The 57,671-nt window shown below is 33.7% G+C and carries 44 protein-coding genes, 2 tRNA genes and 1 pseudogene (2 of these 47 running past the window's edge); 26 read left to right on the top strand and 21 right to left on the bottom strand.

Annotation, left to right across the window (positions count from 1 at the left end):
- The 3 genes from ACKI42_RS13070 to ACKI42_RS13060 all read left to right on the top strand — a co-directional run.
- Nucleotides 1-1,344, top strand: the 3' portion of a protein-coding gene (locus tag ACKI42_RS13070) for a lysophospholipid acyltransferase family protein (protein ID WP_407406020.1). The gene continues 498 nt to the left of window position 1, outside the view; 1,344 of the gene's 1,842 nt are visible here — the last part of the coding sequence; its start codon lies beyond the left edge, outside the window; its stop codon occupies nucleotides 1,342-1,344.
- 105 nt (nucleotides 1,345-1,449) lie between these two features.
- Nucleotides 1,450-1,522 (top strand) — tRNA-Phe (locus ACKI42_RS13065).
- A gap of 84 nt (nucleotides 1,523-1,606) precedes the next feature.
- Nucleotides 1,607-1,679: transfer RNA gene (locus ACKI42_RS13060), tRNA-Phe, on the top strand.
- Between the two features lie 214 nt (nucleotides 1,680-1,893).
- Here the strand turns inward: ACKI42_RS13060 and ACKI42_RS13055 are convergent.
- Nucleotides 1,894-2,211, bottom strand: a complete 318-nt coding sequence (locus ACKI42_RS13055) for a transposase (RefSeq protein ID WP_407406019.1) — start codon at nucleotides 2,209-2,211, stop codon at nucleotides 1,894-1,896.
- 590 nt (nucleotides 2,212-2,801) lie between these two features.
- On the opposite strand from ACKI42_RS13055, the gene ACKI42_RS13050 reads away from it, so the two are divergent.
- The 3 genes and pseudogenes from ACKI42_RS13050 (at nucleotide 2,802) to ACKI42_RS13040 (ending at nucleotide 5,308) form a co-directional block, all read left to right on the top strand.
- On the top strand, nucleotides 2,802-3,128 hold the full coding sequence (locus tag ACKI42_RS13050) for a nucleotide pyrophosphohydrolase (protein ID WP_407406018.1): 327 nt from the start codon (nucleotides 2,802-2,804) through the stop codon (nucleotides 3,126-3,128).
- A pseudogene (locus ACKI42_RS13045) lies at nucleotides 3,128-4,765 on the top strand (DNA/RNA helicase domain-containing protein); the annotation flags it as partial. The gene ACKI42_RS13050 and the pseudogene ACKI42_RS13045, both read left to right, overlap by 1 nt.
- 60 nt (nucleotides 4,766-4,825) lie before the next feature.
- Nucleotides 4,826-5,308, top strand: coding sequence for a helix-turn-helix transcriptional regulator (locus ACKI42_RS13040; protein ID WP_407406030.1), 483 nt, complete (start codon nucleotides 4,826-4,828; stop codon nucleotides 5,306-5,308).
- Between the two features lie 90 nt (nucleotides 5,309-5,398).
- Here ACKI42_RS13040 and ACKI42_RS13035 read toward each other — a convergent pair whose 3' ends face one another.
- The 12 genes from ACKI42_RS13035 to ACKI42_RS12980 all read right to left on the bottom strand — a co-directional run bounded on the left by ACKI42_RS13035 (nucleotide 5,399) and on the right by ACKI42_RS12980 (nucleotide 22,994).
- On the bottom strand, nucleotides 5,399-5,884 hold the full coding sequence (locus tag ACKI42_RS13035) for a hypothetical protein (RefSeq protein ID WP_407406017.1): 486 nt from the start codon (nucleotides 5,882-5,884) through the stop codon (nucleotides 5,399-5,401).
- A 259-nt stretch (nucleotides 5,885-6,143) separates the two neighbouring features.
- Nucleotides 6,144-9,335, bottom strand: a complete 3,192-nt coding sequence (locus ACKI42_RS13030) for a DEAD/DEAH box helicase family protein (protein WP_407406016.1) — start codon at nucleotides 9,333-9,335, stop codon at nucleotides 6,144-6,146.
- 5 nt (nucleotides 9,336-9,340) lie between these two features.
- Nucleotides 9,341-9,775: a hypothetical protein gene (locus ACKI42_RS13025; RefSeq protein WP_407406015.1), complete on the bottom strand. Its 435-nt coding sequence runs from the start codon at nucleotides 9,773-9,775 to the stop codon at nucleotides 9,341-9,343.
- A gap of 4 nt (nucleotides 9,776-9,779) precedes the next feature.
- Nucleotides 9,780-10,220, bottom strand: a complete 441-nt coding sequence (locus tag ACKI42_RS13020; RefSeq protein ID WP_407406014.1) for a helix-turn-helix transcriptional regulator — start codon at nucleotides 10,218-10,220, stop codon at nucleotides 9,780-9,782.
- A 1-nt stretch (nucleotide 10,221) separates the two neighbouring features.
- Nucleotides 10,222-10,749: a hypothetical protein gene (locus ACKI42_RS13015; protein WP_407406013.1), complete on the bottom strand. Its 528-nt coding sequence runs from the start codon at nucleotides 10,747-10,749 to the stop codon at nucleotides 10,222-10,224.
- Between the two features lie 36 nt (nucleotides 10,750-10,785).
- Nucleotides 10,786-13,797, bottom strand: a complete 3,012-nt coding sequence (locus ACKI42_RS13010) for a DNA methyltransferase (RefSeq protein WP_407406012.1) — start codon at nucleotides 13,795-13,797, stop codon at nucleotides 10,786-10,788.
- A gap of 5 nt (nucleotides 13,798-13,802) precedes the next feature.
- Nucleotides 13,803-16,643 (bottom strand): SNF2-related protein, encoded by a 2,841-nt coding sequence (locus tag ACKI42_RS13005; RefSeq protein ID WP_407406011.1) that lies wholly within the window; start codon nucleotides 16,641-16,643, stop codon nucleotides 13,803-13,805.
- Nucleotides 16,644-16,978: 335 nt separating this feature from the next.
- Nucleotides 16,979-17,293, bottom strand: a complete 315-nt coding sequence (locus tag ACKI42_RS13000) for a phage integrase SAM-like domain-containing protein (protein WP_407406029.1) — start codon at nucleotides 17,291-17,293, stop codon at nucleotides 16,979-16,981.
- Between the two features lie 314 nt (nucleotides 17,294-17,607).
- The gene (locus ACKI42_RS12995; RefSeq protein ID WP_407406010.1) at nucleotides 17,608-17,964 is read right to left on the bottom strand and encodes a helix-turn-helix domain-containing protein; all 357 of its coding nucleotides are present in this window, start codon (nucleotides 17,962-17,964) and stop codon (nucleotides 17,608-17,610) included.
- Nucleotides 17,965-18,200: 236 nt separating this feature from the next.
- On the bottom strand, nucleotides 18,201-19,586 hold the full coding sequence (gene mnmE, locus ACKI42_RS12990; RefSeq protein WP_407406009.1) for a tRNA uridine-5-carboxymethylaminomethyl(34) synthesis GTPase MnmE: 1,386 nt from the start codon (nucleotides 19,584-19,586) through the stop codon (nucleotides 18,201-18,203).
- Nucleotides 19,587-19,742: 156 nt separating this feature from the next.
- Nucleotides 19,743-20,405 (bottom strand): MgtC/SapB family protein, encoded by a 663-nt coding sequence (locus ACKI42_RS12985; protein WP_407406008.1) that lies wholly within the window; start codon nucleotides 20,403-20,405, stop codon nucleotides 19,743-19,745.
- An 819-nt stretch (nucleotides 20,406-21,224) separates the two neighbouring features.
- On the bottom strand, nucleotides 21,225-22,994 hold the full coding sequence (locus tag ACKI42_RS12980) for an aminopeptidase P family protein (RefSeq protein WP_407406007.1): 1,770 nt from the start codon (nucleotides 22,992-22,994) through the stop codon (nucleotides 21,225-21,227).
- A 148-nt stretch (nucleotides 22,995-23,142) separates the two neighbouring features.
- Here ACKI42_RS12980 and ACKI42_RS12975 point away from each other — a divergent pair, with 148 nt between their 5' ends.
- The 4 genes from ACKI42_RS12975 to ACKI42_RS12960 all read left to right on the top strand — a co-directional run bounded on the left by ACKI42_RS12975 (nucleotide 23,143) and on the right by ACKI42_RS12960 (nucleotide 26,955).
- Nucleotides 23,143-23,580: a DUF6526 family protein gene (locus ACKI42_RS12975; RefSeq protein ID WP_407406006.1), complete on the top strand. Its 438-nt coding sequence runs from the start codon at nucleotides 23,143-23,145 to the stop codon at nucleotides 23,578-23,580.
- A 135-nt stretch (nucleotides 23,581-23,715) separates the two neighbouring features.
- Entirely contained in the window at nucleotides 23,716-25,341 is a 1,626-nt protein-coding gene (gene pruA / locus ACKI42_RS12970; RefSeq protein WP_407406005.1) for an L-glutamate gamma-semialdehyde dehydrogenase, read from the top strand.
- 164 nt (nucleotides 25,342-25,505) lie between these two features.
- Entirely contained in the window at nucleotides 25,506-26,666 is a 1,161-nt protein-coding gene (locus tag ACKI42_RS12965; RefSeq protein WP_407406004.1) for a thioredoxin fold domain-containing protein, read from the top strand.
- A gap of 25 nt (nucleotides 26,667-26,691) precedes the next feature.
- A complete protein-coding gene (locus ACKI42_RS12960; protein ID WP_407406003.1) occupies nucleotides 26,692-26,955 on the top strand; it encodes a hypothetical protein in 264 nt (87 codons plus the stop codon).
- A 67-nt stretch (nucleotides 26,956-27,022) separates the two neighbouring features.
- Here ACKI42_RS12960 and ACKI42_RS12955 read toward each other — a convergent pair whose 3' ends face one another.
- Nucleotides 27,023-28,045 carry a 3-oxoacyl-ACP synthase III family protein gene (locus tag ACKI42_RS12955; RefSeq protein ID WP_407406002.1) on the bottom strand — a complete coding sequence of 341 codons (1,023 nt, stop codon included), beginning with the start codon at nucleotides 28,043-28,045 and terminating at the stop codon, nucleotides 27,023-27,025.
- Nucleotides 28,046-28,115: 70 nt separating this feature from the next.
- Between ACKI42_RS12955 and ACKI42_RS12950 the strand changes: the two genes are divergently transcribed.
- Complete coding sequence (locus ACKI42_RS12950) at nucleotides 28,116-29,015, top strand: CorA family divalent cation transporter (RefSeq protein WP_407406001.1); 900 nt, start codon at nucleotides 28,116-28,118, stop codon at nucleotides 29,013-29,015.
- Between the two features lie 626 nt (nucleotides 29,016-29,641).
- On the opposite strand, the gene ACKI42_RS12945 is transcribed toward ACKI42_RS12950, so the two are convergent.
- Entirely contained in the window at nucleotides 29,642-30,757 is a 1,116-nt protein-coding gene (locus ACKI42_RS12945; RefSeq protein WP_407406000.1) for an ATP-binding protein, read from the bottom strand.
- A 212-nt stretch (nucleotides 30,758-30,969) separates the two neighbouring features.
- On the opposite strand from ACKI42_RS12945, the gene ACKI42_RS12940 reads away from it, so the two are divergent.
- From ACKI42_RS12940 to ACKI42_RS12930, 3 genes are read left to right on the top strand one after another with little or no spacing between them, the layout of a single operon-like run.
- Entirely contained in the window at nucleotides 30,970-32,253 is a 1,284-nt protein-coding gene (locus ACKI42_RS12940; protein WP_407405999.1) for a hypothetical protein, read from the top strand.
- Between the two features lies 1 nt (nucleotide 32,254).
- Nucleotides 32,255-32,851 carry an LPS export ABC transporter periplasmic protein LptC gene (lptC, locus tag ACKI42_RS12935; RefSeq protein WP_407405998.1) on the top strand — a complete coding sequence of 199 codons (597 nt, stop codon included), beginning with the start codon at nucleotides 32,255-32,257 and terminating at the stop codon, nucleotides 32,849-32,851.
- A 12-nt stretch (nucleotides 32,852-32,863) separates the two neighbouring features.
- Nucleotides 32,864-33,910 carry an anhydro-N-acetylmuramic acid kinase gene (locus tag ACKI42_RS12930; protein WP_407405997.1) on the top strand — a complete coding sequence of 349 codons (1,047 nt, stop codon included), beginning with the start codon at nucleotides 32,864-32,866 and terminating at the stop codon, nucleotides 33,908-33,910.
- Between the two features lie 29 nt (nucleotides 33,911-33,939).
- On the opposite strand, the gene ACKI42_RS12925 is transcribed toward ACKI42_RS12930, so the two are convergent.
- Nucleotides 33,940-34,329 carry an SRPBCC family protein gene (locus ACKI42_RS12925; protein ID WP_407405996.1) on the bottom strand — a complete coding sequence of 130 codons (390 nt, stop codon included), beginning with the start codon at nucleotides 34,327-34,329 and terminating at the stop codon, nucleotides 33,940-33,942.
- Nucleotides 34,330-34,359: 30 nt separating this feature from the next.
- On the opposite strand from ACKI42_RS12925, the gene ACKI42_RS12920 reads away from it, so the two are divergent.
- The gene (locus tag ACKI42_RS12920) at nucleotides 34,360-34,971 is read left to right on the top strand and encodes an NUDIX hydrolase (RefSeq protein ID WP_407405995.1); all 612 of its coding nucleotides are present in this window, start codon (nucleotides 34,360-34,362) and stop codon (nucleotides 34,969-34,971) included.
- Here ACKI42_RS12920 and murF read toward each other — a convergent pair.
- The gene (murF, locus tag ACKI42_RS12915) at nucleotides 34,964-36,235 is read right to left on the bottom strand and encodes a UDP-N-acetylmuramoyl-tripeptide--D-alanyl-D-alanine ligase (protein ID WP_407405994.1); all 1,272 of its coding nucleotides are present in this window, start codon (nucleotides 36,233-36,235) and stop codon (nucleotides 34,964-34,966) included. The two genes, ACKI42_RS12920 and murF, sit on opposite strands and share 8 nt — an antisense overlap.
- 63 nt (nucleotides 36,236-36,298) lie before the next feature.
- On the bottom strand, nucleotides 36,299-37,900 hold the full coding sequence (gldJ, locus tag ACKI42_RS12910; protein ID WP_407405993.1) for a gliding motility lipoprotein GldJ: 1,602 nt from the start codon (nucleotides 37,898-37,900) through the stop codon (nucleotides 36,299-36,301).
- 164 nt (nucleotides 37,901-38,064) lie between these two features.
- Here gldJ and porU point away from each other — a divergent pair, with 164 nt between their 5' ends.
- The 3 genes from porU to ACKI42_RS12895 all read left to right on the top strand — a co-directional run bounded on the left by porU (nucleotide 38,065) and on the right by ACKI42_RS12895 (nucleotide 45,514).
- Nucleotides 38,065-41,958: a type IX secretion system sortase PorU gene (gene porU, locus ACKI42_RS12905; protein WP_407405992.1), complete on the top strand. Its 3,894-nt coding sequence runs from the start codon at nucleotides 38,065-38,067 to the stop codon at nucleotides 41,956-41,958.
- A gap of 56 nt (nucleotides 41,959-42,014) precedes the next feature.
- Nucleotides 42,015-43,178, top strand: a complete 1,164-nt coding sequence (gene porV, locus ACKI42_RS12900) for a type IX secretion system outer membrane channel protein PorV (RefSeq protein WP_407405991.1) — start codon at nucleotides 42,015-42,017, stop codon at nucleotides 43,176-43,178.
- A gap of 77 nt (nucleotides 43,179-43,255) precedes the next feature.
- Nucleotides 43,256-45,514 carry an FUSC family membrane protein gene (locus ACKI42_RS12895; protein ID WP_407405990.1) on the top strand — a complete coding sequence of 753 codons (2,259 nt, stop codon included), beginning with the start codon at nucleotides 43,256-43,258 and terminating at the stop codon, nucleotides 45,512-45,514.
- Here the strand turns inward: ACKI42_RS12895 and ACKI42_RS12890 are convergent.
- The gene (locus ACKI42_RS12890) at nucleotides 45,495-46,109 is read right to left on the bottom strand and encodes a 4'-phosphopantetheinyl transferase superfamily protein (protein WP_407405989.1); all 615 of its coding nucleotides are present in this window, start codon (nucleotides 46,107-46,109) and stop codon (nucleotides 45,495-45,497) included. The two genes, ACKI42_RS12895 and ACKI42_RS12890, sit on opposite strands and share 20 nt — an antisense overlap.
- 52 nt (nucleotides 46,110-46,161) lie before the next feature.
- Here ACKI42_RS12890 and ahcY point away from each other — a divergent pair, with 52 nt between their 5' ends.
- The 7 genes from ahcY (at nucleotide 46,162) to ACKI42_RS12855 (ending at nucleotide 51,499) form a co-directional block, all read left to right on the top strand.
- Nucleotides 46,162-47,475, top strand: coding sequence for an adenosylhomocysteinase (gene ahcY, locus ACKI42_RS12885; protein WP_407405988.1), 1,314 nt, complete (start codon nucleotides 46,162-46,164; stop codon nucleotides 47,473-47,475).
- A 383-nt stretch (nucleotides 47,476-47,858) separates the two neighbouring features.
- Nucleotides 47,859-48,209 (top strand): inner membrane protein YiaA, encoded by a 351-nt coding sequence (gene yiaA, locus ACKI42_RS12880; protein ID WP_407405987.1) that lies wholly within the window; start codon nucleotides 47,859-47,861, stop codon nucleotides 48,207-48,209.
- Nucleotides 48,210-48,374: 165 nt separating this feature from the next.
- Nucleotides 48,375-48,665 carry a hypothetical protein gene (locus ACKI42_RS12875; protein WP_407405986.1) on the top strand — a complete coding sequence of 97 codons (291 nt, stop codon included), beginning with the start codon at nucleotides 48,375-48,377 and terminating at the stop codon, nucleotides 48,663-48,665.
- Nucleotides 48,666-48,692: 27 nt separating this feature from the next.
- Complete coding sequence (locus ACKI42_RS12870) at nucleotides 48,693-49,364, top strand: BspA family leucine-rich repeat surface protein (protein WP_407405985.1); 672 nt, start codon at nucleotides 48,693-48,695, stop codon at nucleotides 49,362-49,364.
- Nucleotides 49,365-49,370: 6 nt separating this feature from the next.
- Entirely contained in the window at nucleotides 49,371-49,622 is a 252-nt protein-coding gene (locus ACKI42_RS12865) for a T9SS type A sorting domain-containing protein (RefSeq protein ID WP_407406028.1), read from the top strand.
- Between the two features lie 449 nt (nucleotides 49,623-50,071).
- Complete coding sequence (locus ACKI42_RS12860) at nucleotides 50,072-50,440, top strand: hypothetical protein (RefSeq protein ID WP_407405984.1); 369 nt, start codon at nucleotides 50,072-50,074, stop codon at nucleotides 50,438-50,440.
- Nucleotides 50,441-50,491: 51 nt separating this feature from the next.
- Nucleotides 50,492-51,499, top strand: a complete 1,008-nt coding sequence (locus ACKI42_RS12855; RefSeq protein ID WP_407405983.1) for a TQO small subunit DoxD — start codon at nucleotides 50,492-50,494, stop codon at nucleotides 51,497-51,499.
- 166 nt (nucleotides 51,500-51,665) lie between these two features.
- On the opposite strand, the gene purE is transcribed toward ACKI42_RS12855, so the two are convergent.
- A complete protein-coding gene (purE, locus tag ACKI42_RS12850) occupies nucleotides 51,666-52,169 on the bottom strand; it encodes a 5-(carboxyamino)imidazole ribonucleotide mutase (protein WP_407405982.1) in 504 nt (167 codons plus the stop codon).
- Nucleotides 52,170-52,290: 121 nt separating this feature from the next.
- Nucleotides 52,291-53,820 carry an aldehyde dehydrogenase family protein gene (locus ACKI42_RS12845; protein ID WP_407405981.1) on the bottom strand — a complete coding sequence of 510 codons (1,530 nt, stop codon included), beginning with the start codon at nucleotides 53,818-53,820 and terminating at the stop codon, nucleotides 52,291-52,293.
- A gap of 421 nt (nucleotides 53,821-54,241) precedes the next feature.
- On the opposite strand from ACKI42_RS12845, the gene ACKI42_RS12840 reads away from it, so the two are divergent.
- Nucleotides 54,242-57,671: the 5' portion of a fibronectin type III domain-containing protein gene (locus tag ACKI42_RS12840; RefSeq protein ID WP_407405980.1), read on the top strand. The gene runs 1,202 nt beyond the window's last position; the window shows 3,430 of its 4,632 coding nt (coding positions 1-3,430); its start codon is at nucleotides 54,242-54,244; its stop codon lies beyond the right edge, outside the window.

Genomic DNA, 57,671 nt, shown 5'->3' with positions numbered 1-57,671 from the left:
TCTAATAAAAATAATGAGTACAATGAAATCTTAGATAGAGATTGGGAAAAGCCAGCTTTGAAGCTCATCAAGGCAGCCAAAGTACCAGTTGTTCCCATGTATTTTCATGCTAAAAATAGTTCGATATTTTATCAGATTTCAAAATTGCATCCCAATTTGCAAACATTAATGCTTCCAGCTGAGATGATGAATGATAGAGAAAAACCCATCCGTTTAAGAATTGGTAAACCTATTACCGTAAAAACAATGGATGAGATGGAAACCATCGAAGAATTGGGTGAGTTTTTGAAGCGTAAGGTTTATATGATGAAATCTTACTATGACAAAAGAAAATCTTTATCTCAGGTTTTCAACTTGCAAAACTTATCGGTAAAATTCCCTTTATTAAGAGAAGAAAATATAGTACAAAACATAATAGACGAGACTCCAACTGAAGATATCGCGAGTGATATTGATAAATTGAGAGGCACCGAGAAAATGCTTTTCACCAACGGAAATTATGAAATTTATTTCGCAACCTACGAGCAAATTCCTTCTGTGATGAGGGAGATCGGTCGCCAAAGAGAACTTACCTTTCGTGCCGTTGGTGAGGGTAGCAATCTACCTTTTGACTTAGATGAATATGATAAACATTATCATCACCTTTTTCTATGGGACAACGCTGCAAAAAAGTTAGCTGGCGCATATAGGATGGCTTTGGGTAAAGATGTAATGAAAAAATATGGTATCAAGGGGTTTTATACAAGTTCTTTATTTGAATTTGAACAAGATATCCATCCTTTCTTCAAAAAAGTAATAGAGATGGGAAGAGCTTATATTTGTGAAGAATATCAGCAAAAACCCTTGCCTCTTTTCTTATTGTGGAGAGGTATTGTGCATGTTTGCCTGAGAAATCCAGATCATAAATTCTTGATGGGTGGTGTAAGTATTTCCAATAAATTCTCAGAATTTTCCAAATCTTTGATGATAGAATTCATGAGATCAAACTATTACGACTCTGCAGTTGCGCAATATATTACGCCAAAAAACGAGTATAAAGTAAGGCTAAGAGATCGAGATAAAAATCTATTTTTTGATGAAATGGAGTCTGATCTTAATAAATTGGACAAAATAATAGATGATCTAGAGCCAGAATTGCGACTTCCTGTATTGATAAAGAAATATATAAAGCAAAATGCGAGAGTAATTGCATTCAACGTTGATCCCAATTTCAACGATGCAATAGATGGATTAATGTATATCCGAATAAGTGATATCCCAGAAAGCACAATAAAACCTGTATTGGAAGAGATGAGCGAACATATAAGAAACGAACAAGAAAATAATAAGTCTGAGAATCAGTAAGTTTTTGATATTTCAAAAAAAAAACCAAATAATACTTGCTTCGTATACCAAAACATAGTACTTTTGCATCACTTTAAAACAACAAAGTAACTCAAACAAAAATTTGGTTTCTTAGCTCAGTTGGTAGAGCAATGGATTGAAAATCCATGTGTCCCTGGTTCGATTCCTGGAGAAACCACTATTTTTTTTACCTAGTTTACTAGAAGTAATAAAGTAAATTATTTGATTTATTTAGATTAAATAATTTCTAAAACTTTTTAATGGTTTCTTAGCTCAGTTGGTAGAGCAATGGATTGAAAATCCATGTGTCCCTGGTTCGATTCCTGGAGAAACCACAAAACCACCTTTTTTAAGGTGGTTTTATTATGCCTAATTATCAACAGGATAATCTTAATCTTGCTAAACTTCCCACTATTTATATTGATATCCTATCTTATAATAATGGCTATTTCCACTACCATCAATAGTATTTAGCACTCTTCCTTGCCCGTCCATAGAGATTTTTATGCCATTTTCTTTCAGATAATTGATATACTCAAAACAGGTAAATTAAGAGCCTTGATCCGAATTCATAATCGCTGGTTTTCCATGAATTTTTACTGCTTGTTGTATCACTTTCAAAGATTCTGAAGCATCCAAACTATTACTCAAACCCCATCCCACAATGTATCTGCTGTAAACATCAATAATTGCAGTCATGTACATAAATCCATTTTTCATCGGGATATAGGTGATATCGATTTGCCAAACATGATTTGGATGAGTGATTTTTAAATCTCTTAATAAATAAGGTTGAGTATATTTATTTTCTCCTCTTTGAGTAAGGGTTCTACTTGGGTAAATGGGCAGAACATCTGCCTTACGCATTAATCTACGTACTCTTTCTTAACTCATTTTCAAACCTTCCTCCTCCAGCATACTCTGCATTGTCAAAACTCCTGCAGTGGGCTCTCCAAGTATATGTTCGTCCATCAATTTTTTTCAACTAATAATCGCATATCCATCAAATCCCGAAGCGTTTCAAGTTTTTTTTTTTTGAAATTACTCATTACTTTATATTTGTTTAATGGTATTCGTGATGTGCTTCGCAGTTCTTTCTCCATTTCTAGCTCACCAATCTTCTGATAAAGCTCAGAAACACTTTCATCATTACTTTCTTTAAGGGGTTTAGTTTCAAAAGCCTGTGTAGATTTTTCTATAAACTCTTGCTTCCATTGAGAGATTTAGTTCGGATGCAACTCATATTTTAGAGCTAATTATTGCAGAGTTTCACGTACTTTTAGTACTTCAAGAGCTACTTTAGCCTTAAAGCCCGAATCGAATTTACCTCTTCCTGTTTTCATAATTTTGGACTTGTTTAAAGTTAATATTTTTCAACTTAAATAGTGATCAAGTATTTTAAGGGTATTATAGAAATAACTATTACAAATACTTACATTTGGCTAAAACTAAGTTGCATGATTACAGAAAAAACCATACAAAGAATAATAAAATTTAGAGATGATAGAGATTGGGAACAATTTCATAATTCCAAGGATATTGCCATTGCTATTTCTTTAGAGGCATCAGAATTACTAGAAAACTTTTTGTGGAAAACAGATGATAAGGTAGACATAACGAAAATAAAAGAGGAATTAGCAGATGTTCTTATGTACAGTCTTCTTCTAGCAAGGAAACATAATTTGGATATCGATCAAATCATCAATAATAAAATAGACCAAAATGCATTAAAATATCCCATAGAAAAGGCTAAAGGCAAAGCGGATAAGTATAATAAATTATAATGATGACGAAGAAAATATATTCGGTAAAGTCATTTAATTTTGATACCACCACAGAACTGTCAATTCGCAATAATTATAAGGATTATCTCAATTGGCCAATGGTGTATTTATTGGATAACAAAACTACAAAAGAAGCCTATATAGGAGAAACTACAGATGTATTGACTCGTCTAAAAACTCATTCTAAATCTGAGAAAAAACGGAGTCTATCCAATGTGAGCATAGTATTGAGTGAAAAATTCAATAAAAGCGCAACATTGGATATAGAATCTCAACTAATCCGTTATATGGCTGCAGATGGACAGTACTCTTTGTTAAATGGTAATTTAGGTATAAGTAACCATAAATATTATAATCAGAAAGAAGTATATCAAGACTTATTTACTGATATATGGGATGACCTAAGAAGTATGGGTATTTGTAGACATTCTCTTGAATACATTGACAATTCAGATTTATTTAAATATTCTCCCTATAAATCACTATTAAAGGAACAAGTTTCTAGTCTAAAATTGATTTTAGAATGTTTATTGGATGGAAATTCAAAAACATCGCTTATCCAAGGAGGTGCTGGTACCGGTAAATCTATTTTGGCCATATTTCTTTTTAAACTTTTGAAGACTGATATCCAAGATTTCAATTTTGCAGATTTCGACGAGCAAGATTTAGAATTATATAATCTAGTCGCAGAGATAAAAGAAAAATATGGAGAACTAAAGATGGCGTTGGTTATTCCAATGTCTTCATTTAGAAAGACTATTTCAAATGTTTTTAAAAACATAAAAGGTTTGTCTCATAAAATGGTTGTTGGGCCTTCAGAAATTGTCAAAGAAAAATACGATTTATTGATAGTGGATGAGGCACATCGTTTGCGTCGTAGGGTAAATCTTGGATCTTACTACAAAACATTTGATGACAATTGTATTAAACTTGGTTTAAATAAAGAGACAGCATCTGAAGTAGATTGGATAGAACTACAATCAGCTAAAAGCATTTTATTTTATGACTTTAATCAATCTATTAAGCCTTCGGATGCTACAATAGAAACATTCAATAGATTGGGTCAGAAGTCTTCTACTCGTAAAGAATTTTTACAAACACAATTTAGAGTTAAAGGTGGAAATGATTATGTAAACTTAGTACATCTACTTTTTGATCCATCTATATCTACACCATCTTCAAAACTTGCAATTAGTGATTATGAAGTATTTATTTTTGATGATTTGCAACTTATGCTGGATCGAATTCAAACTAAAGAACAGTTGGATGGATTATCAAGGCTAGTTGCAGGGTATGCTTGAGAATGGGCTTCAAAAAATAATCCAAATGCTTTCGACATTGAAATAAATGATGTAAAACTAAAGTGGAATTCTACAGCTATAGATTGGGTAAATTCAAAAAATGCAATCAATGAGGTTGGGTGTATACATACCACACAAGGTTATGATTTAAATTATACTGGTGTAATAATTGGCCCTGAATTAGATTTTGACTTTGAATCCAATCGCCTAATTGTTGATAAATCAAAATATAAGGATAAAAATGGTAAAAACTCTATAAGCGATCCTGAAGCATTATTGGCTTACGTAATTAATATTTACAAAACCATATTATTACGAGGAATTAAAGGAACCTATATTTTCGTTTGTAATGATAATTTACGTAAATATTTAACTCAGTATTTCAATATATTTTCCTTGAATAATTCAGTAAAATCTTTCAAAATATCAGATTCTGAAACAGATAATTCTATTCCCTATTATGACTTGTCAATTGCAGCTGGACTTTTTAGTGAGCACCAACAAGTCGAAAAAGTAAGATATATTGAAATTGATGGCATAAATTACATGAACGATTATTTCGCTTGTAAGGTTGTTGGAGAATCAATGAACAAAATAATTCCTAATGGAAGTATTTGTTTGTTCAAAAAATATAATGGTGGTACTAGAAATGGTTTAATAACCCTAGTTGAAGGCAATGATATTTTCGATTCAGATTATGGTTCACAGTACACCATAAAAGAATATCTAAGTAAAAAGTCTATTGATAATGATGAGTGGCAACACCAAGAAATCCATTTAATCCCAAAATCTTATGATTCTAGTTATAAAACAATAATATTACAAGACGACCAACTCGATAATTTTAAAGTGATAGCAGAATTTATCAAAGTACTATAGCAAAAGCCACATCGTGAGATGTGGCTTTCTTTGTTCTACAGCATTCTTTGATTTTAGATAAAAAAAATGAGTAATATAAATACTTGTAGATTACTTTCTTGGTTTTATAATAAGATTATCCATATAGATTGCTTGATGCATATCATTTAGAACTACTTTTAGTCCTAAATGAGCATTTTTTTTCAGCGTGATATTTTGTACTCGTGTAGCTTTTTTAATTGGGGAAGGTTTCGCAATGGAAATGAAAGATTTCTGATTGCTAGTATTTTCTATCGAAAACAATTGCAATGTAGATTCTCCTCCATTATCCGAAAAATCCACGCTTAGGGAATATTCTCCTGCTTTCAACTTCGGCGTAATAAAATGCATATCTTCGCGAGGCGTCATCATAGAATAAAATGTGATTCTTTTATTTTTGACATAGATCATAGACAATCCAGATTGGGTATACCAACAAGGCTGAATTACCGTCCATGCATCGAAATTTTCTGAGATAGAATACACCATTTTACACTGTGCTTGTAGCGATAAAAGTCCACATATTAACAGGAGATAAAGGAAGATGTATTTTTTCATAATGTCGCTTTTTTCTTGCGTGCAAATTTACTTTAACCACTTCAATACAAGAAAAAACCCTTATAGATTGCATCAATCATAAGAGATGATTATTTCTTTCACTCCCTAATTTGCTTAGTATATATTTACACATAAAAAGCCCTAGAAACTAGAGCTTTATATAATTTTGATGAAGTTGTTACTTTCCGATACAAAAATTAATACAAGTTGATTATCAACTGTTTATATTTTAAAGGTACAAATAAGGTACAAATACTATCTAATTAATAATTTTTTCAACATAATCTCCAGCATTTTCCTTTTGGAAGAACACATGGTTATTATTGAATTCTTCAATACTTAAATTATCCTTCCAATTTACTTCTAAGTAGGATGTATTGGATATGATGTAAGAATCCAACTCAATTCCAGCCATTTCAACTTGTGGTTGAATTTTATCTTTTAAGACTTTAAAAAATTGAATCTTTGGATCGTTTATACCTTTCGAATTTCGAATACCTTTCGGATCAATGAACTTAATAGTTTGTTTATCACCTTGTACAATCCACAAAATAAAATCAGGATAAAAATTATTACCATCTGTAAAGAAACCTAATCCTTTTTTACTTTGATTTCTCAGTACATGAACTTCTTTGCCTTCTAAATGACTTGGTTTAGTTCCTATATAAGTGATTAAATCATCTAAGAACTGTTTTTCAGAAGCATCTAAAGGAATAGGACTTACTTGTAATTTTTCTTTATAGCCTTTACCTACATAAACTAAAGGTTTATATAAGTGTAATAAATTATCAAAAGCAGATACTTCAGTTCCTATTTGAACATTATCAAAAGCTGGATCCATCACCTCAGTCTTCAGCTGTTCAATTTTATTTTGATAGTATTCTATTTCTTCTTCCGTATTTAATCTGAAGTCATATTCTAGAACGAAATTATCATCCGCACCACTTAATTGAATCGCTTCTACGTGGTCTGAATTGAATTCATTCTTATAGAATAAATAAAACTGCTCAATGTATTTTTTTAGCAATGTAATGGCTAATTCTTGCCAAATCTGCACGTTACTAAATTGCTTAAATTCCAATTGATGCACTGGTATCAAAAGATTATACCAAGAAACTTCATTTAAGATGGCTTGTAGTTGATCTAATTCAATATTAAGGTTATGATACCCTTTATCCGCTTTAAAATTCTGTATCGCCAAGTAAATAGCATTCCAATTTAAAAATGAAATATGCTTAGAGCTTAAAAAGCTATAGTTTTTGTTTACTGCATTACCAGAGCTTTTCTTCTCTAATACATCAATTTTTGGATACCAATCTAGCTGTACTATTTTTCCATCAAAAATGGAGGCATTGTACACTAAGGGAACAAAAACTTTTTGTTTAAAGTTTTCAGAGTCTTTAACAGCAATTAGTTTTAATCTATTTTGTTGTACAATTTCTTTTTGAATCGTTGGTACTTTTATCGTAATCCAAGCTGAATCATTGGTTGGTAAACCTTCTTCTTCTAAGAACTCTTTGAACTTCTCCATATAATCGGCTTTTACACCAAAAATTTGAAGTGTTTCTAAATGTCTTAGAAATTTTTTCAGGGCTTTAATGTTATCAGGTTTTTGATAATCATCTAAACCTGTTGAACGCTTTAATGAAAAATTATACCCTTTTAAGCGAACACCACGGCCAAATAACTGAATAATTTGAGAACCTTCACTTTTTCCTACATTCATTAATCCCATAGAGGATACACGCCAAGAAGACCAACCTTCAGAGAACTTTTTAGAACCAATTAATAAATTGATGGATGAAGTATCTTCGTTAATCTTTTTGAATAAAGAATCAGAAAAATCACGTTCTGTACCCAACACATTATTGGCAACCGCAAGCTCATATAATTTTTTCTCATCACCTACATTGATAACACCAAAATAGTCGTTATCACCTACACGAAGGCCTAATTCACCATCAGCACCTTTTAGATTATCTACATACAGATTAGCACCAATTGTGGTGTTATTGAATACCAATTCATTGATTAAATTGAAGATGGTTGTTGTATCTAGATTTTGTTCTTTGATGTAGGTAAATGATGTTTCAAAAATAGAATACCCATTTTTGTCTAACAATCCTGCTTTATCAGTGATAACTGCATCAATATTCTGAATAGAAACCGTTGGATTCTTTAAGAATTCGGTTAGGAAATAAATAATTTCCAAAACATCCGAAACGTCCTTACCGCCTTCTTTACGAACTGCATTTACTTTTCCACCTACAAAAATCCATAAAGGCTTGTGCAATAAAAAATCCCTCAAAGAAGTTTTTTGCTCCTTAAAAATCAATTGTTGTTGAAAGAAAGAAACTAAATTCGCTGTTAAATATAATTGCTGATAAGCGGTATTATCTTCTTTTAAATTTAAAATACGATAATCTTTTCCATATCCATCTTCGTAAAAATATTTGTACGAATAATCGAACAGAATACTTTTAGCGTATTCTTGTGTAAATTCGGTTTTCTTTCCTCCAGTAGCAGCATTAATTGCTTGACCAAATGTTGCCGAATATTCAAAAGCAAAACCTGTTAAACTCAGTTGATCTCTGAATCGTTTCCACGAATCACCAGACATCCCTCCATGACCTTCATCAATCAAAACTAAGTTATCAGTTTCAAAACTTTCTACCGCAACGGTCTTATCTCCACTGTTTTCTGCCAGTTTAGTAATCTCTAAGATTTCTACTTGCTTACCTGAAAACATTCCAGAATCGTTCTTAGAGAAGTTATTCGCTCTAATATCAGAAAGCTTAAATTCTGCTAAATGTTGCTTTGTTAATCCTTCGTTTGGGGTAATTAACAATACTTTGTTTTGGTGCCCATGGTTGTATTGGTTGGCATAATGCAAATATTGCTTGATGTTGATGTGCATCAATAATGTTTTACCAGAACCAGTAGCATTCCAAAATGCCAATTTATTCAGGTTTTCTAATGTGAATGGTTGTGCAATAAATACATCTTTACTTTTTTTCTTACCAGCATTTGCTTGTGCTTGTTTTAGATTGAATTCTTTGACAAATTCATTAACATCAGCCAACAATTTTATTTTGTTACTGAAATACTTATCCAAGTAGACTTCTGTGAACAGTAAAGAAAGATATTGGAAATACTTCCAAGTAATTAATTCCTCTCGTTTTTCAGAAATCTGTTTGGTATAGCGAACAATATTTTCGTCATAGGTTTGCAGCATCGTAGCCGTCATATGCTCGTTATTGTACATATGTGCAATTAAGGCCTGCAAATATTTGGTATTCCCTTCTTCTGTATAACCTTCGTTAGAAGAAAGCTTTAAATCGGTAAAAATTTCAACGCCTTTTTTCCCGATGATTTTTTTACCAATGCTATCAATTCCGAACAGCGATAGCATATACTTATTGAGTACGAGCTTGTCGTGAAAGTTTGCCATATCTGTTATAGTTTAATATGGATATCTTCTGTAAACATTTTATCCACGTTTACTAACCCAATTATGAATTGGTTAAAAGGCGTATTTTTTGTATTCGAAAATAAAACACCACGAGCTGTTCCCGTCGTAATCATTGCTAAATGTTTTGCTGTACCACAAGGTAAAATAATAGCCTCAGCTTGAACTAATTTTTCTTTAAATGCGTTTGGCTCTATTTCAAAATAACAGGTTATTTCTAATTTTGTTAATGGTTGGTTTTGTTTGTGCAATACAAACTCCATTGCCACTGCAATGATATTATTTTCTGCATCACAACCGAATCCAAATCCAATTTGTTGTTGGATACGTTCTTCAATGGCTAATGCATCTTCGAAAACTGAAAATTGATTTTCTTCTACCTTAACAATTTTAAATGGTATTGGTAATTGTTTTTTAGTCATAAAATTAAGCCGTTAAGGTGTTATAGTTATTCTCATATAAACTGTCCTCACTCATTGTTATCGTAGGTTTTACAACCTTATTTACATTTGTAAAAGAATAATCGTCAGAAGACGTAACTTTTACTTCTTCTGATTTTGACGTAGTTGATTTCACTACCACGTTAATTAATTCAACACCTAATATTTGACTTAATTTTGCTAGGGTATCTAAGGTAAAATTTTCATTCCCCTTTACCCATTTGTTTACTTGCTGAGGAGAAACCTCCATTTTTTCAGCTAAGTCTTTCTGCTTCCATTTTAACTCGTGTAATCGAGTAAGGATAGCAATGGCTATTTTATTAGAAAATTTAGTGTAGGCTTTTTTAGCAAGTCTTGCTTTAGCTCTTTCTACTGTTTTTGCTTCTTCTTTAGATACTAAATTCAGAAACTTTTCTTTGTTCGTCATTTTAACTTTCGTTTAGAAATTCAAATAATGATTCTCTGTCTAGAATGCCCATTTCGCTTAAGTACGCTTGGGCATTATTTAATTTTTGTAACTCTACTTTTGTATGATCTCTATGTTCCATTAAATACTGTAAAGGCAATTTAATGACGCCGCCCGTAATTACAAAAGTATCTTCGTCTATTTTAATTGCATACATTCTTAGACAATATTGTCTCCCTTTTTGTAGAGATAAAATACGGGCACCCGATTCTAAATTATGTAATGGTTTAAAAAAATGGCTTAGTGTTTTATCTTCTGCTTCTGTAATTTCAATTAATTTTTCATCTATTTCTTGGGCATCCTCCATAATATATTCCGCTATCTGAGGAATGGTTTTATTCGGTGGTATGTCTTGTTTGTTTTCTTTTAGAAAATCGTAAACATATTCCATATCGTTCCATAGATCTAGTAACCTATCGTATTCATTATCTGCTTCTCCAGCATAACGAAAAGCAAACAACCGTTTTGCAAATATATCAACTATTTCCATAAAATCAACTTATAAGTTTATTTTTTTATAAGTATTTTATAATTCCGAAATGTTAAACATTTGCTTAAAGAAGGTTTCTTCTATCAATTTTACTTTGAAGCTATCTTCACCGGTACGCATATTATCGAAATGATGGTCGCCGTTGATGTAGATTTGATCAAACTCTGAAGAACGTATGCTATCGTAGATTTTACGGAAACGTTGAGCGGTTTCTTCATTACTTGTAGTTTCCAAATTGCGCCAAATGACTAAGGTTTTGATGCCCTCTCTGGTTTTACCTTCTACAAACTTGATATCGCCTACACGTTGTACACATTCTACATACAAACCAATTAAATAATTGAAAGTTTCTACTAAATCTACTTTTGTAGGTACCAACTCATTATTCTCTGTTACCTTTAATTGGTAATTGAATGGATTGTGGAACATTTGCACATTGAACAAATGATCTTGTGTTTCTACATCCAACATATAGTTTAGGATATACTCTTCTTGCGCTTGCTCCTCAAAGTTTAATAAAGCCTCATTGGTTTTATTCGGTAATTGTAAATTGTTTAAGGCATCTTCGTACGATTCTAACACTTGGTATTTAAATAGCTGCGAAATACCTGCTTTATCTTGTGGTTTTCCGTTTTTCCAGTTATCGGTATAGATGACTTTTTGAATACGTGGTTTGGTAACGGTATTAAAATACGTACCCATTTCTACCAAAATGTATTTACGATTTCCGCCATCTTCACGATTTAATTTTATCGTGGCGTGACCAGTCGTTCCTGAACCTCCGAAATAGTCAAGTATATATGAATCATTTCTACTACCCACAAAAGATTTTAATGCCTCTACGACATTGTGTATTGATTTTGGAAATGTAAATGGAGAATTTGGTAAAATATTAGTAAGAACTTGTTTTCCATAAACAGATGCATCAAAAATTTTATCAGTCCAGATTGATTTCACTCTTGATGTTGTTTTAGGTATTTCAAGTTTATAAACACCTTGTTTATCTACTGTAACTCTAACCAACTCTTTATCTCTATTTAATCTCGCAATAGAATATCGCCACTTTCTTTCTATACCTGAAGGATCAATTGGATATATCATTACTGAATTATCATCAAGAAATTCATTTGCACTCGGATGAATATGTTCCTCTAAAGAATCAGTTACACTGACAACTTTTAACGTTTGAAGGTCTATCTTGATACCATAAAATAGTGTTTTTCCGTATATTCTCTCAGACTCACCACCCCAATTTCTTAAATTACTATACTCCCATTCATTTTCATCAATAGGAATTTCATCAAGAATATTTTTATCAGCTTGATATACATAATATAAATATTCATGCATATATGAAATATTTTTTCCTTGAATTCCTCTAGGATTATGAATTACTGGAACACAATGTACCTCATAATCAAATGAATTATAAATCTGCTTCAGTAATACACCCAATTCCTTTTGTTCGGCACTATCAATAGCAACGTTTAAGACACTATTATTAGACTTTAAAAAATTAGACTGATTTAACCTGTCATTCATCAAAGTAAGCCACGATGAGTGCTTAAAACCATTTTGATATATAATTTCATTAGAATCAGTATTATATGGAGGATCAATATAAATTTGATCAATTGAAGATTTATACTTCTCCTGCATCACATTCAATGCTTGGAAATTCTCGGAATTGATTAATAGTCCGTTGATTTCTTCGTCTAAATTGTCGAATTCGGCTAATAACTTGTCTTTGAATTCTTCGGAGAAGTGTTTGGTGTCCAGTACCAAATAAGGTTCGTTGCGCAAGGCTTCGAGTGCCTCAGCCTCCGTACAAGGAATTACAACGTCAAATAGCTCTTTCCATTCGTTTAATTGTTCTTGGTTGGCAACAATTTCAGGATAGTATTTTGCTGGAATACGGTCTAAGGTAATGCAGTAATTGGTACTGATCACAAACTTTTTCTTTAGCCATAATTTCTTTTGGAAATCCTCTATCTGTGCTAAAAAGGTAATAATCTTAGACGCAACGGTTTTCAACGCTTTTATCTTGGATAACTGCGCTGTAAAATACGCTGGATTTTCTGTATTGATATCGTCGATGTATAAGACTTCGTTTTTGATGTAAAAGTCTAATTCACGAGTCAAGAATCCCCCTAAATCTTTATGAATAAAATAATCGAACTTACTCCTATCAATGAAAGATTTTAAATGATGAAAGATAATTTCACAAACTACATCCTTTTTATCTTCTTTTCGCGTTTTTGTTTTTCCATTGATATCTATATGAGGATCAAAAATATCAAGGAATTCGCTTGGAGTGTTATCTTGTAATGATTTAAAAATTCGTTTAGTTAACTCATCTTGTTTTACCGTTTTCTTATGCAGTTCGTAAGTAAAATTGATATATAATTGTCCATCAATTACTTCCACAGGTTCTTCTTCATAAATCGCAAAACGACGTTCTTGATCGCCTTGGGATTTATTGTTGTTTTGTTCGGTAGAAGCTTCCTTTAATTGGAAATGAACCGATTTACCATCTTTTAATTTAAAACTGTAATTCTTTAAATATTCTGATGTTTTGATATAATATTGGTCGTGGTTTGCCCAATGCAATTTCACTTCTTCACCTTCGTAAGGAATAGCATACACATCTTTTTTATAACGACGTAACGAAATAAAATCTCCGTCTTTGTAATAACGTTTAAAGAAATTCGCCAAGTGTGAAAATACTTCTTGTTCTAAAGTGTTTGTATCAACAGCATTTTCTAGCTGTGCTTTTAGTGCAACATATTTAGGTGCTGATTCACGAGCTACCCCTGCATCATCTAAAGATTTACCCATTTGATCTAATTCTGCTTGGATACCAGCCGAATCTTTCGATTGGGTTTGCGCTAATATATCTTTAATATCTTTCGGTAATTTACGATCGATAAAATCCATTACCTGATCGCGTTTTTGATTCATAATGCGGTAGATTCCAAAATCTAAATCCGCTTTATCCATCTCAAATATTTCTTTTAAAACGTCTTGCAGCTTATTATAGTTACTCATGTTTATTATATCAATTCAAAAGAAATGGTGAACACTTCTTCTTCTGTTATTGTTCTGTTTAATTTACTCTTCGCTTCAGCAATCATTTGATCTCGTTCTTCGTTGATTTCATCCTCACGATCAAACATTTCTCTTTTCAGGCGTGAAACCTTTTTCTTAGCCTTTGCTAATTGTTCTTGCATGGCTAAAGCTTCTGTACCAGATAATCCTTCTTGCATAGCCGCTTTATCAATTTCTTTTTCTTCTTTCTTAGCCTCTTTTAATTCGGATTCTAATTCAAAAATCTTATCATCAGCCCAATTGTGGAATTTTTTGAATTCACGTTGCATTAAAGCTGCATCGGTGTCTTCTAAATATTTTAACCTTTCTTGTTTAATTATAGAATGGTGATTATCAATTGTATCTAAATCACCTTTAAATGAATCTTTAATAGTAGAATTAAGCCCTAAAATAAATCGGCAAATATCGTCATTTAAGGCTTCGTTTTCATCCGTTATTCCAGAAAAAAGTAACACAGAATGCGATTCTATCTCAGAGGAAACTTCTAAATTACTCACTCTCAGGATGCCTGACTTCGATTTTAGATTGTTAATTTCTGAATGCTTCACTTTAACTTCATTCCATGTAAATAAAAGATGAGCTTCAGGTGTTTTTTCCTTTTTACCCTGACTAATTATTTTTTGTGCTATAGAACCATTAATCAAAAATCGTTTAGCATCTTCTCGCTTCTTATTTAATGTATACTTCTCACCATTATTTAAAATGAAGGTATAATCATCAAAAATAAATTGCGCTTTACTTTTAAGATAAAATTGCGTTAATTCCCACAACCATTTTTCGAATTTTTCAATAAATACCTTGGTGTCAGAATACGTAGTACGTAGTTTATCAATTACGCTTGCTTCGAAATTGTTAAATAATTTTTTCTGAACATCCTTAACTTTTTGATCTATAACATCTTCAAACTCCTTTTGGAGTTCATTAAAATATCTTTCTATTTCCTCTTTGGAACGGCATTTTTTGTAGATTTCAATAATTCGCTTTTCAAAATCCACTCCATTTTCAATACTACCAAGAACCTCATCAGAAGAACCAAATACACCGTCGAATAGACGAAATTTGTTTTCTAGTAATTCGTAAACTCTAGCCTCTACTGCATTAGCTCCGTTTAGGAAATTGACAACCACTACGTCATATTCCTGACCATATCTATGGCAACGACCAATGCGTTGTTCTACACGTTGTGGATTCCAAGGTAAATCGTAATTAACAATCATACTACAGAACTGTAAATTGATTCCTTCTGCTGCTGCTTCTGTAGCAATCATAATATCGTATTGATCACTTCTAAAAGCATCTACTAAGGCTTGTCTGATATCAACAGCTTTAGAACCCGTTACTTTTCCAGCATTTTTATCGTCTGCAATCCAATCACGATAAATTTGATTGGATATAGGATCAGAATTATTCCCGTTAAAAATTAAAATTCTACCTGCATATCTTTCTTTCGATAGACGTTCTAATAGGTATTGTTGTGTTCTAGTAGATTCAGTAAATATTAACGCCTTTTGCTTTGCGCCTAACTCTTTTAATTTCGCAAAACCTTGATCTAATGCAATTAATAATTTCTCCCCCTTTTCATTATGTTGAATACTATTGGCAAGAATCAAAAACTCCTCTAATTGTTTTATTTCTTCTTCAATTGCAATTTTATCATCTAGTGTAATTTCATTAAAATCATCTTCATCAATAACTTCTCCTTCATCAAATTCATCATCTAAATTTTCGTATTCTTCTAAAAACATTTCATACAAATCATCTTCTACCACTTTAGAAGACTCTAAGAGCATTTTTAATCTTTTTATTAAAGATTCTAATGTTCTACTAATAGCAAATGAAGAAGAACCTAATAATTTGAAAATTACAGATTGCATTAAATGTTTTTGAGCTGGCGGAAAGGCATACGTTTGTTCTTGTCTTAGATAATCTAAAACCTTTTCATATAGCTCCTGTTCTTCTTTTGTAGGAGTAAATTGTTGAGTAATTGGGATACGCTCTCGATAATTAATAAATTCCTTTACTTCTTTCCTTAATGTACGGTGAACGATGGTATTTAATCTTTCCTTTAGACCTTCAATATCTCTATTCCCCGACTCTAATATATAATTCCTTCTAAAACTTTTTATATCTCCAAAAATTTCTGGATCAATAAAAGAAACCAAACCATACAATTCGTCTAATTTATTCTGAAGCGGTGTAGCTGTTAATAAAACTTTTTTATAATCCCGAATTGCGTTTTGAATGGTTTGAGCTGTTACGTTTCCGTATTTATAAGCATTTCTTAAATAATGTGCTTCATCTAACACAACTAAATCCCAAGAAGTCAGTTGTATTTCTTCCGCACGTTTACGAGCAAATTGATAACTACAAATTTTTATGGTAAAACCGTCATCAAATGGATTCCTAATACCAGTTTTAGCTTTCTTGTTGTAAGAAATATTATCTAATACTTCAGATTTAAGATAAAATTTATCTTCTAATTCATTAACCCATTGTTTACGTAGCGAAGATGGACAAATAATTAATATTTTCTTTTTTCCTTCAGCCCACTTTTGGCTTAATAAAATTCCTGCTTCAATCGTTTTACCTAAACCAACCTCGTCTGCAAGAATAGCACCTTTAGAATATGGTGATTTAAAAGCAAATAAAGCAGCTTCAACTTGGTGAGGATTCAATTCTACTTTTGCATCCATTAGTGTAGCACCAAATTTCTCAGGGCTTTCTGCTGATGCTTTTTTAGATAATTCGTATGCGTAATACTTTGCTTGGTATTTATTTATATTCATTGAATTTTGTGATCGTAGTTTTTTTAATCAATAAATATAGATAAAAAACCTATTCATATTCACATAAATTATAATACTGTCAATTAAGATTTCCAGTTATTGGATTTCCCGTTGTTGGATAATACCATAATATATCATGTATGTTTTTAGGCTAAGTATCTATATTATACACTTTTTATGCTATTCACCAATATAACACTCTCATAACCTTTGTTTTTAAAGGGATTGATGTAAAGTTAAGTAAGCTCGGAAAACACTTCATTAATTATTATCATATTATTAATTGAAGTCATAATAATTTAACTTTCAATCGCTTCTATGTGGAATTTGGGACATTAATTAAAAGAAAAGCAAGTTGCTTTGATTTTGTTGAAATAAGAAACTGCTGAATTGACAGAAAGTGTTTCTTTATTACTTCTTTTACTTTTAGTAGTTAAAAGATAATCTTTAAAATCTTCAAAAATGGATTCATTGAGGTCTACAAACTTTAAAGTACCTTTTGTAAAAGCTTCTAAATAATGTAACGCTGAAATCCAATTATCATAATTTGATGCTTTACGCTTATCTGCTAACTTTTTAAAATAATCTACAAAATTTTGATTCCCTAGCTCTCTGAGTCTAAGTTTTTCTTTTTCAAATTCAGTATAGATTTCAGGTTTACTTACTTCATTTTGAAATTTAAGTTTTATACTTTCAGCTACCTTTAAAATATCTTTATTGTGCCTTTTTTGAGTTTCTGATAAACCTTTAAAATCCTTATAATAATTTTTAAGTTCAGTAAGCTTTTTATATTGTGCGGTAAAAGAATTATTAAGCTCACCCTTATATTTAATTTTTTTTGTAAGTTCTTCTATTCTATTTCTAATATCCTTTTAATCTAAATAAAGACTTTCCCTACCATTAGAAATTGGTTTGCTTCTTATTGTAATTTTAACTGTCATTTGTGATTTTTTTGGTGTTAATTTTAAGATTCAAATATATTATCTAACTCTGTTCTTTTAATTCTTATCAATCGTTGCCCTAGATTAGTTGCTTTAATTAGTCCTTCATCAATATATCTATAAACTGAACGATTTGAACAATTTAAAAGTTGAGCAACTTCTTTTACAGTCAAGAAAGATTTAGATTCTAATTCCTGTATAAGTTGTATTTTCTTATCCGCAATTTTATTTAAAGCTTTATTTATTTTCTCTTCGCGCTTTAGAATCTTATAATACCTTTGGTTACATTTATGACTACAATAGCGAGTAACTAAAGTTTTAGCTATAAAATTAGATTTACAATACTCGCATTGCTTCTCTATTCTAATATTTGTATTCATTTACAAATGGATTTTAAATGCTATTACGATACATTAAGAGAAAACAAATGTAATTAAGTGTAATTAGTTGCCAATATTTAGCGAAATTACAAATCAGTTTTTACACTTTTTATATCGAGGTACAACAAAGGTACAAATAGATTATAGATATAACAAAAAATCACAAAACAACAATAAATTACTAAACACATAAAAAGCCCTAGAAACTAGAGCTTTTTAGAGTTTTGACGTATCTGTTACTTCCCGATACAAAACTTAGAAAAAATATTTCCTAACACTTCGTCGTTGGTTACTTCACCTGATATCTCGCCCAGATGTTCTAGGGCATTTCTTAGTTCGTAAGCTAGCAATTCTGTGGATATTTGGTGCGTGATGGCTTCTTTCACTTTATCTACCGCTTCTAGCGATTTTCTTAATGCTTCAAAATGCCTTTGGTTGGTAATTACCACATTATTTTCTTGAGACTGCAATTGCTCTACATAAGAAGAAAGCTCGTTGGTAAGCTCGTGGATATTCTGATTTTCCACTGCCGAAATTTTTATAAAATCGAACTCATGACTAATTTCTTTTCTAAAAACATCTTCTACCAATTCGTACTGAGCAGACGAAACTTCATCAATTTTGGTAGCACAAATAATCAATTTAAGATCCTCACGAAGTAAAGGTTTTAGGATATCCAAATCTTCAGAAAAATCCTTTGTAGAAGCGTCTGCTAGGTAAACCAATACATTGGCATTTTCTACCTTTTCTTTCGCTTTCTTTACTCCTATAGCTTCTATTTCGTCAGCAGTTTCGCGCAAACCAGCGGTGTCTATTAGCCTGAAGGCATGTCCTTTTATATGTAATATTTCCTCTATAGTATCTCTTGTTGTACCTGCTATATTACTTACAATAGCGCGTTCTTCTTTTAGCAAAGCATTGAGAAGCGTAGATTTTCCGGCGTTCGGTCTTCCAATAATGGCTACTGCAGTTCCGTTTTTTATGGCATTTCCGTATTGGAAACTTTCAATCAGAGAGCTTAGTTTAGACTCTATTTTATTCAATAAAGCATTTAGGGCGCTTCTATCTGCAAATTCTACATCTTCCTCCGCAAAATCTAGTTCCAATTCTATCAACGAAACAAAATTAAGCAAGTCGGTTCTCAAGAAAGAGATTTCATTGGTAATCCCTCCTTTTAGTTGGCTCAGCGCTACTTTTCTAGAAGCTTCATTTTCAGAAGCAATTAGGTCTGCAATAGATTCTGCTTGCGAAAGATCTATTCTACCATTCATGAAAGCAAGCATAGTAAACTCTCCTGCTTTAGCCATTCTACAGCCGTTTTTTATCAAAACTTCCAAGATTTTTTTGGCGATATAAGGCGAACCATGAAAAGAAATCTCAACAGAATTTTCTGCCGTAAAGGTCTTTGGCGCTCGGAAAACCGTTACCATTACCTCATCTATCATTTCTCCTTCATCCTTTATAAAGCCATAATGCACCGTGTGAGAATCTACCTTTTCCAAATTTTTTCCCGAAAAAACTTTAGAAGAAATAGAAAATGCTTGGTCTCCCGAAATTCTTATAATCCCGATGGCTCCAATTCCGTTGGCGGTTGCAAGTGCGCAAATAGTGTCCTGATTCATTTTGCAAAGGTAAGATTTTAATCTATTTTTCTTGAAGCCTGGAACCTGCTTTTTCTCCAATTCCTCGTTCAGGCGCTCCACTTCGTTCCGCGCCCTCCCTGTGGGATTTCCGTGGCAATCAGGGCTAGGTATGAACCACTTTATGACTATGGTAAATTAATATTCAAAATTTGTGACTTCCTTACGCTCAATAAGATATTGGTCTACAGCATTCAATGAACTTTTATCTATTACAATATCTAATGTTACAATCAATTGATGATTGGAATATTTAACTTGCTTTATTTTCACATTTCTACAATATTTTTTAATATCCATAATAATCTCTTTTCTGATCAATAAATCCTTAGAATCCATATGGATTTCTAACACTTTTGCTACATTAGTCGCTACGTATCTACTAAATATAGGACCGATAGCGATAATCGCCAAACAAGCTAAAAGTACCACTGCAGCCATTATATATTGCCCGAAACCTATAGACATGCCAATAGCAGCCGAAATCCAAATTATACTTGCTGTAGTGAGTCCGTTGACGTTCGCGCCTTCTTTAAAAATAACGCCAGCGCCCAAAAATCCGATACCCGAGACTACATAAGATGCAATTCTAGTGGCATCTTCAGAATTACCAGCGCCCAATTTATAAGAAAGTATGGTAAATAAAGTACTTCCCAAACAGATAATGGCAATGGTCTTGAAACCAGCAGATTTATCCTTCCATTCTCTCTCCATCCCAAGAACAAAACCAGCAATTAGAGAAAAAACAATTTTAATGAGATCTTCCCACTCCCAAGCGATATTAATATTGTCAAAATTCATAATAATGTTTAATCGTTTGGCTAATGTAAGAATTAAAAAAAAGCTAAGAAAATACAATCCTTAGTAAATCATTAAAAAAGGGCTGCTTAATCATGGATAAAAGAAAGAAATAAATTATACATGCTATTTTTTGGTACATATGCTATTTTTGCCCGCGAAAATATCTAAAAGATTTAGCTTAAAATATATGTGACTCAAAGTAAACGTAAAATTTGCATCAAATTATAAGCGCTTTTGAAATTCTTATCTTCATTGAATTCCTTAGCCTCTTTCATGGTTAAAAACAGGAGTTAATTATTTTTTTATAAACCAAACATTCTTTGAAAAAAAAAAAATAAAGCCACAATATGAAAACTAAACTCGCGATCCTCTTGATAACACTCTTTCTCTTTTCTTGTTAGAAAAAATAGGCAACAATCGAAACTCTTAATGCCAAAAGGGAAAATATAGATAGTTGCTCAATTTTTTCTAACAAAAGCATCACTTTCGCCAGTGCCACCAGCATCAATAGTACCTACGGAGATGGTAAAAATAATGTTTTAGATCTCACAACCATTTTATTTAGATAATGCATTGGATTCATTTGATAACAAAAAAATCACCTCATTATCGAGGTGATTTTTTAACAAAATAATGAATTGTTGTGGAACAAATATATGTTGTTGCTTTTTGGTAGGACAAATATAACATCATATTCATTAAAATCAATAGCGTATTTACACGAATATAAATTCCGTTAAAGTACGGTGTCTAAAGAAAAAAAAATATTGCTAATTACAATTTCGTTAATATCTGTACCATACTCTATTCTACTAAATATTATAAAGGGGAAACCAAGTTTAAGAACCAATCTTTGATTTCACCTTCCAAATAGGGTGAAATTTTTTCTTTACAAATTGCATGATAGTCATTCAACCAATTGATTTCTTCTGGAGAAAGAATTTCTTTCACAATAGTTTCTTTAAAGAACGGACAAATCGTTAAAGTTTCAAACTCGTAGAATGTACCATTACTCGTAGTTACAGCCTCTTTTACCGCGATAAGATTCTCATGACGAATTCCGTATTCTCCTTCTACATAATAACCCGGCTCATTAGAGCAAACCATCCCTACTAATAGATCTTGAGGATTCATATCTTTTCTAATATTTTGTGGCCCTTCATGTACATTCATAAAGCTTCCTACACCGTGCCCAGTTCCGTGGTTATAATCCTTTCCGTGGCTCCAAAGTGGCAATCTAGCAATGGCATCTAGCTGTACTCCTTTTGTACCCTTAGGAAATTTCACCATGGATAATCTTATCATCCCTTGTAAAACCAAAGTAGAATTAAGCTTAAACTCCTCTGTAACAGCTCCTAAAGGTAATGTTCTTGTGATATCTGTAGTTCCTTCAAGGTATTGTCCGCCAGAATCTACTAAGATGCTTGCATCATTAGTCACCTCATTGCTTCCTGCTGGTTTTGCAGAATAGTGTATCACTGCGCCGTTATCTTTGTACCCAATAATACTTCCAAAACTTTCTCCCACAAAGTTTTCTCCGGCTGCACGAAACTCTTTTAATTTTACACCAATAGAATATTCGTTCATCGGTTCTTTACCTGCATTTTGTGTTAGCCAATACAGAAATTTTACCATTGCCACGCCATCTCTCACCATCACCTTTCTGAATCCTTCTAGCTCGGTATCATTTTTCTGAGCTTTCATTAAGTTTCCTGGTACAGCGGCTTTCAAAAACTCATTGTTTTCTTTTAAGGATTCGAATATAGATTGGTTGCTATTCGGAGAAACCAATATTTTTTGGTTCTTTATCGTTCTCAAATGATTAAAAAATTCCTCGTAAGGCATCATCTTCACAAAAGACTCGTCCAACTGTTTTCTTGCATCAGCGTCCAATTTTTCCAAATTGGTGAAAAGTAGCACTTCATTTTTAGTAATTATAATATAACCCAAAAATACAGGATTACTTTGGACGTCACTACCTCTAAGATTCAATGTCCAGGCCACATCATCCAAACTAGAAATAATGTGAAAAGTAGCTTCCATGACCTCCATTTTATCACGAATTGCCGCTATTTTATCATTTACAGATTGTCCAGCCCTTTCTATAGGATGTACAAAGATGGGGTTTTTGGATGGCGTTCCTCTATCTGTCCACACTTGGTCTAAAAGTGGAGCATCGATAAGATGAATTTTTTTACTATTTAATTTTTCGGAAAGCTGTTCCCAATTGGCATGAGAAGTAGCCAGGGCATTTACAGCTACTGTACCATTTTCCTGAATTTCAGAGATAATCCAATCTATATAATTAGGAGTTCCTTCTACACCCTCTTTATAGAGATCAATCCCAGAGCCTGCTAATTCTACGGGAGCTTGTGTAAAATATCTACCATCGGTCCAAAGTCCCGCTTTATCTTGAGTAATTACCACAAAACCAGCCGACCCTAAAAAACCAGATAACCAAGCTCTTTCTTGCCATTGTTCTGTAAGATACTCACTCATATGTGGGTCTGCAGAATATATTATAAATGCATCAACCTTATTTTTCTGCATCTCTATGCGAAGTGCAGCAACTTTTTCTTTTGAAGTCATTATTTCAAATTTTAAAACCGAAAGTTACAAAAAATACCTACTCGAATAGGTAGCTTTTAAATTTAAAAATGGATGAAAGTAGAATATATGTAATGCTCTATATAAAACCTAAGGTTTACTTTGGACACAAAATTGCTTCTACAAAATTATGCAAACACAGAATTACAAAAACCACCGTAAGTTTTACGCACCTCATCATTTTGTCTATCTCCCACTTCTTATTTTGTTAGGAATATTTGGAATTTATAACTATTTTTCAGATGAAAAACATCAACTCTTTTGGGCGCTTTTTTCCCTTGTAATATTTCTACTATTTTTCTTAGCCATAATGGTAAGACAGCATTACGCATTGGGACTTCAGGACAGAATGGTGATGCTAGAATTTAGACAACGCTATTTCGAGCTATTTCAGAAGAGATCTGATGAAGTTGTCAATAAGCTCAATTTTGGGCAAATATCTGCATTGCGTTTTGCCTATGATGATGAATTTAAAGTTTTGCTAGAGAAGGCTCTGCACGAAAATATTTCTGGAGATGCTTTGAAGAAACAGATAAAAAATTGGAAATCTGATCACGCTAGAGTATAATCATAGGAACACGCCTAAGGTTGAATATTTAAATGAATTACAAGCGGACAAATTAGATGAGTGATAAGAAATGTATGATTTTTTAATTTCTTTATTTATTGTAAATTTGTCTCATACATAAAAAATATAATTAATATGTCAAAAGCAATTTCGCAAGTACCATTTGCAGTAAATGAGCCTGTAAATTCTTACGAACCAGGATCTCCTGAAGTGAATTCCCTTATAGCGACTTACAAAAGAATGTGGGCGCAAAAGATAGAAATACCCATGATTATCAATGGAAAAGAAGTAAAAACTGGTGACACAGTACAACTTCAATCTCCTCAAGATCATGCACACGATTTTGGTTTCTACCACAGAGGTACGATGCAACATGTAGATGATGCGATAAATACAGCTTTGGCTGCTAAAAAACAATGGAACGAGCTTGGTTGGGAACACCGTGCGGCAATTTTCTTAAAGGCAGCAGATTTATTAGCTGGTCCTTACAGAGATGTCATCAATGCAGCAACAATGATTGGTCAGTCTAAAAACGTACACCAGGCCGAAATAGATGCAGCTTGCGAATTTATTGATTTCTTACGTTTCAATGTTGAGTTCATGACGGAAATGTATGCTGAGCAACCTGTATCGGATGCTGGCATATGGAACCGTGTAGAATACAGACCTTTAGAAGGATTCTGTTTTGCAGTAACACCTTTCAACTTTACGGCAATCTCTGGAAACCTTCCTGCTTGTATGGCTTTGATGGGGAACGTAGTTGTTTGGAAACCATCGGATAAGCAAATTTATTCTGCAAAAGTAATCATGGATGTACTTACAGAAGCTGGATTGCCTGCAGGAGTAATCAACATGATCTTTACAGATGGTAAAGAAACTGCTGAAAAAGTAATGGCTCACAAAGATTTTGCAGGTCTTCACTTCACAGGTTCAACAAAAGTTTTCCAAGGAATGTGGAAAATGATCGGAGAAAACATCCACAACTACAGAACGTACCCAAGAATTGTTGGGGAAACTGGTGGTAAAGACTTTGTAATTGCTCACCCTTCTGCTAATGTAGAAGCTGTAGCAACTGCTTTGGTAAGAGGTTCTTTCGAATATCAAGGGCAAAAATGTTCTGCAGCTTCTAGAGCTTACATTCCTCAATCTCTTTGGGAAGGAGTGAAAAAAGTAATGGAAACGCAGATCAATTCTATAAAAGTAGGTTCTCCAGAAGATCCTGCAAACTATGTAAATGCTGTAATTGACAAAAATTCTTTCGAAAAGTGTAAAGGATATATTGATAGAGCAAAGGCATCTAGCGAAGCAAAAGTATTATTTGGTGGCAAATGTGACGACTCTAAAGGTTGGTTCGTTTACCCTACCGTGATCGAAACTACAAATTCGCAGTACGAAAGTATGGTAGAAGAAATTTTCGGACCAATCTTATCTGTTTTCGTATATGAAGACAAAGATTGGAAAGAAACATTGGCATTGGTAGATTCTTCATCTCCTTATTCTCTTACAGGATCTGTATTCGCACAAGATCGTTATGCCATCAATGAAGCTTTCAAAGCATTAGAAAATGCTTCTGGTAACTTTTACATCAATGATAAACCTACAGGTGCCGTAGTGGGACAACAGCCTTTCGGTGGTGGTAGAGCATCAGGAACTAATGATAAAGCAGGTTCAAAAATGAACTTGATGAGATGGACTTCTGTAAGAAGTATCAAAGAAACATTTGTTTCTCCAAAAGATTATAAATACCCATTTTTAGGATAATTTTTTATTTTAAAATAATACAATTTTAAACCTCGGAATCTGCTTTCGAGGTTTTTATATTAATGAATGTAGATCTACTAGAATTTTCAACTAGAATTAAAGAATATGTTGTAACTTTATTTCTTGTAACAAAAAGGGTTACTCTATTATTTCCATTACTAATTATGAAAAAAACAGCAATATTATCATTCTTATTCCTTGCGATAGTAACTTTTGGACAAGGCATCAAGTTTGAAGAGGCAAAATTTGCTTCTTTATTAGCAAAGGCTAAAAAAGAAAATAAACTAATCTTTATAGATGCCTATGCCGTCTGGTGCGGCCCTTGTAAACTGATGGTGAAAAATATTTTCCCCAAACAAGAAGTTGGTGAGTATTACAATGCCCATTTTATTAATACCAAAATAGACATGGAAAAAGGGGAAGGGATAGATTTGGCAAAAAAATACAATGTAAAAGTGTTCCCTACCTACTTATTTATCAATGGTGATGGTGAGGAAGTACATAGAACTATTGGCTATGTAGAAGAAAAAGAATTTGTACAATTTGCAAAGGATGCGGAAGATCCTAATAAGAGATTGGCAAGTCTGAAATCTAAATTTGATGAAGGAGAAAAAGATCCAGAGTTTCTAAAGAACCTAGCTGATCTTACGAGATACACGGATGCTAATTATACATCTTTAGTTTTAGATCGTTATTTTGCCACCAATACTATCAATAACGTAGACGATGTAAAATTGTTAATCGATGGGCTTCAAAATTCTGATAGCCCCTTATACAAAATTTTCTTAGATAAAAAGACGGATATTATTAAATATTTACCCGAAGAAAAATATGATATCATCAACAAAAATCTGCAATTGTCTTCCGCACTGATAAAGTCGTATAATGCAGATACAAAAACTTGGAATGATGCATACTATTTTGAGGCTACCAAAGACCTCCTTACTAAAGACGACGCTACAAAAGTACTCAATCAATCTAAAGCGAACAGAGCTTTGAAGATGAAAGACTATTCGAATTATGAAAAACTTACCTTAGAAAATTATAAAGATTTTTCACAGGCAAATTACCAAGAATTGAATTCTATCGCTTGGAATTTTTACGAGAATATAAAAACTAAATCTTCATTAGAAAAAGCACTTCTATGGGCACAGGATTCGGTAAAGAAAAATGAAAATTCTGCCAATACCGATACATTAGCTAATCTCTATAACAAAACAGGCGACAAGAAAAATGCAAAAATATGGGCTGAGAAGGCTATAGAATTGGCAAAAAAAACAGGTGAAGACTATTCTGAAACCGAAAAATTATTAAATAGTTTATAATTAATTCAAACATCAAAATATTATTATGAAAAAAGCAATTGTCATTACTGTTATCGGTACATTATTTCTTGCAAGCTGTGCACAAAATAAAGAAAAGAGAGATGAATTTAAGGAAGAACATAATAAAGACTATATGGTGAATAGTATGGGAGATTCTGCGGTTGCCAACTCGGAGAATTCCTCTACTACTCAAAATCCTACAATCAATGCCTCAACTATTGATACCACGCAGACGCCAACCAACTATGAGAGCACCAAGCCTAATACAGAGGTTGGTGGCCATAGATAAAAGTATAAAAACCCGCTAGAATTTTATATTTCTAGCGGGTTTTTTATTATTAAAATGAATTTTTTTTTTAGTATTGGAATAATACACTTCCCCAAGTGAAACCACTTCCGAAAGCTGAAAGAAGAACCAAATCTCCTCTTTTTATTTTACCACCTTCTATCGCTTCACTCAATGCAATAGGAATAGATGCAGCAGTAGTATTCCCATATCTTTGGATATTATTGAATACTTTTTCATCGGGTAAACCAAATTTTTGTTGTACAAATTGTGCAATTCTAAGGTTAGCTTGATGAGGAATAAACATATCTAGATCTTCTATAGTTTTTCCCGCTTTATCTAACGCTTCTTGCATAGTCTCAGGGAATCTTGTAACCGCATTCTTGAACACGAAGTTGCCATTCATTTTTGGGTAAACTTCTTCATCTGTAACTTGGTCTGGTTCCGTTCTCATTCTATCGCTCCATCCATATTTAGATCCAGGGAATTTGGTACATAACTCGTCTGCATATTTACCCTCAGAGTGCATATTTACAGCCAAAATATCTCCTGCATTTTCGTCTTCAGTGGCAGACAGAATTACCGCTCCTGCTCCATCTCCGAAAATTACAGAAACACCTCTTCCTTTGTCTGAAAAATCCAATCCGAAAGAATGAACTTCAGATCCTACAACCAAAATATTTTTATAAATGCGCGATTTGATGAAGGCATTGGCAACACTCATCGCATAGACAAAACCAGAACATTGGTTTCTGATATCTAGCGCCCCAATAGTATCGCAACCTAACATATCTTGTAATATTACACCACAACCTGGGAAGTAATAATCTGGGGATAAAGTAGCAAAAATAATATAATCAATATCTTTTGCTTCTAGACCTGCATGTTGTAATGCTTTTTCTGATGCTTTATAACCTAGAAATGCTGTAGTTTCCTGAGCATCGTTCCTATTTATTCTGTGTCTTCTTTCCTTTATACCTGTTCTCTCCGTGATCCACTCATCATTGGTTGTCATTAGTTTTGCCAGATCATCATTACTTACCACATGATCGGGAACATGAAAACCAATACCTTTTATCGTACTTTTAATCATAAAGTTTAAAATTTGGGCAAAGATAAAACTTATTTAAGACAAAGTTTTTCAAAAATTACTATTTTTACTCATGCCAATTAATACAATATATAAAGACAGCAAATGCGAATGGATTGATCTTGAAGCACCAACGCCTGAAGACATGACATTTTTGCATGATCGGTATGAGATCAACAACTTGCTTTTGGAAGATACGCTAGACCCAAATCATCTACCCAAATTTGAGGAAGAAGGTAATGTAAAGTTTTTTTTACTTCGAGAAAGTACCGAGTTGGAAAGAAAAAACCTAAATTCTATCAGTGATATCAGCACAAAAATTGGCATTTTCCTTTTAGACAAAACTATTATTACCGTTCATAGGATGAAAGCCAAAAGTGTAATAGATACCAAAAAGCAACTCTCTGAACTCAAAAACGACGTTACTGCAGAAAAAATAGCTTTGATGATTACGCTTTTAATAATGAAGAGTTTTGATGATGAAGCTATTAGCTTATTCGAAACAATGGATAATATTGAAAACGAAATTTTTCTGAAAAACACTAATCACACCAACCAAATCAGGAGGTTGTACAAACTCAAAAGAAAATCTGGTCTTAATTCTAGAGTTCTTACCATCTCTTCGGACGCTATTGATAAATTCAAATTGTTGGGTTTGGAGGATTCTGAGGTGATAGATCTTAAGGATAAACAAAAAGATGTAGTAGCCGATTTCGATCATCTAAACACTCAGATTACCAACCTTATCTCTATGTTTTTAGCACTATCCGACCAAAAGGCAAATCAAGTAATGAAGGTTTTGGCAATCTATTCAGTTTACTTTTTACCCATCACTTTTATCGCAGGTTTGTACGGGATGAATTTCGATAATATGCCAGAGCTTAGGCATAAATATGGATATTACATCACAGTTGGAGTAATGGCGGTGATAGTAATTTGCACTTTTATCTATGCGAGAAGGAAACAGTGGTAGATATTTTTTAATTTAAACTTAATAAAAACAGCCCCTAAAAATAATTTAGGGGCCATAACTAAAAACACAAATAAAGAAAAATTCTTTCTATTATAAGCCTTGTATAATAGAAACTAACATTTTAGTTAAGATGAGTAGAAATATACCAAAAAATACAAATCGGGACTCGAAATATAATCTTAACCGTCACTAATATATAAATAATTTTTGTAACTAGACAAGATGTGATTAAATTTTTACCTAAATTATTTAACTATGCAATACGAATTTAATAGCCGAAGCATAATAAATACAGTTTTATAGCTATTTGCCTATCCTTCATTTTAGATAAAATATTTTTATTAATTTTTTTGCAATTTGCTGCATAGTTATTTTTTTATCATATTTCTAGTCCAAAAATTGTAATAAACAGTATTATAAAAAAAATCATCCAATTCTATATACGAACTTATTAATAGTTTTTATATCATTCAAAGTATAAGAATATCATTACACTTAATAGGCAAAATTTGAAAATTATTTGGACTATTTACCCTAGAAACCACATTTTTTGCAACAGAGTTCACTCCCATGACTTAGAACAATTCTTTTTTAAAATTTTTGCTACTTGTATATGTAATTAATTGTTATTTTTTATGGATATATCGCGAAAGTTTAATGCCTAAGTCAGTCCAAATTATCTTTGCATTTCCATTTCTGGTAAGGTGAAGATCTGCCTCAGTAATTTCTTCCAATATAGAGACTATATTAGCACCACTTATGAATCTAGAAAAGCTTTCCCAATTGAAATTACTAGCATCAATCTTTTTATAGACCAAATTTTCAGATTGATAATTTTGCATCAGTGCAAGTCTAAATATTTCAACACAATAGTTCAGGAAATTTTTCTGTTTTTCGCGATTCCAACTGGCTATTTCTCTTGCCCAAAGAACTATATTTTTTAGAAATTCGGGTTTTTTTTTCACTTGAAATGCATCCCGAACCCATTGAACAAAAAGCTTCTCGAATTCGGGATTCTTAATCTCTGCATTTAATAATTTTAATGCATCATTTAGGTTCCCCTGTGCTTCTTTACAAACTGATTGTGCTTTGGCTTCAGACGCTTCATATTTTTCGGTAAGATGCTTTACCAAACTTTCGTCATCAATTCTTGGGACTTCTATAATTTGTGTCCTGGATAATATTGTAGGCAATATATCATCTAGTGTATCAGCGGTAAGTAGGATTATAGTTTTCTGTGGAGGTTCTTCCAAAAATTTCAAAAACTTATTAGCAGCTGCTGTGTTCATCTTATCAGCACGCCAAATGACTATTATTTTGGTGCCTCCTTCAAAACTTTTCAATGAAAACTTTTGGTTTTGATCATCTACTTCATCCGCAGAGATAAATAATTGTTTGTTTTCCGAATGTAAGTAGGTAGCCCAATCCTCAAAGCTTGCATAAGGTGACGCTAGAATCATCTCTCGGAATTCGTCGAATTTTATTTTGCTTAAAGAGTAGTTTCCTTCTTTGAAAACTGGAAAACTAAAATGAAGATCGAGATGATTGAGATGTTCCACTTTGGAAGCGGCTTGTTCATTTTCGCGTTTCAATATTTCTTGAGCATATGCCAATACTAATGGCATAGTACCGTACCCTTCTTTCCCTACGAAAAGCTGAGCGTGGCTCACCCTATTATGAGTAATGCTGTCTATTAATAATTTTTTGAGATTGTCTTGTCCCGCGATATTTTCCCAATTCATGTTTCAAAGATAAAGAATTTTGATAAAGTTGAAATTACAGATTCATTAAATTATAGATTAATATCGAAGAATAGATTGGAAAAAAAAACGAAATTCCTGTTAAAAGCAGACCAAATCTTCAATGAAAATCATACTTAACAAACTTTAACCTCGGTAAATTTTTACAATTCATTAATATTTAAGATATTTGCGCATTATTTTAAAAATCTAGAATGAAAAAAATATTAGTACTATCATTCATTTCTGTAGGATATTTCCTTAATGCGCAGAGTTTGAGTAATTCACCTTATGCAACTTACGGAATCGGAGATGTAAAATATGATAATACGATTGAAACCACCTCTATGGGAGGGATTTCTACCGCATATATTAGTGATTTTAGTAGCAACTTTAATTTCGCAAACCCTGCTAATAACAGTAATTTCGAATTGACGAGTATAAAGCTAGAAGCCACTAATGAAAACAATTATTTCAAGACAGATTATAACAACAGTAAGTCTACCAAGCATTCTACCTATTTGTCTAATATCACATTGGCATTTCCTATTTCTTCCAAAATAAAGATGGGACTTTTGTACCAACCTTATAGTTCTAAAAGCTATGATATTGTGCACAGAGAGTTACAAAAAAATGGAGACACTTATTTTAATCGTTTCAAGGGAGATGGCACATTGAACACGGCACAAGTTGCTCTATCTTATAAAGTAAGCAATGAATTTGCAGTGGGTGTACGTGCCAATTTATATTTCGGAAATTTGTATGATATTAATGAATTTACTACTTCATCATCAGAGCTCATTAATGGATTCGAGACGAAAAATAAAATTAAAAATTTAAACTTTACATTAGGTACAAGTTACCAAAATGTGAATACTAGTACAGATCGCAAGTTTACTTTAGGAGCAACTGCTACCTTCGGAAATACTAGTGAGATGACAACCAACTACACTAATAGTACCTACTACCTATTAGCAGGTACTGGTGATGTAAAAAATAATCAAACAATTATTGATACAAAAAATAAAAATTCTAAAAACTTATTGCCACTACAAGCTTCAGTAGGAGCTGGATATGGTAGCGAAAACCATTGGTTTCTTTCGGCGCAAGTTGACTATAAAAAAGGAGAAACGGTAACCTATTTCGGAAACCCATTTGAATTTCAAGATTCTTACAGAATTTCTGCAGGGGGTTGGTATTTGCCCAATTATAATAATTTCAGAAGTTATTTCTCGAGGGTGGTCTACCGTTATGGTGCTTTTTATGAAAAAGGAAATTTACAAATTGCGGGAACAAATATCAACAAAATGGGAGTTTCTGTTGGAGTAATGTTACCATTCAAGAGTAGTAATATTACAAGAATGAGCGGGCTAGAATTGGGTCTTGAAGTTGGGAAAAGAGGAACTACTAAAAATAACCTAATCAATCAGAATTTTGTAAACTTAAGAGTTGGTTTCAATTTTGCTGACAAATGGTTTAGAAAATCTCTTTATAACTAGGATGAAATTGTTTTCAAAATTATTAAATAAAAATATAGCATACCTTTTTAGTTGTGCTATATTTTTTATATTTACATCATGCGAAGAAGATCTTACAAAACGTTCTGGTCATGAAAACAAAAACTTCCCCTCACAAATCATCAATAATGCTCATATTGTACAAAGAGATTCTGGTAGGATAACACTCAAGGCTTTTGCGCCGATTATAGAGAAATATGAACTAATTGATAGTCCTTATGTAGTTGCTAGAAAAGGCATTGAAATTGAATTTTACGATAAAAAATACCCTAAAAATCCAGGTAAAATAAGCGCCAAGTATGCAAAAAACTATGAGTATAAAGATTTTTTTGAAGCAAAAGGCAATGTGAAGATTCTTACGAGTGATGGGAAAAGATTTGCCACACAAAGTGTTTATTGGGATAAAAACAAAAAACGTATTTATACACAAGATACTGTGTATGCTACTATGGAAGATGGCTCTACTCTAGTTCACGCAAAAGGAATGACGGCAAAGGACGATTTTTCTGAATATACTTTCTACAAAAATTCTGGCGATGTGGATATTAGCAAAGCAAAAATCGCAGAGTCTAAAAAATAAAATTTTGATCTCATGGTTTCTACAGCAATCGGAGTAATGTCCGGTACAAGTTTGGATGGTCTAGATATTTGCTATGCCCAATTTGAAGAAAAAGATTCAAAGTGGAAATTTAAAATAATTAAAGCAGATACAATTCCCTATTCTAATGCTTGGGAAAACAAACTTAGAAATGCAATCCATCTTTCTGCTGAAGAGTTATTAGAACTCCATTCTGACTATGGCTTTTTTTTAGGAGAGACCATAAAAAATTTTATCACTAAAAAATCTCTCCAAAAAATTGATCTAATCGCATCTCATGGACATACCGTTTTTCACCGACCTTCAAAAAAATTCACCCTGCAAATTGGTGATGGCAGAGCGATAAAAATTGTCAATCAAATTCCTGTCATCTACGATTTTAGATCTCAAGATGTTTTATTGGGAGGTAATGGAGCTCCTTTGGTACCGATAGGAGATCATCATTTATTTTCAGCATATGACGCTTGCATCAACTTAGGTGGTTTTTCTAATATTTCATTATTAAAAAATGGTGAAAGAATCGCTTTTGATATTTGTCCCGTTAATATTGTACTGAATCATTTTGCTTTACAATTGGGCAAAAAATATGACGAAAAAGGAAATATTGCCCAACAAGGAACCATTAACAATATTGTTTTAGAAAAATTAAATCAGTTACCCTTTTATCAAAAACTACATCCTAAATCCTTAGGAATTGAATGGTGTAACGCAGAAATATTTCCATTATTAAATAAACTTTCTTCTGAAGATGCCTTAGCAACTATCACAGAACATGCAGCGCTTCAGATTTCTAATATTTTCAATCAATTTCAGGTAAAAAAAGTCCTTTTCACAGGTGGAGGTTCCTATAATAACTTTTTAATAGAAAAAATTACAGCTAAAACTACTAGTGAAATCATTATTCCCGATTCTCTAACCATCGACTTCAAAGAAGCCCTTATATTTGCATTCATGGGTGTATTAAGACAGAACAACATCAATAACGTTTTATCCTCCACTACAGGCTCGAAATATGACCATTGCACTGGTGTAATTGCATAAAAAAACCTCCATTGCTGAAGGTTTGCATTTTATTTATAAAGTTCTATCTTATCAGTAAGATCATTGATAAAGTTTTTCAAAGGCTTTTCTACCATCATTTTGATAAATGGATTGAATTTCCCTTCGAAAAGCATTTGCACCTCAGTTTGAGTTTCGTTAAGCGCATTAAGAGTTGCCGTTAAAGAAAAGTCTAAATTAGAACTTGCAGAATTAAGGACTGCTTTCTCCTCGCTCACTTCTCCTATTTTTAGAGCAATCTCGGGCATTCCTTGAAGACCAAATTTGAATCCATCTTCGCGGCTTTCAAACTTCTGAAGACCATCCGGCATGAAATCTTTATAGTTTTCTGAAACCTTCAAAAGTTCCGAAAGTTCTTTAGCTGATTTATTCACGATTATTTTGCGTCCTTCTAGATTCATTTTTTTATTTTTGTAATTAAATTCTTACAAATGTATAAAGTTTTTGTGAACGAAAAAAAATTATTACTCTCTAAGGAGCCAGAAAACTTAGAAAAAACCTTAAAATATGATAGTTTCACGACTTTAGAAATCGCACTGGATCTTCTTCAAAATACGTCGGTGAAAGAACTCAATGTTTATGGGGAAAATTTGGACGAAATTTGGTCTGAGTTTAAAAAACTATTTAGAATTATTGAAGCGGCTGGCGGACTTGTTTACAAACCTAATGGCGACTTACTTTTCATTAAAAGGTTAGGGAAATGGGATCTTCCAAAAGGTAAAATGGAAATCGGTGAATCTCGTGAAGAATCTGCAATCAGAGAGATTGAAGAGGAGACCGGACTTCGTGATGTTGTTCTCGGACAGTTTATCAATACCACTTACCACATCTACATAGAAAGAAATGGAGATCGCGTATTGAAGTTCACGCATTGGTTTAAAATGGATTTTGACGGTGAAGATACTTCTAAACCTCAGATTGAAGAAGGAATAACGGAAGTTGCCTGGAAAAATACTTCACAGATTGAAAGTGAAGTATTTCCAAGTACATTTAAAAATATTCAGCTTATTATAACTGAATATTGGGAAAGCCAAACTAAATAAACTCGATTACTTTTTCCAAAGTAATTCCTCTTGATGCCTTTAACAATATATTTTCAGATAATATCTTGTTAGAGGTAAGATAGGAAACCAAATTATGGGTAGAATCAAAAGACTTTATCTCTGCATTTACATTTTTGAAATTTGGACCCACGGTAATTATTTCATCAAAACCTAATTCTGAAGCTAATTTTAAAATATTTCTATGCTCCTCATCACTTTCTATTCCCAATTCTAGCATGTCTCCGATGATAATGGTTTTAGAACCAATAAAAGATTTGAAATTCTGAAGCGATGCAGACATCGAACTAGGATTGGCATTATATGTGTCTACTACCAAAGTTTTGTCGCCCTTTTTCACAATTTGAGAACGCATATTGGTAGGTGTGTACGCTTCTAGAGCCGCTTTAATATCGGTTGTTTCAATTCCGAAATATTGACCAAAACTTGCAGCAGCACAAAGATTGGTAAAATTATAATCTCCTGTAAGTTGAGAAATCACCGTCCTATTATCTAATATAAATCCTACACAATGTTCGCGGGTGAGAATTTGATAATTGTAATCCGAATTGGATGTTCCAAATGTTATTTTTGGCGAATAACCATTCGTTTTCTCTACCTGAATAGGATCATTTTCATTAACCAAAATTGTTTGACCATTGGTTTGCAGATAACTGTACAATTCAGATTTCCCTTTGATCACACCTTCAAAACCTCCAAATCCCTCCAAATGCGCTTTACCAAAATTGGTGATATAGCCAAAATTAGGTTTTGCAATGGTACATAAAAATTCTATTTCTTTTTGATGATTAGCACCCATTTCTATAACAGCCATATTATGCTCGGGCTTAATGGACAATATCGTTAAAGGTACGCCTATATGATTATTAAGATTTCCAACCGTATATTGGACGTTGAATTTTTTGGATAACACAGCATGAATTAGCTCTTTGGTAGTAGTTTTACCATTACTACCAGTAAGACCAATAATAGGTATGCTGAGTTGAGCTCTATGATAAATAGCTAATTCTTGTAAAAAAACCAAAGTGGAAGGCACATAGAAAATATTTTTATCTATATTTTCAAATTTATTGTCTTCTACAATTACAGCCAAAGCGCCTGTTTCAATTGCTTTATCAGCAAATATTGCGGCATTATAGTTTTCACCGGAAAAGGCAAAAAACAAGTCTCCTGCTGTGATTTTTCTACTATCAATCGTTACTTTTTGAGCTTTCAAAAATAACGGATAAAACTGCTCTATATTCATACCTCAAAAATAAAAAAACCTCTCGAAAGATCGAGAGGTTTTTTATAAGTATTTTGAGAAATATTATCTTCTTGTTCTAGCTTTATCACTAACTCTAGCATCTTGAGCTACACGGAACCCGATCCAACCGTAGCCTGAATCTTCTCTTTTATATCTTCTTTGTCCTGGATCTAGCCAGTACGCAGAATCTTGCCAAGAACCACCTTTTACTACTCTAATATCATTAGAAATACCAGAAGTTCTTTCTTTTGTATCCTTTTGAAGGATTACTTTACCATTCGCATCTACAATAAATCTTTTTGCCGGAGCATTGTACATATTGTAAGAGTCTGCAGAGTCACTCGCATTTCTATAGTCTAATGAAGATTGCTTATCACCATCTTTGTAGTTTCTATAATCTGCTATAGTTTGTCTTTCAAACTGACCTGGAAGGTTTTTGTAAACCAATCTTCCATCAGCTAAAGTATCATATTTAATATTCCCTTCATCCACCATTTTATAAGTTCCGTCTCCGTTTCTTACAATAGCTTGAGGCATATTTCCTCTATAATAATTAAAATCTGAATAATCTTCGTCTATGATTGGTCTGTACACATCTGCAGTCCATTCTGCAACGTTCCCGAACATACCGTAAACACCGATATCATTAGATGGGAATTGTCTTACATCAGAAGTTTGTGCAGCACCATCGTTTTTCCAACCTGCAGGTCCAGAGTAATCACCACGTCCTTGTTTGAAGTTGGCAAGAATCATCCCTCTATCTTTACCCTTAGTACCTCTAAGTTTATCGATCTGTGGTTTTTTCTCTAGATAGTTGTTGTACTCTCTATTTTTCTCCATCCCAAGAGCTGCATACTCCCATTCTACTTCCGATGGAAGTCTGAACTTTGTTACCATAGCCGAGCTAGGAGAACGATTAGCAGCTAGTAATCTTTGGTTGGTAGTTTTCATACCCGATTTTTGCTGTAATCTTTGTTCGTTTATATATCCTTGCATTTCAGGATCATTCGATTTGAACTTATCCATATTAAATGCAGTCCCACCTTGATTATTAGATTCATTGATGTACAAATCTTTTGAGATGATACCTGCTTGCATTAATGCTTTTTCGTTCGCTCTATCAGTCAACCATTCACAGTATCTGTTAGCTTGAGACCAAGAAACCCCTACCACTGGATAATAATCAAAGTTCTGATCTCTGAAGTAAGTTTCGTTAAGATCATTTCTAGATAGTTTGTTATCCCACAATAAGGTGTCAGGCAATGCACCATTATAGATTTCTTTGAAACTAGGATCACTAGGAGGAAATACATACTTCAACCATGTAAGGTATTCGCGGTATTCGTAGTTAGTAATTTCTGTTTCTCCGATGAAGAATGAACTTACCTGCATTCTGCGAGGCGAGTTATTCCAATCATGCATAACATCATCTTTCACTAATCCCATTGTAAAAGTTCCACCTTCTACATATACCATTCCCGGCCACCCTTTCTGTTTTTGTTGCTTTCCTGCAAAAAACCAACCCTGTTTTTCGTTTGGTTTCCAACCTGTCTTGCTGACAAACTTTTTAGTACCTCCGCCTTTGTTGGTACCTGACCCACCACAACTGGTTAATGCAAGTGTAGAACTTAATGCTATTAATGAAAACAACTTTAGTTTTTTCATAGTCGATATAAATATTATTCAAAGTACAAAGAAAAAATAAATTATTCAATAAATCAAGTAAAGATTTGATTTTTTTGAAAAATGATAACAAATAAATTTTATTGTATCACGTGTTATTATAAAATAATCATTTATTTTGTAATTTAGAAAATTCAAAACTGAACATGAGACTAAAAACAGCAATAATCTTCTTATTCACTTCTGTATCAACTATATATGCGCAAAAAACACGTATAGAATGGGAAGGCTCGAAAATTGAAAATTTCGGAGAAAATAAAAAGACATTACCAAAATTTAGAAATGAAGGATTTTCTTACGCTCAAAACAATATATTTATTCAAAATAAACAACGAGTTGGAGACAAACATATAAAAATTTCAAACCTCGTTTGGGAAGCTGTATCAACAAAAGATTTGTATGAAATCAACCAAACCTTGTTACCCGACTACGAAATTGCCGACATCAATTATTACACTATTGAAGGAGAAAGATATGCAGACGTAAGTGTTGCCTTATTTAAACAAGAAAAAGGAAAAATACTGAGACTCTCTTCCTATGATCTCATAGAGACCACCTCACCAGCTAGCATTTTTGCAAAAAAAGCTGGTACTACTGGAAACCCGCTTTCTAGTGGTACTTTTTATAAAATAAAGGTTGATAAATCTGGGATTTTTAAAATTACTACTCAATTTTTGCGTGATAATGGGATTAATCCATCCAACTTTAATCCAAAGAATTTTAGAATTTATGGTAATGGAGGAATAATGCTTCCCGAACATAACCAAGATGTGAAGTATGATGCCCTTCAAGAGAATGCTATACAAGTTGTAGGTGAAGAAGACGGCATTTGGAATGACAACGACTATGCCCTCTTCTATGCACAAGGACCAAATGGATACAACCTTTATGATACCACTAATGGGAATGGATACAAAAGAAAAGATACCAGAATCGACCGTACCAATGGTGTTAAAAATATCTACGAAGATTTTTCATATTATTATATCACGGTAGATAAAGGAGCAGGGAAAAGAGTTCAAAATATAGACATTAATTTGCCCACTACTCCACTTATCACCCGATATGACGACTATCAGGTAATTAATAATGATCAAAAAAACTTATTAAAAGTAGGTAGAACTTGGGTAGAAGATCAACCTTTTTTAGCCGAAAAAACAATAACACTTACTACAAAATCACCTATTTCTACTTCAGATGTTATCAAGTATAGAACGCAAGTAATTGGTTATCTTGCGCAACAAAACTATGTAGACTTCAGTATCAATAATTTGAATCCTTCTGTAGGAGCAGTTCCTCCCAATGCTCCAGACTATGCTTATGATTACTTTCCTCTAAGGTACAATGGTAATATTTCTAATCTAAGCGGAAATCAAATTACTTTAAAATACAATCCGAATATTAGCACGAATCCTAATGGAGCATTTTACTTTGATTATTTAGAGGTTCAGTATAAAGAAGAGTTGAAATTTAATGGAACTCAAATGAATTTTAGAGATTTCTCTTTAGTTAGTGGTTCTAATATCAACTATGGATTTAGTGTTTCTAGTACAAGCAATTTAGAACAAATATGGGATGTAACAGATATTACCAATGCCAATAGAAGAGTAAATAAAGCTACTGGTAGTGGCGTATTTAATTTCGCATACACCGCTTCTGATCCCAATTTCAATAATGAGTTTGTGGCATTTCGAGCGGACTCGGCTTACAGTCCACAGTTTGTAGAGAGAGTAAACAATCAAAATATTTCGGCTTTACAAAATGTAGATTATTTGATAATTACAACTCCAGAGATGATGTCTCAGGCTCAGAGAATGGCCAATTACCATGAGACTAAAAATAATTATCATGTGGAGATTGTAGATTTAGCCAAAATCTACAATGAATTTGGTAGCGGGAGCAGAGATTTGACAGCTGTAAGAGATTTTATCTCTAAACTGAATATTAACCAGCGATTGAAATATGTTTTGATTTTGGGTGATGCATCATTCGATTATAAAAATAGAATTTCCAATAATACCAATGTTGTACCGGGCTACGAAAGTGAAGAATCTTCAGATTTTGTGAGTTCATTTGTCACAGATGATTATATTGTAATGACCAAACCACAAACAGCTTCACAACTTTCTAATAATCTTCCTGATGTACCAATAGGGAGAATTCCGGCGGCAAACCCCACAGAAGCAGCTAATATGATTGATAAAACTTTGGCATACTACAATTCGTTGGCAGGACAATCTACTCCTTTTGGGGAATGGAGAATGAAGCTAGACTTTGTGGCTGACGATGATAATGAGGGAGGAACTCCTTTTCATACTGTTCTGAATAATACTTTAGAGAGTAACTTCGAGGTGGCAGGCTCTAGTAATCTGAAGGAGTATAACGTGAGAAAATTGTATTTAGATTCCTTCCAATCTCAAAGTACGGCAGGTGGACAAAGATATTCTCAGGTAAACCAAGCGATATCTAATGATCTAGGAAATAGTCTTTATTTATTTTATTTCGGGCATGGAGGAATCAATGGTTGGGCACAAGAGAGAGTCTTTACTTTAACGGAAATTCAGGCGGCTCATAATTTTTCTAATGTTTATAGCAGATTTCCATTTGTATCAACAATTACGTGTGAGTTTACGCTTTGGGACGAACCCGCTACCTCATCAGCAGGTGAGCAATTGATGAAACTAAAACTAGGTGGTGCTGCTGCGATGATTACTTCTAGCCGTGCAGTAGCAGTAGACTACGGAATTTCCTTTACCAATAGATATACAACAGAAATGTTCAAAATGGTAAATGATGATTTCCTTACCGTAGGAGATGCACATCTCAATGCAAAGAAACTGACAGGTGCGAACTCCAATCATTTGAAAGTAAATGTATTGGGCGATCCAGCTATGAAACTAAGCAGACCCAAAAGGCTATTGGTGATAGATGATATAGAAACACCAGTACCAGGATTGATCCGTGGATTGGATTTTGTGAAAATAAAAGGTCACATCAATAATGCCAATGGTTCTACCAATACCACATTCAACGGACGAGTAGTTATAAATATTTTTGATAAAAAACTAAACAAATCTACGCTAAATAATGATGGACACCTTACTCCCATTTTAAATTATAAAGAAGAAGGAAGTGCCATTGTGAAAGCATCGGGTACCGCTGTGAATGGAGTCTTTACAGTAGAATTCTATGTTCCTAAGGACATCAATTATGCTGTAGGAGAAGGGAGATTGTTGGGATACGCAGATAATAAAGTGACAGATGTTTTCAATAATCAAGCTGTACAAGTAGGAGATCTAAATCCTAATGGACTAAATGATAATGAACCGCCAAAAGTAAAATTATATATGAACAATACCAATTTTGCTAACGGTGGTATTACCAACCAAAATCCTATGCTTTTGGCATGTCTTACAGATGACACTGGTATCAATTCTACAGGATCTGGCATTGGACATGATATTACGGTATATTTGGATGGTCAGGTAATTAATACCATTGTTCTCAATGATTTTTATGCTTCAGGTGAAGGAAATGGCTGTCTAAATCCTAGCTTAGCAGATTATCAAAAAGGTAATGTAACCTATCCTTTTAAAAATTTATCCATAGGGCAACATCAATTGTCATTTAAAGTTTGGGACATCAACAATAATTCCACGGTAGAAACGTTAAACTTTGAGGTAAAAGATGAGGCAGACCAACACTTGACGATTAATAGACCTCTAAACTGGCCCAATCCGTTTACCAATAAGACGTATATCCATTTTGAACATAATTGTGATGATATCCTCGATGTCAATGTGCAAATTTATACCATCACTGGAAAATTGGTAAGAACGCTATCTCAAGCTGTAGTTTCAGAGCCTTTCTTACAGGGATATAGAACTCCGAAACAAGCAATTGAATGGGATGCGAAAGATGATTTTGGGGATACAGTAGCAAAAGGTACTTATATTTTTAAGATATTTGCAAAAAGTCAAAATCAAGAAAAATGCAAAGGTAGTGCTACAGCTGTAGAAAAAATGGTACTTTTGAAGTAAAATAATAAGTAAACTTTACTATAGATAAAAAACTGATAATATATAAAAGACGATATATGAATTTAACTACTAAACTGTTTTTGGGAATTGGTTTAACGGCCAGCTTTTTGGGATATGCGCAAGACCTGAGTCTAGTAAGACCTGTGTTGACAGGTGCACCCTTCCTTAGAATTGCTCCCGATGCAAGGTCTGGAGGTATGGGAGATCAAGGGGTTGTAACTTCACCTGATGCTTATTCTCAATTCTGGAATGCGGCAAAATACCCATTCAGTAAGACAAGTTCTTCAGTGGGGTTGAACTATACTCCTTACATGGGGAAACTTACCAATGATGTATTCTTGTTGTATGGGGCTTTCCACAAATTTTTAGGACAAGATGAAAGAGCTACTATCTCTGCAAGTATTTATTACTTCAATATGGGTGAGGTAGACCTTACACAGCTAGTAGGTAACGATGTAACTTCTATGGGAACCTCAAAGCCAAACGAATTCTCTTTTGATGTTGCTTATGCAATGAAGTTTTCAGACTCATTCTCTATGGGGGTTACGGGTAGATATATACGTTCTGACTTAGCGGGTGGATTTAACACTGATACTACACTAAAGCCAGCGAGTTCTTTTGCACTAGATATTTCCTCTTATTACTCCTCTCCAAAGTTTTCTAGCTTTGGTGGATATGATGGTAAGGTAAACGCCGGTTTGGTAGTATCCAACTTGGGTCCAAAATTAGACTATACAGGTAACGAAGAATCTAGATCATATCTTCCAACAATGGCAAGATTAGGTTTGGGATATGATATGTTCTTAGATGATATGAACAGAGTAAGCCTTAGTGTAGAAGGTTCTAAAATATTAGTTCCAGGATCTGAACTAGTAGGTACAGACCCAAATACTAGACAGCCAATATACGCGATACCTAATGTTGGCGTGATGCAAGGTATTTCAAAATCTTTCAACAATACCAATTCTATTATGTATAGTGGTGGACTAGAATATTCTTACGATAATGCATTTGCCGTAAGAGGCGGTTATTTCCACGAAAGTGAAGAACAAGGTGCAAGACAGTTTGCAACTGCTGGTGTTGGGTTGAAATACAAATCGTTTGGACTAGATATTTCTTATCTTATTAATATGTCTAAAATAAATACCGCTTTGGATAACACCCTACGTTTCGGATTAACTTGGAATATTGGAGATGAGACTTCTAATATAGATAATTAATAAATCGTAACACATAATTTTTTCAAAAGTCTCATGTTTATGAGGCTTTTGTTGTTTTCAATATTTATTTTTGTTATATGAACTACTCTGCCGAACTCAAAAAATTTGTCACCAGTCAATATGTATATTCTTCTATAAGGATTACTCTAGCTACTGTGCTTCCATGTTTGGTGTTGGCTTATTTTGGCATACTAAAAGAGTATTTCCTTTTTCCTTTAGGTACCAGTTTTGCAGCACTTACAGATCAACCTGGCCCTTTCATTAGAAGGAGAAATTCTTTGATATTTGCTATTCTTTGTTTCATAGCCGTGGCAACCATTGCCAGTTTGGTAAAGGGTATTCTTATTTTGGTATTATTAGAAATAATTGTATTCGGAATGTTCTTTTCACTTATCGGGATCTATGGACAAAGGCTCGCTGCTGTAGGATCTCTCGCCTTGGTAGTTTTAGCCATCTTTATAGACGGGCATCTTTCTGGAAGTCACATTATTACTAGTCTACTCATTTTCGCCTCGGGGTGTATTTGGTTTTTAACGGTGTTTCTAGTGGTAACGACCATACAACCTTATAAATTATCCAGCCAAATGATTGGTGAAAATTATCTCCAGTTGGCAGAGTTTCTTAAAATTAAAGCTAATTTTTATCAAAAAAATCCAGATTTCGACAAGCTTCACACCCAGATTTTTGCCAAACAAGTTGCCATCAAAAACCTTCAAGAAGAAACCAGAGAAACCGTATTTAAAACAAGAATTATTGTAAAAGAATCTACAACACTCAGTAGATTATTGATGCTTACTTTCCTTAATTCTATGGATCTTCATGAAAAACTAATGACCTCTGAAAGCGATTATAAGAAGCTCCAAAACAGTTTTCTAGACGATACTATATTGGTAAAAATCCATGACTATCTTAATGTTTTAGCAGACGAGCTTACTAATATTGGGATTTCTCTGCAAAGTAGTACTAGAGCAAAACCTCTTCATAATTTGGGACTAAAATCTCAAGAACTTCATTCCGATTATTTCGACCTTAGAAACAAATCTTTAAGCGCAAACACCGTAGAGAATTTTATGATTCTAAAGCAAATTCTGCTACGTATCAAAGAAATCACCGAGGAAATTGAAGAAATATATAAAGTATTTGATCATAATGTAAAGATGGCAAAAAGTCTTTCTACAGGTTTAGATCTAAAAAAATTCGTGCCTAATCAGGAGAAAATCAACCGAAAAATCTTACTTGAAAATATTTCACTCAATTCTTCCCATTTCCGACACGCTCTAAGGATTACAATTGCTTTACTATTAGGATATTTGGTATCACTTCTACCCTTTTTAGTAATCGGACACACGTATTGGATACTCATTACCATTATTGCTATCCTAAAACCTGCCTACTCTATTACCAAAAAAAGAAATTGGCTGAGATTATACGGAACGGTTGCTGGCGCGATGATTGCCTATGCAATACTCTATTTTATACATGCTAATTCTGTATTATTAGCTTTATTGTTACTAAGCATGATTTTGTGTTTTAGTTTGCTTAAAGGAAGATATTTTTGGGCTGTTTTCTTTATGACGATTTATGTTTTTTTGAGTTTTAATTTTCTTAATCCCGGAAATATCAATATCATCTTTAAAGACCGAATTGCGGATACTGTTATTGCTGGCATCATTACTTTTCTAGTTTCCTATGCGGTACTTCCGGTTTGGGAACATACACAAAATTTAGATTTAATGAAAAAATCAGCAAAGAGTAATTTGACGTATTTCAATAGTGTGATGGCAAAATTTCAAACGGAGGATTTTGATATTTTAGATTATAAGGTGAATAGAAAGGATGCTATTATCTCACTTGCCAATTTATCTGATAATTTCCAACGAATGATTTCGGATCCAAAAAATCAACAGAAAAAATTGGAAGCCGTACATCAGTTTGTTGCAACTTCACACTTGATTACTGCGTACACGGCATCTCTTTCTCAATATCCGAGAAAAGATAAAAAATATGAGGAAATAGACGCAGAAAGCTGGAGCAAGAAAATAAGTTCGGAAATGATACAAACGTCAGCTTTGCTTAACGACGAAAAAATTCCCGACTCTCTAAAGAAAGAAAGCCGTTTGGAACCTGAAGAATCTACTTTGGAATATTTAATCGACCAAAGAAAAAAAGAATTGCTTTCGCAAGAATTTTATGATCGTAGAGATCCTAACAGAATTTCTCATGTTGCAGAACTAAAAAACATTCATGATGTTTTGGAGTTGATCTATGATGTCGCAAAGGAACAAAGAAAAGTAGTAGAAAAATACAAGACCGAAACTACTCTTCCACAATCGTAAAGCAATAATCGTCAAAAAACTTTACCCTTGCATTGAACTCGTCAGAGTAGGTTTCATCATACACTCTGCATCCAATTTTATCTAGATATTCTAGCTGAAATGGTTTTACTTCGTAGTTTTTCTTTAATGACCAATATTTGGAATGATGTATTTTGTACATACTTTCCTTTACACTCCAAATAATAGTGTAGAAAGTGCTTGCCAAATTTTCTGGGATAAAACCTCTTTCATTTTCGTAAGTAAATTTATCGATAAGCCTCAATATTTTCGGATTGAATTTTTCAACGTCAATTCCGATTTTATTTTTAGAGAGAGCCAGTGCTGCATACGGAAAAGAATGGGTGATAGAAATCTCAGCATCCATCGTATCTAGATATGGTTCTCTGTCTCTGTATAAAATTTTAGAATTGGGTTTTAGACTTTTCAAAAGTTTTCGAACCATCAAAACCTCTAGCATTTTCTTGGGATGATAGTCTTTTACTTTTTCTGCATTTTCGGGTTCTAGCAGCTCTTCGGCACGCAAATCATCGTCTTCATTGTATTTCCAAACTAGGATTGTTGCATTCTGATCGGAAAAATCTCGGTATAAGGGCATATTTGGTCAGCAAGATATTAGTTTGTAAATTTGCAAAAAAATATTCATATAGATGGAAGCTACCACACAATATGTTCCTTATAAAGTTAAGGATATCGCCCTTGCAGAATGGGGAAGAAAAGAAATTACTCTTGCTGAAGCAGAAATGCCAGGTCTAATGTCGATCCGTGAAGAATTCGGACCGTCTCAACCGCTAAAAGGAGCAAGAATTGCAGGTTGTCTTCACATGACAATTCAAACGGCTGTACTTATAGAAACTTTGGTAGCATTAGGAGCTGAGGTTACTTGGTCTTCTTGTAATATATTCTCTACTCAAGATCACGCTGCTGCTGCTATTGCCGCTGCAGGAATTCAGGTTTACGCATGGAAAGGTCTTAATGAAGTAGATTTCGATTGGTGTATTGAGCAAACTTTATTCTTCGGTGAAGACAAAAAACCATTAAACATGATTTTGGATGATGGTGGTGATCTTACGAACATGGTTTTCGATAGATACCCAGAATTAACAAAAGATATCAAAGGACTTTCTGAGGAAACTACTACTGGAGTTCACAGATTGTACGAAAGAATGAAAAACGGAACTTTGGTAATGCCTGCGATCAACGTTAACGATTCTGTTACTAAATCTAAATTCGATAACAAATACGGATGTAAAGAATCTGCAGTAGATGCTGTAAGAAGAGCTACAGACATTATGTTGGCGGGTAAAAGAGTGGTAGTTTGTGGTTACGGTGACGTAGGTAAAGGTACTGCTGCTTCTTTCAGAGGAGCTGGTTCTATCGTTACCGTTACAGAAATCGACCCAATTTGTGCATTGCAAGCTGCAATGGACGGATACGAGGTAAAAAGACTAGATACAGTAGTAGATAATGCAGATATCATCATCACCACAACTGGTAACTTCAATATCGTAAGAGGAGAACATTTCCTTAAAATGAAAGACAAGGCTATCGTTTGTAACATCGGTCACTTCGATAACGAAATCGATATGGCTTGGTTGAACGCAAACTATGGTGGTACAAAATCTGAAGTAAAACCTCAAGTTGACATCTATACAATTGAAGGTAAGGAAGTTATTATTCTTGCAGAAGGTCGATTGGTAAACTTAGGTTGTGCTACAGGTCACCCATCTTTCGTGATGAGTAACTCTTTCTCTAACCAAACTTTGGCTCAGATCGAATTGTGGACCAATTCTGCAGCGTACGGAAACGAAGTTTATATGTTACCAAAACATCTTGATGAGAAAGTAGCAGAACTTCACCTTAAAAAATTAAGTGTAGAGCTAGAAACACTTTCTCCAGAGCAAGCTCAATACATAGGAGTAGATGTAAAAGGTCCATTCAAACCGGAATACTACAGATATTAATTTGTAAAAATCTAAAGTCGGAAGACAATAGATGAATCAATATACCAATAACGCTTCAGAAAATTCTGAAGCGTTTTTTCATTCCCAAAAACTACAAAACCCATAAACTTTCAAACATTTTAAAAAAACATAATTCACTTCAATACATAAAAACTTCATCACTCATAAACTCTACAACACTCCCTCACTCAAGCACAATCAGCAGCTATTTCCCGCTATCCGCTTCTACTCCTCGCGCCTTCGCCCACCAACTCCAAAAACCCTCTTTTTCTAACGCCATGCTGTGGGGTAACCGCTTCTATCGGGGCTAAACAATGTAGACTAAAATTAAACACAAAATATATAAAAAAATAAGGAGTGTCGAACCCATTAGTAGCGACTTCGTGGATTTCATAGGTGCAGGTATGATTGGTTTTATAGTAGGCTTGGCTAGAGCCGAAATGCAACTGATCGAAAAAGGAAATTATTTCACCATTCTACTTTATGGTATGTTTGCCGTAGTATCGCAACAACAACCTGTGAGAGATCGCCTAGAAAACAGTAAAGTAACAGACATCTACTATGGGACTTATTGGTTTGCTACTCTATCGTCTATAGTACTATTAGCCATTGGGCTTTTCAATGCAACCATTTTACCAAGTGAAAAAGGGTTCTATGCATTTGCTTTCCTACTCGCACTTTTTGGTGCTATTTCAGTGCAAAAAAATACTCTAGACTATATGATTCAAGATTAATGAAAAATATTCGGCGCTTCCAAAACGGAGCGCTTTTTTTATTTTATAAACCTCTTGAAATTAATAGTATATTTACTAAAATCAGATAGTTAGGAAATACTTTTACGTTTTATTCTTCACTTTTTTATTTTCATCAGCATTTGCACAATCCGAATTTATTACCGTTTGGAAACCGGAATTAGCCAACAAGTAAGATTTCCAGGAAGAGGCACCAATTTCAACGTAAATTGGATAGAAATAGGATATCCTCAGCATAATGGTACACTAACCAATGTTACCTCAGATAAAGAATTCACCATTTTATTTGGAACGCCACAGAATCCTATTCCTGCCAATGCAACCTACCGTGTGAGTATTACCAATGGCAATGGTGTTTTCAGACAAGTTCGATTTTTCGACAACACGCTTACACCTATCTATTCTAACCCCGATAGCGGAAAAATTATCAATATCTAACAGTGGGGCAACATCCAATGGACTACGATGGAAGATTCTTTTGTCTTTTGCCAAAATATGAATATTACCGCAACAGATAGTCCGAATCTAACTCAAGTGACGAGTTTCCGACAAATGTTTTATCTCTGCTCTTCTTTGGTAGGAAACCCTAGTTTTGGAAATTGGAATACCTCATCCGTTACCACAACCTATTATATGTTTGGTGTTGCATCACAATTTAATCAACCTATTGGCAGTTGGAATGTATCCAATGTAACCGATATGGATTTTATGTTTGATGAAGCCCATACTTTCAACCAATCTTTGGCAGAATGGAATACCAGTAAAGTAACAACTATGGAACATATGTTTCATGCGGCAACTTCTTTTAATAGCGATATTGGAAATTGGGATGTTTCTAAAGTGACCAATATGAAAGAAATGTTTTTGTGGACTCCGCAATTCAATCAGAATTTAGGAAATTGGAATTTAACTTCTTTAGTAAATGCAGAGAATATGCTGTCAGACTCAGGGCTCAATTGCCAAAACTACGATAGCACTTTGTATGGTTGGAAAAACAACAGTCACACTCCCAATTCTATAAACTTTGGTACAGCAGCACCACAAGTCTATACTCATCCCGCAGCTGTAGCAGCAAGAAATTCGCTGATGAATACAAAAGGTTGGACGATAACTGGAGATACACACAACCCAAATTGAAATTCTATTTTATCGACTAAAGAAAATAACATTTCACATCAAATAAAAATCTACCCTAACCCTGTAAATGATATTATATTTATAAAGAATGGAGAAGATATCAAAAGTTTCCAAATTGTAGATGCAACTGGAAGAATCGTTTTAAAGGAGACACTTGAAAAAAACTTTATAAATATCCAACAGCTTGTATCTGGTCAGTATATTTTGCAAATAATAAAATCCAACGGAACTGAAACTTTTAAATTTATAAAAAAGTAAAAGCGTTTTTGTCTAAATAAAATTCTACACAACATTTATCATTTTAATAAAAAACACAGCATTTGTCATTTCGACGACAGGTGAAATCTTTAAGTAGAAAACGGATTTTTTACCCCGCTGCGCTACAATCGAAATGACACTGGGAAATATATCTATAAATAATTCGAGATTTTACTACCACTATTTACAGTTGGCTTCCTCATTTAGCTTATTTGTAAATCTTACAGTTTATATTTACACATTCCTTCGTAAAAAATTATTGTCATTTAAAATTTCCCTTTATTACGTCTTAAGTGATTTTGGTAATAGAAAATTATTTTCACTAATGTATATAAAATTTTATAACAGCTTAAAATATAACTTTAATATAAATTGAATTAAATTGCAAGGAATCTTTTTATCCACAATTTTCTACAGAAACCACATCCATTAATTGTACTTTTGTAGCCATGCTGAAAATACTATACAACTTTAAAAATTACACATACATCCTATCGATGTGGTTGGTTTTATTTTCATTAACGCCTTGTACAATTAAGGAAGTATTTTTTCATGCAGTAGATTTGGATTATGCTAAACCTTTAAACAAATCTAAGACTTCTACAAATAGCTGCTCGTATTCGAAAATAGAAAACAGACAAACTTCAGGTACAAAGAAATCGAAAATTCTTAGTCGAATTACACCTTTTTCTTTTTCTACAAATCTGAATTTTGCGCTCTGTTCTTCTAAAACTTTTAAAGATTATTCTAGAATATCTTTAGGCAATAGCCCACCAAAATATATTTTATATAAACGTTTAAAAATTGATATTGCCTAACGGTTCTCTCGAATTATTTATCACTTCTCGTTTAATAAAAATATAAAAACAATGAAACAATATATTGACAGTGCAGATGGCAAAGCTGGGCTTTACACGCTTGCCTTACGATGGGTAATCGGCTGGACTTATTTTTCTGCATTCTGGAGGCGTCTCATCTTAGAAAATAAACTTATCCCCGAAGAAGCAGGCTATATAGGCGAAAAATTCAATCATTTTCTGCCCAATGCTTTGGGTATTAAACCCATTATTGAATATCTGGTTACTCATCCTGATGATTTGCATACTTCTATGGTTATTTTTACAATAATAGAAGCTATTGTAGGCTTATTTATCATTCTTGGTTTGTTTACCCGATTCATGAGCATGGGCATATTTTTTCTAGCTATGGGAATTCTTTTAGGATCTGGTTGGCTAGGAACCACTTGTTTGGACGAATGGCAAATCGGGGTACTAGGAGTAGCGACCGGATTTGTACTCTATCTTACAGGAAGCAGTACCTATTCTTTAGATTATTTAATCATGAAAAAATACCCAAATTTTGCTCACAAAAAGTGGTTTTCTATCTTAGGTTCTGGTGAACTTCCAATTAAAAATTTTGCTCCAAAGGTACTTATCATGTCCATCCTGATTTTTGGGCTTACATTATTCACCAACCAATACTTTCATGGTGGTGTTTTCGGGACCCTTCATAACAAATCTGTGAAACCCAAAGTGGAAATTTCAAATATTAAATATGAAAATTCAATGCTTATTTTTCGACTTTTTAGGGTAGAAGGAGCGGATGTTTATGGTTCTTTTTTAATTGGAATTGAGATTTTAGATGAAAATAATAAAGTCGTAAAATCTATTAATCAGGAGGAGTTATCTCGTTATCCAAAAGAAAAAATAAATAATCATTATGTGACACAAATAAAGTCTGGAAAACATAGTCTAATCATACCGCTTGGTGCAAAAGCCGATTTTACTATTGATCTGAATGGTATTTCCCTTAAAAAAGATTATACATTGAAACTTACTGACATCAGTGGAATTGAATGGTCTGCTAAAATAAAATAACGAATTTATATCTTCTCACCATAAGCTGTCGTAATTATTTGCGACAGTTTATTTTTATTTGTATACATATCCTATACCTCAACCATTAAAGTAAAATCAATTCCTTTAAACAAAAAAAAAGCATCAGAAAATTCTGAAGCTTTTTCAAGTTAACATTATTAATATCTTATAAATCGTACTGATTTGGGTGTTTCATTTTGATATCGTCTACCGTTCCTAGAACTTTATTTTTCAAGCCTTCTTGGTAAACATCTAGTTTTTCTGACACCTTATCGTCTGCACTTCCTATTATTTTTGCTGCTAAAATTCCTGCATTTAAAGCTCCATTCAGAGCCATTGTAGCCACAGGAATTCCTCCAGGCATTTGAAGAATAGACAATACAGAATCCCATCCATCTATAGAATTGCTAGACAAAATAGGAACACCAACTACTGGCAAAGTGGTACAACTTGCCACCATTCCTGGAAGATGAGCCGCGCCTCCTGCTCCTGCTATAATCACTTTTATACCTCTTTGTTTTGCCGTCTTTGCATAATCGAACATTCTTTCTGGCGTTCTATGTGCTGAAACCACCGTTAACTCATAGGGAATTTCCAAAGATTTCAAAAATTGGGCTGCTTGCTCCATAATCGGTAAGTCGCTTTGACTTCCCATAATAATTCCTACCATCTTACTTTATATTAGATTTCAAAGATAAAAATTATAAATCCTTGCTGCAAAACCTCATCACAAAAAAAAGGCTGAAATCCTAAAGTTCCAGCCCATTTTATTTATCTAAAATTAGAATCTATTAAAAGAAACCTAATTTGTTTTTGTTGTAAGAAATCAACATATTTTTTGTTTGACGATAGTGGTCTAACATCATTTTGTGATTTTCTCTACCGATACCAGATAATTTATATCCTCCGAAAGGGGCACCTGCTGGATAAGAGTGATATTGGTTTACCCAAACTCTACCTGCTTGTATGCTACGAGGTACTGTGTATAATTGGTGTGCATCTCTTGTCCAAACACCCGCACCCAATCCGTAGATAGTATCATTAGCAATAGCAATACCTTCAGCTTCATCCTTAAATGTAGTGAACGCTAGTACTGGACCAAAAATTTCTTCTTGGAATACTCTCATTTTATTGTTCCCTTTAAGGATTGTTGGCTGGATGTAGTATCCTTCTTCTAAACCTTCACCTACTTGGTTTACATCTCCACCTACTAGCACTTCTGCACCTTCTTGTTTACCCAATTGGATATAAGACATAATTTTGTCTTTCTGAATTTTAGAAGCTTGAGCTCCCATCATTACAGTTTTATCTAAAGGATTTCCTACTTTAATAGCTTTCACTCTTTCCACTACTTTTGCAATAAATGCATCAGCAATATCTTCTTGTACTAATAATCTTGAAGGACAAGTACAAATTTCACCATTATTCAATGCGAATAATACTGCACCCTCTACTGCCTTATCCAAAAATGCATCATCAGCATCCATTACAGAACTAAAGAATACATTTGGAGACTTTCCTCCTAATTCTAGAGTTACAGGAATTATATTTTCCGTGGCATATTGCATTACCAAACGTCCTGTAGCTGTAGAACCTGTGAAAGCTGCTTTTGCAACTTTAGGGTTCGCTACTAGTGATCTACCTAGTTCTGCGCCAAATCCATTGACAATATTTACGACTCCAGCTGGAAGAATATCTTGGATAATTTCCATTAATAATAAAATAGAGATAGGAGTGCTTTCAGCTGGTTTTAAAACCACACAGTTACCAGCAGCTAATGCAGGAGCCAATTTCCAAACAGCCATTAGTATTGGAAAATTCCATGGGATAATCTGTGCAATTACACCCAATGGTTCGTGTACAATAAGGGAGACTGTATCTTTATCTAGCTCACTAAGAGAACCTTCTTCTGCTCGAATTACAGAGGCAAAATATCTGAAGTGATCTATCGCCAAAGGGATATCGGCTGCTAATGTCTCTCTAACTGCTTTACCATTATCAATAGTTTCTACAGTAGCTAAATATTCTAAATTTTCTTCTAATCTATTGGCAATTTTATTTAAAAGATTACTTCTTTCCGTAGAAGATGTATCTTTCCATGTTTGAAAAGCCTTTTCTGCAGCATCAACAGCTAAATCCAAATCCTCTTTTGAAGAATGAGCAGCTTGTGTGAAAACTTTCCCATCGATTGGAGAAACAACATCAAAATAATTACCATTAACGGGAGCCAAAAATTGTCCATTAATAAAGTTATTATATTGGCTCTTAAATTTTGGCCATGCTATAATTGAATCTGTTTTTTTTTCTGAAATTGAACTCATAATAATGTAATATTTTTCTTACTGACAATTTACGAATATAATCCTTTATAAAAAATCTATACATTAATAGATAGGTGCAAAATTAACCTCAATTTATGAATTTTATAATTTATTTAACAAATATTCGTATTGTTAATTACACCATTGCATTTATATTTTAATATATAAATACAATTGAATACCCTAAAAAAAAGGAGAGAAAAGCTTATTTATTTAACTGAAGAAATCTTTTATATATAAATTTTGTTAAAATATAATAAGAATATGAAGTTTTAAATTTTATTTAATACATACATATTCTCTTATTAATAACAATAATTAAAAGTATATCTTATTAATTATTTATTTTAATACAATAAACAGCAACAAACTGATAAAATTTATTATTTTTGTATTCTTAACAATTCTTAAATAGTATAATATGAAGAAATTTTTTACTTCTTTAATTCTTCTTTTTTGTCTGGTAAATATTGGTTTTACTCCGCTTTTACGAGCGCAAGCCTCGCCATTACCCTACTCTCAAGATTTTGATACAGGAAATGATTTTACCTTCCTCAACGCTACATTGATTAATAAGTGGAATTATGGAAGTGCTACAGGAAATGGAGGGAGTTCCATCTATATTTCTAATGACAACGGTGTAACAAATAATTATACTATTGCTAGTAATGCAGGTGTGGTTCACGCATTCAAAGAGTTTACAATACCTGCCGGTACAACAGCATCAGATCTAGCTATATTAAAATTTGACTGGAAAGCTGGTGGAGAAAGCATATATGATTACCTACGAGTATGGTTGGTACCTGGGAATTATACACCTGCAAATGCACTAATTACCACCGGAGCAGGAAGAATACAAGTTGGTGGTAATCTAAACCTACAAGGTGCTACTTGGCAAACTTATATTGATACTTCGGTTAACTTATCTTCTTTTGCTGGTACCACAATGAAACTTATTTTTGAATGGAGAAATGACGCTAGTGGCGGAGTGATGCCAGGTGGTGCAATAGATAATATAAACTTTCAAATTCCTACATGTAAAATGCCTACTAACCCTACGGTTACTCCAGCATCTATTACAACTACGGGAGCAACGCTTACTTGGGGAGCAATAACCCCAACTCCAGCTATCGGATATGAATACTATATTTCAACTGATCCTAACCCACCTACACCCACAACAACACCAACGGGGCTTACTACAACCAACTCTGTTACATTGAATAACCTAATCCCAAATACTACTTATTATTATTGGGTACGTGCAAAATGTAGTGCCACAGATTCTAGTATTTGGATAGCGGCTCCAAATACCTTTTTGACTAACCAAATTCCTGCAACAATTCCTTACTCGCAAGATTTTGAAACTATCAATGATTTTGGTTTTATCGGTGTAACGCAAGCTAACAAGTGGGCATACGGTAATGCAACGGGTAATGGTGGAAATTCTATTTATATCTCGGAGGATTTTGGAACTACCAATACGTATAACATTACTTCTGCAAGTATAGTTCATGCTTTTAGAGAATTCATTATTCCTTCTACAGTGACAGCTACTACTCCAGCATTATTAACCTTCAACTGGAAATCCGAAGGGCAGACTACACTAGACTTTATGAAAGTATGGTTGGTACCTGCTACATTCACTCCTACACCGGGTACAGCTATTACTGCAGTACCAAACAGCAGAATACAAATTGGAACATTCTTTAATTTAAAAAGCACATGGCAATTCTATACGAATGCTGCAGTAAATCTTGCGCCTTATGCAGGAACAAATGCACGTCTCGTTTTTGAATGGGTAAATAATGCTACTACAGGTACAGCACCTGCGGCTGCGGTAGACAATGTAAATCTGGAAATCCCAACTTGCAAAATTCCAACTGCAATGTCTGTAAATCCAATTGCAGCGACAACAGCAACATTAACTTGGACAGCACCATCCCCTGCACCACCTAGCGGTTATCAGTACTTCTTATCTACAAGTTCTGTTCCTCCAACGTCTAGCACAGCCCCTACAGGATCGGTGACTGGTACTTCTAGTCCTCTTACTGGTCTTACACCTAATACAACGTATTATTGGTGGATACGTTCTGTTTGTAGTACTACAAATTCCACTATTTGGGTATACGGAACTACTTTTACAACGACGCAAATCCCCGCAACATTACCTTATTCTCAAAATTTCAATACCATTAATGATTTTGGATTTACCACTGGCACCCAAATTAACAAATGGGCTTATGGTAACGCAACAGGTAATGCTGGAAATTCTATTTATATTTCTAATGATGGTGGTCTCACTAATAATTATAATATCACCACTACAAGTGTTGTACATGCTTATAGAGATATCGCAGTACCTGCTGGTACTAATGCAGCAAGTCCTGCTATACTAAGCTTCGATTGGAAATCAGAGGGGCAAACAACTTTAGATTATATGAGAGTTTGGCTAGTTCCTGCATCTTACACTCCTACTGCAGGTACTAATATTACTACAGCAGCTAACAGCAGAATTCAGATAGGTACTTACTTTAATCAAAATGATACGTGGCAAAACTACCTCAACACTGCCGTGAATCTTACACCTTATGCAGGTACAACAATGCGTTTGGTGTTCGAATGGGTAAATAATGCTTCTACAGGTACTCAACCACCAGCAGCTATTGACAACGTAAACTTACAAATACCGACTTGTAAAGTACCTACCAACCTAGCCGTTGGAACTATTACTGCCAATAATGCAATACTTAATTGGACGGCACCTTCACCAGCACCAGCCAATGGATATCAATACTATATTTCTACAACTGCAGTACCTCCTACAACTACGGCTACTGGCAGTACCACCGCTACTACTGTAACTCCAGCGGGATTGATCCCTAATACAACTTATTACTGGTGGGTACGTGCAATCTGTAGCACATCAAACTCTAGTATCTGGGTACCAGGACCTACATTTATGACGACTCAAATACCTGCTAATATTCCATATGTACAACCATTTAACACCAATGATTTTGGCTTTACCACTGGTACTCAAACTAATAAATGGGCGTTTGGAGCAGCTACAGGAAACACAGGGAATTCTATTTACATCTCCAACGATAATGGCGTAACTAATGCTTATACCATCTCTTCTTTATCAGTAGTACAAGCATATAGAGATATTGCAATCCCTGTAGGTGCTACAAGTGCTTCACTTACTTTTGATTGGAAGGCACAAGGAGAATCTTGTTGTGATTACCTGCGAGTTTGGCTAGTACCAGCTACTTTTACCCCAGTAGCAGGAACTCAGATTGCAGCGGCAACTGGGAGACAACAACTGGGAGGTAATATGAATGTACAAGCAACATGGCAAACATATAGCAACCTAAATCTTAACCTTGCTCCCTTTGCAGGGACTACAATGCGTTTGGTATTCGAATGGAGAAATGATGGAAGTGTAGGTACTGCTCCTTCAGCTGCAATAGACAACATTAATTTGTTGGTTTGTAATAACGCAACACCTACTGTAACGGTAACTAATGTTACTCATGATTCTGCTCTAGTAACATGGAACCAAGATCAAAATGGTGCTACTTACATCGTTAATTATAGACCATTAGGAACAACAGTTTGGTCTACCGTAAACGTTGCAGCGATGCCATTTGGCACAGCAACCAATTCAACTACACTTACAGGTCTTATCCCGTTTACACAATACGAAGTAGAAGTAGCAGCTGTTTGTAAAAATTCAGTGGGTATATATTCTCACAACGAGTTTACAACACGTTGCGACCCTACACCTCCGAATATTGTGATTAGCAATATAACTACCAATTCTGCAGTAGTAACTTGGGGACCTCTTG

The sequence above is a fragment of the Chryseobacterium sp. genome (genome assembly GCF_045629545.1).
Lineage (GTDB): Bacteria > Bacteroidota > Bacteroidia > Flavobacteriales > Weeksellaceae > Chryseobacterium.
The sequence above is the reverse complement of the archived record's forward strand: the minus strand, read 5'-3'. Positions and strand labels throughout refer to the sequence as shown.

Coding starts and splice junctions, on each gene's coding strand:
- ahcY (WP_407405988.1), top strand. CDS start 46,162: ATGGAAGCTACCACACAATATGTTCCTTATAAAGTTAAGGATATCGCC.
- ACKI42_RS12925 (WP_407405996.1), bottom strand. CDS start 34,329: ATGAATCTAGAAGGACGCAAAATAATCGTGAATAAATCAGCTAAAGAA.
- ACKI42_RS12870 (WP_407405985.1), top strand. CDS start 48,693: ATGGAAGATTCTTTTGTCTTTTGCCAAAATATGAATATTACCGCAACA.
- ACKI42_RS12995 (WP_407406010.1), bottom strand. CDS start 17,964: ATGAATACAAATATTAGAATAGAGAAGCAATGCGAGTATTGTAAATCT.
- ACKI42_RS12945 (WP_407406000.1), bottom strand. CDS start 30,757: ATGAATTGGGAAAATATCGCGGGACAAGACAATCTCAAAAAATTATTA.
- ACKI42_RS13020 (WP_407406014.1), bottom strand. CDS start 10,220: ATGACGAACAAAGAAAAGTTTCTGAATTTAGTATCTAAAGAAGAAGCA.
- ACKI42_RS12855 (WP_407405983.1), top strand. CDS start 50,492: ATGAAACAATATATTGACAGTGCAGATGGCAAAGCTGGGCTTTACACG.
- ACKI42_RS13055 (WP_407406019.1), bottom strand. CDS start 2,211: ATGCGTAAGGCAGATGTTCTGCCCATTTACCCAAGTAGAACCCTTACT.
- ACKI42_RS13025 (WP_407406015.1), bottom strand. CDS start 9,775: ATGACTAAAAAACAATTACCAATACCATTTAAAATTGTTAAGGTAGAA.
- ACKI42_RS12920 (WP_407405995.1), top strand. CDS start 34,360: ATGTATAAAGTTTTTGTGAACGAAAAAAAATTATTACTCTCTAAGGAG.
- ACKI42_RS12980 (WP_407406007.1), bottom strand. CDS start 22,994: ATGACTTCAAAAGAAAAAGTTGCTGCACTTCGCATAGAGATGCAGAAA.
- ACKI42_RS12965 (WP_407406004.1), top strand. CDS start 25,506: ATGAAAAAAACAGCAATATTATCATTCTTATTCCTTGCGATAGTAACT.
- ACKI42_RS12860 (WP_407405984.1), top strand. CDS start 50,072: ATGCTGAAAATACTATACAACTTTAAAAATTACACATACATCCTATCG.
- ACKI42_RS13015 (WP_407406013.1), bottom strand. CDS start 10,749: ATGGAAATAGTTGATATATTTGCAAAACGGTTGTTTGCTTTTCGTTAT.
- purE (WP_407405982.1), bottom strand. CDS start 52,169: ATGGTAGGAATTATTATGGGAAGTCAAAGCGACTTACCGATTATGGAG.
- lptC (WP_407405998.1), top strand. CDS start 32,255: ATGAAATTGTTTTCAAAATTATTAAATAAAAATATAGCATACCTTTTT.
- ACKI42_RS12960 (WP_407406003.1), top strand. CDS start 26,692: ATGAAAAAAGCAATTGTCATTACTGTTATCGGTACATTATTTCTTGCA.
- ACKI42_RS12975 (WP_407406006.1), top strand. CDS start 23,143: ATGCAAACACAGAATTACAAAAACCACCGTAAGTTTTACGCACCTCAT.
- ACKI42_RS12845 (WP_407405981.1), bottom strand. CDS start 53,820: ATGAGTTCAATTTCAGAAAAAAAAACAGATTCAATTATAGCATGGCCA.
- ACKI42_RS13030 (WP_407406016.1), bottom strand. CDS start 9,335: ATGGCAAACTTTCACGACAAGCTCGTACTCAATAAGTATATGCTATCG.
- ACKI42_RS13010 (WP_407406012.1), bottom strand. CDS start 13,797: ATGAGTAACTATAATAAGCTGCAAGACGTTTTAAAAGAAATATTTGAG.
- ACKI42_RS13005 (WP_407406011.1), bottom strand. CDS start 16,643: ATGAATATAAATAAATACCAAGCAAAGTATTACGCATACGAATTATCT.
- gldJ (WP_407405993.1), bottom strand. CDS start 37,900: ATGAAAAAACTAAAGTTGTTTTCATTAATAGCATTAAGTTCTACACTT.
- murF (WP_407405994.1), bottom strand. CDS start 36,235: ATGAATATAGAGCAGTTTTATCCGTTATTTTTGAAAGCTCAAAAAGTA.
- ACKI42_RS12950 (WP_407406001.1), top strand. CDS start 28,116: ATGCCAATTAATACAATATATAAAGACAGCAAATGCGAATGGATTGAT.
- ACKI42_RS12895 (WP_407405990.1), top strand. CDS start 43,256: ATGAACTACTCTGCCGAACTCAAAAAATTTGTCACCAGTCAATATGTA.
- pruA (WP_407406005.1), top strand. CDS start 23,716: ATGTCAAAAGCAATTTCGCAAGTACCATTTGCAGTAAATGAGCCTGTA.
- ACKI42_RS13035 (WP_407406017.1), bottom strand. CDS start 5,884: ATGAAAAAATACATCTTCCTTTATCTCCTGTTAATATGTGGACTTTTA.
- ACKI42_RS12890 (WP_407405989.1), bottom strand. CDS start 46,109: ATGCCCTTATACCGAGATTTTTCCGATCAGAATGCAACAATCCTAGTT.
- ACKI42_RS12955 (WP_407406002.1), bottom strand. CDS start 28,045: ATGATTAAAAGTACGATAAAAGGTATTGGTTTTCATGTTCCCGATCAT.
- porU (WP_407405992.1), top strand. CDS start 38,065: ATGAGACTAAAAACAGCAATAATCTTCTTATTCACTTCTGTATCAACT.
- porV (WP_407405991.1), top strand. CDS start 42,015: ATGAATTTAACTACTAAACTGTTTTTGGGAATTGGTTTAACGGCCAGC.
- ACKI42_RS12930 (WP_407405997.1), top strand. CDS start 32,864: ATGGTTTCTACAGCAATCGGAGTAATGTCCGGTACAAGTTTGGATGGT.
- ACKI42_RS12985 (WP_407406008.1), bottom strand. CDS start 20,405: ATGAATTTTGACAATATTAATATCGCTTGGGAGTGGGAAGATCTCATT.
- mnmE (WP_407406009.1), bottom strand. CDS start 19,586: ATGAATCAGGACACTATTTGCGCACTTGCAACCGCCAACGGAATTGGA.
- ACKI42_RS13050 (WP_407406018.1), top strand. CDS start 2,802: ATGATTACAGAAAAAACCATACAAAGAATAATAAAATTTAGAGATGAT.
- ACKI42_RS12940 (WP_407405999.1), top strand. CDS start 30,970: ATGAAAAAAATATTAGTACTATCATTCATTTCTGTAGGATATTTCCTT.